This window comes from Rhodococcus sp. BP-261, from assembly GCF_019835205.1.
Lineage (GTDB): Bacteria > Actinomycetota > Actinomycetes > Mycobacteriales > Mycobacteriaceae > Rhodococcoides > Rhodococcoides kyotonensis_B.
Genome location: NZ_JABUCO010000002.1, coordinates 345,343 through 403,013 on the forward strand (window position 1 = coordinate 345,343; position 57,671 = coordinate 403,013).

The 57,671-nt window shown below is 64.3% G+C and carries 51 protein-coding genes, 1 tRNA gene and 1 pseudogene (2 of these 53 only partly in view); 27 read left to right on the plus strand and 26 right to left on the minus strand.

Annotated features, from left to right (window positions below):
• Positions 1–581, plus strand: the 3' portion of a protein-coding gene (locus HQ354_RS03885; RefSeq protein ID WP_114331009.1) for a DedA family protein. 1 nt of this gene lie to the left of the window's left edge; 581 of the gene's 582 nt are visible here — the last part of the coding sequence; only part of the start codon is in view: it crosses the left edge, with 2 bases visible at positions 1–2; the stop codon is at positions 579–581.
• 28 nt (positions 582–609) lie between these two features.
• Here the strand turns inward: HQ354_RS03885 and HQ354_RS03890 are convergent, their stop codons facing one another.
• The 4 genes from HQ354_RS03890 to HQ354_RS03905 all read right to left on the minus strand — a co-directional run bounded on the left by HQ354_RS03890 (position 610) and on the right by HQ354_RS03905 (position 5,314).
• Positions 610–1,791, minus strand: coding sequence for a phytanoyl-CoA dioxygenase family protein (locus tag HQ354_RS03890; RefSeq protein WP_068431503.1), 1,182 nt, complete (start codon positions 1,789–1,791; stop codon positions 610–612).
• 173 nt (positions 1,792–1,964) lie between these two features.
• Positions 1,965–3,431, minus strand: coding sequence for an APC family permease (locus tag HQ354_RS03895; RefSeq protein ID WP_222634191.1), 1,467 nt, complete (start codon positions 3,429–3,431; stop codon positions 1,965–1,967).
• A gap of 124 nt (positions 3,432–3,555) precedes the next feature.
• Positions 3,556–4,011, minus strand: coding sequence for a hypothetical protein (locus HQ354_RS03900; protein WP_157105423.1), 456 nt, complete (start codon positions 4,009–4,011; stop codon positions 3,556–3,558).
• Positions 4,012–4,120: 109 nt separating this feature from the next.
• Positions 4,121–5,314: an acyl-CoA dehydrogenase family protein gene (locus HQ354_RS03905; protein WP_222634192.1), complete on the minus strand. Its 1,194-nt coding sequence runs from the start codon at positions 5,312–5,314 to the stop codon at positions 4,121–4,123.
• A 309-nt stretch (positions 5,315–5,623) separates the two neighbouring features.
• On the opposite strand from HQ354_RS03905, the gene HQ354_RS25460 reads away from it, so the two are divergent.
• The 8 genes and pseudogenes from HQ354_RS25460 to HQ354_RS03940 all read left to right on the plus strand — a co-directional run bounded on the left by HQ354_RS25460 (position 5,624) and on the right by HQ354_RS03940 (position 13,411).
• Positions 5,624–5,902 (plus strand): hypothetical protein, encoded by a 279-nt coding sequence (locus tag HQ354_RS25460; protein WP_261768435.1) that lies wholly within the window; start codon positions 5,624–5,626, stop codon positions 5,900–5,902.
• A gap of 15 nt (positions 5,903–5,917) precedes the next feature.
• Positions 5,918–7,015 (plus strand): annotated as a pseudogene (locus HQ354_RS03910) (NtaA/DmoA family FMN-dependent monooxygenase); the annotation flags it as partial.
• A gap of 28 nt (positions 7,016–7,043) precedes the next feature.
• On the plus strand, positions 7,044–8,255 hold the full coding sequence (locus HQ354_RS03915; protein ID WP_068431506.1) for an acyl-CoA dehydrogenase family protein: 1,212 nt from the start codon (positions 7,044–7,046) through the stop codon (positions 8,253–8,255).
• Positions 8,256–8,257: 2 nt separating this feature from the next.
• Positions 8,258–10,168, plus strand: coding sequence for an ABC transporter permease (locus tag HQ354_RS03920; RefSeq protein ID WP_222634193.1), 1,911 nt, complete (start codon positions 8,258–8,260; stop codon positions 10,166–10,168).
• The gene (locus tag HQ354_RS03925; RefSeq protein WP_222634194.1) at positions 10,146–10,967 is read left to right on the plus strand and encodes an ABC transporter ATP-binding protein; all 822 of its coding nucleotides are present in this window, start codon (positions 10,146–10,148) and stop codon (positions 10,965–10,967) included. Before HQ354_RS03920 ends, HQ354_RS03925 begins: the two co-directional genes overlap by 23 nt.
• Positions 10,964–11,665, plus strand: coding sequence for an ABC transporter ATP-binding protein (locus tag HQ354_RS03930; RefSeq protein ID WP_222634195.1), 702 nt, complete (start codon positions 10,964–10,966; stop codon positions 11,663–11,665). The genes HQ354_RS03925 and HQ354_RS03930 overlap by 4 nt, the downstream gene beginning before the upstream one ends.
• Before the next feature lie 15 nt (positions 11,666–11,680).
• Positions 11,681–12,877: an ABC transporter substrate-binding protein gene (locus HQ354_RS03935; protein WP_222634196.1), complete on the plus strand. Its 1,197-nt coding sequence runs from the start codon at positions 11,681–11,683 to the stop codon at positions 12,875–12,877.
• A 138-nt stretch (positions 12,878–13,015) separates the two neighbouring features.
• Positions 13,016–13,411 (plus strand): OsmC family protein, encoded by a 396-nt coding sequence (locus tag HQ354_RS03940; protein WP_222634197.1) that lies wholly within the window; start codon positions 13,016–13,018, stop codon positions 13,409–13,411.
• Here HQ354_RS03940 and HQ354_RS03945 read toward each other — a convergent pair.
• Positions 13,401–13,889, minus strand: a complete 489-nt coding sequence (locus tag HQ354_RS03945; protein ID WP_222634198.1) for a hypothetical protein — start codon at positions 13,887–13,889, stop codon at positions 13,401–13,403. The genes HQ354_RS03940 and HQ354_RS03945 overlap by 11 nt on opposite strands.
• A gap of 104 nt (positions 13,890–13,993) precedes the next feature.
• Here HQ354_RS03945 and HQ354_RS03950 point away from each other — a divergent pair, with 104 nt between their 5' ends.
• Together HQ354_RS03950 and HQ354_RS03955 are read left to right on the plus strand one after the other, a co-directional pair.
• Positions 13,994–15,238: an APC family permease gene (locus HQ354_RS03950; RefSeq protein ID WP_222634199.1), complete on the plus strand. Its 1,245-nt coding sequence runs from the start codon at positions 13,994–13,996 to the stop codon at positions 15,236–15,238.
• A gap of 534 nt (positions 15,239–15,772) precedes the next feature.
• Positions 15,773–17,122 (plus strand): APC family permease, encoded by a 1,350-nt coding sequence (locus tag HQ354_RS03955; RefSeq protein WP_222634200.1) that lies wholly within the window; start codon positions 15,773–15,775, stop codon positions 17,120–17,122.
• Here HQ354_RS03955 and HQ354_RS03960 read toward each other — a convergent pair.
• From HQ354_RS03960 to HQ354_RS03985, 6 genes are all read right to left on the minus strand, one after another.
• On the minus strand, positions 17,117–17,980 hold the full coding sequence (locus tag HQ354_RS03960; RefSeq protein ID WP_261768431.1) for an MBL fold metallo-hydrolase: 864 nt from the start codon (positions 17,978–17,980) through the stop codon (positions 17,117–17,119). The two genes, HQ354_RS03955 and HQ354_RS03960, sit on opposite strands and share 6 nt — an antisense overlap.
• 97 nt (positions 17,981–18,077) lie before the next feature.
• A complete protein-coding gene (locus HQ354_RS03965) occupies positions 18,078–18,647 on the minus strand; it encodes a hypothetical protein (protein ID WP_222634201.1) in 570 nt (189 codons plus the stop codon).
• 377 nt (positions 18,648–19,024) lie between these two features.
• Positions 19,025–19,915, minus strand: coding sequence for a universal stress protein (locus HQ354_RS03970; protein ID WP_068431374.1), 891 nt, complete (start codon positions 19,913–19,915; stop codon positions 19,025–19,027).
• A 142-nt stretch (positions 19,916–20,057) separates the two neighbouring features.
• On the minus strand, positions 20,058–20,984 hold the full coding sequence (locus HQ354_RS03975; RefSeq protein WP_068431376.1) for an SDR family oxidoreductase: 927 nt from the start codon (positions 20,982–20,984) through the stop codon (positions 20,058–20,060).
• 85 nt (positions 20,985–21,069) lie between these two features.
• Entirely contained in the window at positions 21,070–21,924 is an 855-nt protein-coding gene (locus HQ354_RS03980) for a helix-turn-helix transcriptional regulator (RefSeq protein ID WP_206030666.1), read from the minus strand.
• 75 nt (positions 21,925–21,999) lie between these two features.
• A complete protein-coding gene (locus HQ354_RS03985) occupies positions 22,000–22,581 on the minus strand; it encodes a hypothetical protein (RefSeq protein ID WP_068431380.1) in 582 nt (193 codons plus the stop codon).
• 397 nt (positions 22,582–22,978) lie between these two features.
• Between HQ354_RS03985 and HQ354_RS03990 the strand changes: the two genes are divergently transcribed.
• Positions 22,979–24,667, plus strand: a complete 1,689-nt coding sequence (locus HQ354_RS03990; protein WP_068431510.1) for a SulP family inorganic anion transporter — start codon at positions 22,979–22,981, stop codon at positions 24,665–24,667.
• Here HQ354_RS03990 and HQ354_RS03995 read toward each other — a convergent pair.
• The 3 genes from HQ354_RS03995 to pruA form a co-directional block, all read right to left on the minus strand.
• Entirely contained in the window at positions 24,652–25,977 is a 1,326-nt protein-coding gene (locus tag HQ354_RS03995) for a diacylglycerol kinase family protein (protein ID WP_222634202.1), read from the minus strand. The two genes, HQ354_RS03990 and HQ354_RS03995, sit on opposite strands and share 16 nt — an antisense overlap.
• A 62-nt stretch (positions 25,978–26,039) precedes the next feature.
• Positions 26,040–27,002: a proline dehydrogenase family protein gene (locus HQ354_RS04000; protein ID WP_167679070.1), complete on the minus strand. Its 963-nt coding sequence runs from the start codon at positions 27,000–27,002 to the stop codon at positions 26,040–26,042.
• Positions 27,002–28,645: an L-glutamate gamma-semialdehyde dehydrogenase gene (gene pruA / locus HQ354_RS04005; protein ID WP_167679072.1), complete on the minus strand. Its 1,644-nt coding sequence runs from the start codon at positions 28,643–28,645 to the stop codon at positions 27,002–27,004. The genes HQ354_RS04000 and pruA overlap by 1 nt, the downstream gene beginning before the upstream one ends.
• Before the next feature lie 131 nt (positions 28,646–28,776).
• On the opposite strand from pruA, the gene HQ354_RS04010 reads away from it, so the two are divergent.
• On the plus strand, positions 28,777–30,408 hold the full coding sequence (locus HQ354_RS04010) for a CdaR family transcriptional regulator (protein WP_222634203.1): 1,632 nt from the start codon (positions 28,777–28,779) through the stop codon (positions 30,406–30,408).
• Between the two features lie 31 nt (positions 30,409–30,439).
• Here HQ354_RS04010 and HQ354_RS04015 read toward each other — a convergent pair whose 3' ends face one another.
• On the minus strand, positions 30,440–31,657 hold the full coding sequence (locus HQ354_RS04015; RefSeq protein ID WP_261768426.1) for an MFS transporter: 1,218 nt from the start codon (positions 31,655–31,657) through the stop codon (positions 30,440–30,442).
• A 239-nt stretch (positions 31,658–31,896) separates the two neighbouring features.
• Between HQ354_RS04015 and HQ354_RS04020 the strand changes: the two genes are divergently transcribed.
• The 5 genes from HQ354_RS04020 to HQ354_RS04040 all read left to right on the plus strand — a co-directional run bounded on the left by HQ354_RS04020 (position 31,897) and on the right by HQ354_RS04040 (position 36,743).
• The gene (locus HQ354_RS04020; protein WP_222634205.1) at positions 31,897–32,943 is read left to right on the plus strand and encodes an ABC transporter substrate-binding protein; all 1,047 of its coding nucleotides are present in this window, start codon (positions 31,897–31,899) and stop codon (positions 32,941–32,943) included.
• 83 nt (positions 32,944–33,026) lie between these two features.
• Positions 33,027–33,992 (plus strand): iron ABC transporter permease, encoded by a 966-nt coding sequence (locus tag HQ354_RS04025; protein ID WP_222634241.1) that lies wholly within the window; start codon positions 33,027–33,029, stop codon positions 33,990–33,992.
• Positions 33,989–34,747 (plus strand): ABC transporter ATP-binding protein, encoded by a 759-nt coding sequence (locus tag HQ354_RS04030; RefSeq protein ID WP_222634206.1) that lies wholly within the window; start codon positions 33,989–33,991, stop codon positions 34,745–34,747. Before HQ354_RS04025 ends, HQ354_RS04030 begins: the two co-directional genes overlap by 4 nt.
• A gap of 39 nt (positions 34,748–34,786) precedes the next feature.
• Positions 34,787–36,109, plus strand: a complete 1,323-nt coding sequence (locus HQ354_RS04035; protein WP_222634207.1) for a competence/damage-inducible protein A — start codon at positions 34,787–34,789, stop codon at positions 36,107–36,109.
• A gap of 40 nt (positions 36,110–36,149) precedes the next feature.
• Positions 36,150–36,743: a GNAT family N-acetyltransferase gene (locus HQ354_RS04040; protein WP_114330884.1), complete on the plus strand. Its 594-nt coding sequence runs from the start codon at positions 36,150–36,152 to the stop codon at positions 36,741–36,743.
• A 27-nt stretch (positions 36,744–36,770) separates the two neighbouring features.
• Here HQ354_RS04040 and HQ354_RS04045 read toward each other — a convergent pair whose 3' ends face one another.
• The 3 genes from HQ354_RS04045 to HQ354_RS04055 are packed head-to-tail and all read right to left on the minus strand — an operon-like array spanning position 36,771 to position 40,184.
• The gene (locus tag HQ354_RS04045) at positions 36,771–37,766 is read right to left on the minus strand and encodes an LLM class flavin-dependent oxidoreductase (RefSeq protein WP_222634208.1); all 996 of its coding nucleotides are present in this window, start codon (positions 37,764–37,766) and stop codon (positions 36,771–36,773) included.
• Between the two features lie 44 nt (positions 37,767–37,810).
• A complete protein-coding gene (locus HQ354_RS04050; RefSeq protein ID WP_167679080.1) occupies positions 37,811–39,343 on the minus strand; it encodes a long-chain fatty acid--CoA ligase in 1,533 nt (510 codons plus the stop codon).
• A 37-nt stretch (positions 39,344–39,380) separates the two neighbouring features.
• Positions 39,381–40,184, minus strand: a complete 804-nt coding sequence (locus tag HQ354_RS04055) for an SDR family NAD(P)-dependent oxidoreductase (RefSeq protein WP_068431400.1) — start codon at positions 40,182–40,184, stop codon at positions 39,381–39,383.
• 191 nt (positions 40,185–40,375) lie between these two features.
• On the opposite strand from HQ354_RS04055, the gene HQ354_RS04060 reads away from it, so the two are divergent.
• From HQ354_RS04060 to HQ354_RS04080, 5 genes are all read left to right on the plus strand, one after another.
• A complete protein-coding gene (locus HQ354_RS04060) occupies positions 40,376–40,996 on the plus strand; it encodes a TetR/AcrR family transcriptional regulator (protein WP_167679082.1) in 621 nt (206 codons plus the stop codon).
• Positions 40,997–41,101: 105 nt separating this feature from the next.
• Positions 41,102–41,386 carry a DUF1490 family protein gene (locus tag HQ354_RS04065; RefSeq protein WP_068431406.1) on the plus strand — a complete coding sequence of 95 codons (285 nt, stop codon included), beginning with the start codon at positions 41,102–41,104 and terminating at the stop codon, positions 41,384–41,386.
• Between the two features lie 43 nt (positions 41,387–41,429).
• Positions 41,430–43,571, plus strand: coding sequence for a cation-translocating P-type ATPase (locus HQ354_RS04070; RefSeq protein ID WP_222634209.1), 2,142 nt, complete (start codon positions 41,430–41,432; stop codon positions 43,569–43,571).
• Positions 43,572–43,658: 87 nt separating this feature from the next.
• A complete protein-coding gene (locus HQ354_RS04075) occupies positions 43,659–46,046 on the plus strand; it encodes a molybdopterin oxidoreductase family protein (protein WP_167679084.1) in 2,388 nt (795 codons plus the stop codon).
• Positions 46,043–46,522: a hypothetical protein gene (locus HQ354_RS04080; protein ID WP_167679086.1), complete on the plus strand. Its 480-nt coding sequence runs from the start codon at positions 46,043–46,045 to the stop codon at positions 46,520–46,522. Before HQ354_RS04075 ends, HQ354_RS04080 begins: the two co-directional genes overlap by 4 nt.
• Positions 46,523–46,587: 65 nt before the next feature.
• Here HQ354_RS04080 and HQ354_RS04085 read toward each other — a convergent pair whose 3' ends face one another.
• A complete protein-coding gene (locus HQ354_RS04085; RefSeq protein WP_167679092.1) occupies positions 46,588–47,400 on the minus strand; it encodes a chromosome condensation regulator in 813 nt (270 codons plus the stop codon).
• Positions 47,401–47,719: 319 nt separating this feature from the next.
• Between HQ354_RS04085 and HQ354_RS04090 the strand changes: the two genes are divergently transcribed.
• The 4 genes from HQ354_RS04090 (at position 47,720) to HQ354_RS04105 (ending at position 51,909) form a co-directional block, all read left to right on the plus strand.
• The gene (locus tag HQ354_RS04090; protein ID WP_222634210.1) at positions 47,720–48,214 is read left to right on the plus strand and encodes a CsbD family protein; all 495 of its coding nucleotides are present in this window, start codon (positions 47,720–47,722) and stop codon (positions 48,212–48,214) included.
• Entirely contained in the window at positions 48,214–49,173 is a 960-nt protein-coding gene (locus tag HQ354_RS04095) for a YihY/virulence factor BrkB family protein (protein WP_167679090.1), read from the plus strand. Before HQ354_RS04090 ends, HQ354_RS04095 begins: the two co-directional genes overlap by 1 nt.
• A 209-nt stretch (positions 49,174–49,382) precedes the next feature.
• Positions 49,383–50,351, plus strand: a complete 969-nt coding sequence (locus HQ354_RS04100) for an LLM class flavin-dependent oxidoreductase (RefSeq protein ID WP_206031329.1) — start codon at positions 49,383–49,385, stop codon at positions 50,349–50,351.
• A gap of 631 nt (positions 50,352–50,982) precedes the next feature.
• Complete coding sequence (locus HQ354_RS04105; protein WP_167679149.1) at positions 50,983–51,909, plus strand: DUF1942 domain-containing protein; 927 nt, start codon at positions 50,983–50,985, stop codon at positions 51,907–51,909.
• Positions 51,910–52,256: 347 nt separating this feature from the next.
• On the opposite strand, the gene HQ354_RS04110 is transcribed toward HQ354_RS04105, so the two are convergent.
• The 7 genes from HQ354_RS04110 to HQ354_RS04140 all read right to left on the minus strand — a co-directional run.
• Positions 52,257–52,330: transfer RNA gene (locus HQ354_RS04110), tRNA-Pro, on the minus strand.
• A gap of 86 nt (positions 52,331–52,416) precedes the next feature.
• The gene (der, locus tag HQ354_RS04115; protein ID WP_167679151.1) at positions 52,417–53,853 is read right to left on the minus strand and encodes a ribosome biogenesis GTPase Der; all 1,437 of its coding nucleotides are present in this window, start codon (positions 53,851–53,853) and stop codon (positions 52,417–52,419) included.
• On the minus strand, positions 53,850–54,533 hold the full coding sequence (gene cmk, locus HQ354_RS04120) for a (d)CMP kinase (RefSeq protein WP_068431440.1): 684 nt from the start codon (positions 54,531–54,533) through the stop codon (positions 53,850–53,852). The genes der and cmk overlap by 4 nt, the downstream gene beginning before the upstream one ends.
• Positions 54,533–55,603 carry a pseudouridine synthase gene (locus HQ354_RS04125; RefSeq protein ID WP_084424030.1) on the minus strand — a complete coding sequence of 357 codons (1,071 nt, stop codon included), beginning with the start codon at positions 55,601–55,603 and terminating at the stop codon, positions 54,533–54,535. Before HQ354_RS04125 ends, cmk begins: the two co-directional genes overlap by 1 nt.
• Before the next feature lie 14 nt (positions 55,604–55,617).
• Positions 55,618–56,301 (minus strand): SMC-Scp complex subunit ScpB, encoded by a 684-nt coding sequence (gene scpB / locus HQ354_RS04130; protein ID WP_068431442.1) that lies wholly within the window; start codon positions 56,299–56,301, stop codon positions 55,618–55,620.
• Positions 56,294–57,139, minus strand: a complete 846-nt coding sequence (locus tag HQ354_RS04135) for a ScpA family protein (protein ID WP_374107291.1) — start codon at positions 57,137–57,139, stop codon at positions 56,294–56,296. The genes scpB and HQ354_RS04135 overlap by 8 nt, the downstream gene beginning before the upstream one ends.
• A protein-coding gene (locus HQ354_RS04140) for a ParA family protein (protein ID WP_068431516.1) crosses the window boundary here: on the minus strand, positions 57,136–57,671 show its 3' portion. It continues 364 nt past the right edge of the window; the window shows 536 of its 900 coding nt (coding positions 365–900); its start codon lies beyond the right edge, outside the window; the stop codon is at positions 57,136–57,138. Before HQ354_RS04140 ends, HQ354_RS04135 begins: the two co-directional genes overlap by 4 nt.

Consider the following 57,671-nt stretch of genomic DNA (forward strand, 5'->3'; position numbering starts at 1 on the left):
TGGAGGCGATCGGCGGCCCAGGAGCGGGCATCGCGGTCGCGGCGGAGAACTTCTTCCCTCCCCTGCCGAGTGAGATCATCCTGCCGTTGGCGGGGTTCACCGCGTCGCAAGGCGGGATGACGCTGTTCAGCGCGTTGTTCTGGACCACAGCAGGCTCGGTGATCGGCGCGCTCGTTCTGTACTGGCTGGGCGTGAAGCTCGGGCGTGACCGGATGTACGCGATCGTCGACCGCATGCCGTTCGTCGACACGAATGATCTCGCGAAGGCAGAGGATTGGTTCGCCCGCCACGGTCGATCGGCGGTGTTCTTCGGTCGCATGATTCCGATGGTGAGATCGGGCATCTCCGTACCTGCAGGCGTCTCTCGCATGCCCGTCCTGCAGTTCACCCTCTACACCACGCTCGGCAGCCTGATCTGGAACTCGATCTTCGTCCTCGCCGGCTACTTCCTCGGCGAGAACTGGCACTACGTCGAGAATTACGCCTCGGTTTTCCAGTACGTCGTCATCGGGGTCGTCGTCGCTCTGGTCGTGTTCTTCGTCGTGAAGAAGAGGAAGAAGCGCCGCCAGCCGGCCTCCTGACGAAGACCGGCCGACGGCGTCGAACCGTCTAGGCCTGGTGACGAGCGAACAGCGCTCGTGCCGCCACGTCGAATTCCTCGAGGCTCATGCGGCTGTCCACGGCGCGCTTCACCAGTTCCGCATGGGTCTCCCCTGCCAATCCGGTGATCGGCTGGTCGAGATCCAGGTTCGACGGAAATGCGTAGCCCTCGGCGGATGCAGCGATCACGTTGTCGACCTCGCGGTCCCGACCCTGCTCGGTCCAGTCGAGCAAGATCGGGTACAGCGCGGAACCGATGACCTCACGGTCGACGCTGTCGAGCGCCCGTCCGAACGGGGACGAGACCTGCAGCAGGTTCGCCATGCGATAGATGTCGCTCGACGTGTTGTGACCGGCGGCATGGAACAGGGCGGGATTGAAGAACACCGCGTCGCCCTCCTCGAGGGGCAGCTGAATGTAGTTGTCCGCGAAGTACTCTCTGAACTCCGGAAGGTTGAACGCGATGTAGCCCGCTTCGAACTTCTGCGAGTACGGAAGGTACATCGTCGGGCCGCTCTCGATCGGCATGTCGCAGTGCGCCACTGCTCCCTGCAGCGTCAGGGCCGGTGACAGTCGATGGATGTGTGCCCGGAACTTCGCCGCGGTGTCCGTCGACATGAAGCCTAGGTGGTAGTCGCGATGCGGATTCTGTGCGGCCCCACCGGGGTTGACGACGTTGATCGCCGACGTGACTTGGTACATCGGACCTAGCCACGCCTCGGACACCAGCGCGAGAAGGTCGTTGGAGTAGTAACGGGCGAACTGTTCGGGCTCGGCGATCGCGAGCTTCTGCAATGCGGACCAGATGCGGTCGTTCGCACCCGGCTTCGCGAAATGATCTCCGCCCACCACACCGCTCTCGTGCTGCCGACGAATGATGTCGCGGAATGTCGAGGTGGTTTCCTCGATCGCGTGTTCCGACGTGAAAGCCTTCTTGAACACCACAATTCCGGGCCCGTTCAGCAAAGCGTCCGCGAGCTCGTCCTGAATCTCGGCACGAACAGCCGCATCCGAGGCCTTGTCGGTCAGCGCAGCTGCGTCGTAGATCAACACGTTCTTCAGTACGTCGAACGCGTGCGGGTAGTCGGCCAACGCCGTTTCCTGCGACACCAGAGCTCGGAATTCGTCGATGTCGCAATCGGACTCGCGAAGTCGGCCGGTGCGTGGGGTCTGCTGGATGTTGCTGGTCATGACACCGTCCTCGGCTGTGGAAAGGGTGGAACCGCGCATCACGGTTCCGGTGAAGTGGTTCAAAGCTTGCCGAACGCGGCAGCACGCGCACAACCCGCAAACCCATCAACTTTCCCTCGAGGATATCGAACGGCGATCGTGTCGGCGCGCGCGGCCGTGGAACGCGACCGACGCTAGCTCTTGTCGGTCGCCATCGTGGCTGCAAGCCGTGCATGTCGACGTCCGTACGCGAAGTAGATGACCAGCCCGAGCGCGAGCCACACCAAGAACCGAATCCACGTCTCGACCACCAGGTTCAGCATCAGATAGACACAGGCAAGACCGGACAGGATCGGCACGAGCGGAGAGAACGGAACACGGAAGGGCCGCTTCAGATCCGGCTTGGTCCGCCGAAGAATCGGCACCGCGAGGGAGACGAGGAGAAACGCGAACAACGCTCCGATGCTGACCATTTCGGCGAGTTCCTTCAGCGGCACCAGCGCGGCGAGCAACGCGACGGCTACCACGACGCCTGCGGTCAGTCGGGTGGGTGTGCCGAATCGGGGTGAGACCTTGGCGACCGATTTCGGCAGCAAGCCGTCCCGTCCCATGGCGAACCCGATGCGGCTGATCGTCACCAGTTCGACGAGGATCACCGACGTCAGTCCTGCGACCGCTGCGATCGACACGAGGGAGCCGGCCCAGCTCGCACCGACCGCGTCGAAAGCTTTGGCAATCGGAGCACTGTCGTCGAGATCGGTGTACTGGACCATTCCCGTCACGACGAACGCGACGAGCATGTAGAGAACTGTGCAGGCCACCAGCGTGCCGATCAACGCCCGAGGCAGATCGCGTGACGGATGCTTGGATTCCTCACTGAGATTGGCGACGGCTTCGAAACCGGTGTAGGCGAAGAACACCACTGCTGCGGCAGTGACGACGCCCGCGACGCCGAATGCTGCAGGCGCGATACCCGCCACTGCCTGCATGAGCGGTTGGTCGAGGGTCGAGCCGCCTGCCTCCGCCGGGGCCGACTTCGGAACGAAGGGCACGAGGTTGGATTTGCTGATGAAGAAGAAGCCGGCGACGACGATGAACACCGAGATCGCCACCTTGATTACGACGAGCGTGTTCGTCACGCGCGCAGACTCTTTGACACCGACCGCCGCGACCACTCCGAGCGCGACGACGATCAGCACAGCGCCCACGTTGACGGGCGCCTCCTCGGTGAACAGACTTGGTGGAAGTCCGAACAGGTCCGCAAGGTACCCCGACCAGCTGCGGGCGACGACTGCGGCGCCGAGAGCGAACTCCAACACGAGATCCCAGCCGATGATCCATGCGAACAGTTCGCCCAAGGTGGCGTAGGCGTAGGTGTAGGCGCTCCCGGCCGTCGGAACCGCGGACGCCAGTTCGGCATAACACAGGGCGGCGAGCAAACTGACGACACCAGCGATCGCGAACGACAGCACGACGGCGGGGCCGGCATTCTCCTTCGCTTGAACTCCGGTCAGCGTGAAGATGCCCGTCCCGATGACGATTCCGACGCCGAAGCCGACGAGATCACGAAGACGCAGTTGCTTGCGCAGACTTCCCGGGCCACTGTCGTCATCCACATCGTTCTTGATCTCGTCGACCGTCTTGGTGCGGAATATGTCCATTCATGTGACGCTAGAACACGAATTATCATGTTGGCCAACCGAACTCGATGTTTATTTTGCGACTTTTCGGGATTACGGACATATCGGGAAATACGCCCGTACCTGTGCGCTCGTACGGTACCGGTCAGGACCCGTCGCCGAGGTAGGCATCCAGTACTGCACGATTCAGCTCAGCCGCGGCGACGACGATGGCGGCCGCCTGAGCGGGGTCACACGTGCCATCGGTCGTCACCGCCACCGCTTCGCGTAGTCGCGCGCACATCTCGGTCACCTCGGGGTCGGAGGACTCGTCCACGTCGGCCGGTTCCGATTCGTCGACGAGCGAGAGCCGCGGCAACGAAACATCGTCGACGGTCGGAGTGCTCTCACCCTCGCGGTCGGCGGTCTCGTCCGCGGTCTCGGGACGGTAGTTTCTGGCATTGCCGTTCAGTACCGTCCGCTCCCCTTTCGACAGTGCGACGAAGGTCGCTCGTCCCGCGTCCGGATCGCCGCTCACCCGGAACACCGATGACGGCGCTGCCACCTTGCGCACCACCATCCCGTCTTCGACGCCGTTGGGGTTGCGGCGTGTCCACGCCATATCGGTCACCTCCGGGTGCGCTCGACGGGATTCGGCTCCCGTTTCAGACTTGCACACGACCGATTCGGCGTCGACTTTCGCTAAGACGGACCCTGCACCGCCACCGACCTCAGACGGACCCGTCGAGGAGCCACCGACCGGCCCGGTGATACTTCCATCGAGCCGGGTCGTGGGTGCTGTGCGTGCGCACGTCACGCCAGTAGCGGTGGAAGTTCAGCGAGTCCGACGTCGACCGGGCGCCGATGAATTCGAACAGCTCACTCGCCGCTCGCTCCGCACTCTCGCTCGCGAAGGCACTGGCTTCGGCCACCGTGACGGCTGCCCGTTCGTAATCGTGCTCGGTGCGCACGACGTCGGCATGGTCGAGTCGTCGAGCGGCTTCGTAGAGCAGCTGCTCCGCGGCGTGTACGTGCGTCCCGAGCTTGCCCACTCGGTACGCGGTCAGCGGGTCGTCGACCGCGCGGTCGACGTGCGCTGTACGCCACGGTCGAGCGACGTCGCGCAGCAGTTCGGCACCCCGGTCGAGGACGCCGAGCCCTATTCCGACGTCGACGGCGGCATGGATGACGGTTGCGTACGGCGGGAACGTGTTCTTTCGATGATGCCCGTCGAAAGGCCTCAGCGAGAACAGTTCCGGCACTTCCACCCCGCTCAACCGGACCGTTCCGCTGTGAGTACTACGCTGCCCCATGGCGTCCCAGTCGTCGACCACGGTCAGTCCCGCTGCGTCGCGCGGCACGTACGTCAACGAGAATTCGCCGGATTCGGTGGCGGCCTGCACCGGTATCCACTGCGCGGTCAAGGCCCCGGTCGAGTAGTGCTTGACGCCGTCGAGCACGACCGTTCCGCGACCGGTCTCGGTCAGCGTCGTCGTCGGCAACGACAGCACGGGCCGAGACCCACGTTCGGCTTGCGCGTTTCCGAACCGGTGTCCTGCAAGGATTTCCGCCGCGAAGTGACGCTTCTGTTCGAGTGTTCCGTCGGAAAACAACGGTTCGATCAGGTGGAAGTGGTTCTGCGGTACCTGACCGAGCGATCCACTGGCGCGGGACAGAACGACGAACACCCGGACGACGGTTTCGTAGGAGACGCCGGCGCCACCGAACTCGCGAGGCACGCGGATTCCCAGAAGACCACTCTCGGCAAGGGAGGTCAGTTCCTCGACCGGAATCTCCCGAGAGCGGTCCAATCGATCCGCCGCCGCACGAAAGACGTCGGCCAATTCATGGGCTGCCGCGAGAGCCTCGTCGGCGTCGCGTAGAACGGCGACCTTCCCGATCGGCAAAGCGGTGTCCGCGGTCATCGATTCTCCTACCATTCTCGGGGAATTACCCGCCGCTGCAGCATTGCGAGGGGCCCGGGCAGACTCAATCACCGGACCGAGAAAGCTGTCAACCTGCGATAACGTCCATCTGTGATGTACGTCACCACTTTCCCGGCATGCGGTCGACAGGAATGCCCTGTGGTCTGGCGAACTTTAAAACCAGCGTGAATTTAATTGAGGAATTTCACTCCGATGAAGAAATGCGCAGGCACGAAAAGTTTGACTTCAATTCGCGCCGGTGTAACTGTTCTGCCCGGAACTGCACAGTCCGAAAAGAAAGTTCTGTCGATGCCAAGACCGCTCGTCTACAACGCTTTCCTGCACTTGACACCCAATCACCACAGCCACGGCTACTGGCGGACCCCCGAGGGCCGCGTCCAATACGGATACAAGGATTTGCAGCCGTACATCGACGTGGTGAAGACGCTCGAGCGGGGCCGAATCGACGCGCTCTTCATCGCTGATGTCGTCGGGGTGTACGACCTCGACTTCGGAGACGGCACGACGACCATACGCGCAGGCTCGCAGTTCCCGGAGAACGATCCGATCACTATCGTCTCGGCATAGGGGCACGCTACCGAGCATCTCGGTATCGCAGTGACCAGCAACATCATTCAGGACCATCCGTTCTCCTTCGCCCGACGCCTCTCCTCGCTCGACCACTTCACGAACGGTCGCGTCGCGTGGAACATCGTGACGTCGTATCTGAGCAACGGATTCCGCAACTACGGGTACGACGAGATAGTCGGCCACGACGACCGATACGAGTGGGCACAGGAATATGTCGACGTCACCTACAAGCTCTGGGAACACTCGTGGGAGGACGACGCGGTTCTCCACAACCACGAGACCGGTGAATTCTTCGACCCCGCCAAGATCCACACCATCGATCACGTCGGCAAGCGCTACAAGGTGCAGGGTCCGCACATCGTCGAGCCGTCACCGCAGCGCACACCCGTTCTCTTTCAGGCCGGGAATTCCCCTGCCGGACGTAATTTCGCGGTCACCAATGCCGAGGTGACGTTCCTCCCCTCGTACAGTCCCGCCTCAGCGGTGCGTGACGTCGCGATCCTCGACGAGCAGGCGCGCGCGATCGGTCGCGAGCCGTCGTCTCTCAAGAAAATCGTGATGCTGTCCACCATCATTGGTTCGACGGAAGAGGAAGCGAAACGAAAGCGCGAGTACTTCCGAGAAAACGTCGACTTCGAAGCACTGCAAGCATTCTGGAGCGGAGGATCCGGCATCGACCTGTCTTCCGTCGATCCGGATACGCCGTTGTCCGAACTTGCCGGCCGGGCCCAACTCGGCAACCACGTGCAGTCCAACTTCCGCGCCGCGGCAGATTCTCTGGAGGACCCGTCGACGGTGAGTTGGCGCGAGTACCTCGTCGAGAAGTCTCTTCTGCCGGGCAGATTCGCCGGCACGCCGGAGCAGATCGCCGATCACGTGCAGGATTGGGCCGACTCCGGGATCGACGGTTTCAACGTCGTACCCATCACCACGCTCGGTTGGTGGGACGAGTGGGTCGACCACGTCGTGCCTGTACTGCAGGACCGCGGCCTAGCTCAGCGCGAATATGCGCCGGGCACGCTGCGTGAAAAGCTGTTCGGCCGTGGCGACCGCCTCGGTGACGACCACCGTGCCCGCTCTGTCCGCATCGGCAGCCACCAACCCGCATGATTCATATCCACTTCTCCGGAGCCACTTCATGACTGCCACGCTCGACCCCATCACGGTGCGAGAACGATTCGCCGATGTCCTGGCCGACATCGCAGCCACCGCCGTCGCGCGCGACCGCGATCGCACACTCCCCCACGACCTGGTACGACGGCTCGCCGAACGCGGTTTCGGCGCCCTGCGCGTACCGACGGAATTCGGCGGGTCGGGTATCGCGGTTCCCGAACTCGCCGAGCTGGTACTCGATCTCGGCGCCGCCGACTCCAATGTCGTGCAACTGCTTCGCACGCACTTCATCTTCACCGAGGCGATCATCCACTCGCCTGAATCCGACGAACGTTCGGAGTGGTTGCGCCGCATCGGACGTGGCGACCTGTTCGGCGGCGCCTACACGGAACAGAATGCGCAGAACCAAACCCACTTCTCGACGCGCATCGAGTCGAGAACCGGTCGACGCCTGGTCACCGGACGCAAGTTCTACAGCACCGGGTCCCTCTACGCGGACTGGATTCTCACCACTGGAGAGGGAGACGACGACACTGTCGAGCAGGCCGTCGTGCCCGCGAAGGCCGACGGCGTCACACTCGTCGACGACTGGCACGGATTCGGTCAGAAGCTGACCGCAAGTGGCACGACGGTGTTCGACGCGGTCGACGTGACCGACGCTCCCCAGTTGCCCGCCGACCTGGAGCTGGGAAGCTACGGTACGTCCGTCGCGCAGTTCTGGCACCTGCTCGCCCTCGCGGGAATCGCCCGCGCGGCGCACGTCGACGTCGTCGAGTACGTCCGCGGTCGGGCCCGCTTCTTCAGCCAGGGTGCCCGGCAGTTGCCCCGTGAGGACGCGCTGGTGCAGCAGGTCGTCGGTGAGGTCAGCGCGGCACGCCATGTCGCCGAGACGCTGGTACGTCATTCGGCTCGCACGCTCGGCGACCACGGCACCGCCTTGCTGGGAGGCAACAACTCGCAGGAGCTGGAGGACGCGACCGAGATCGAGATCTACCGTGCTCAGGTGTCGGTCATCGATACCGTGTTGAAGGCCGTCACCCGGTTGTTCGACGTCGGCGGCGCATCGGCGCTCAGCGTGGAGAAGGGCTGGGATCGACACTGGCGCAACGCACGAACACTGGCGAACCACAATCCGACGCCGTACCGTCTGGCGAGTATCGGCGACTTCGACCTGAACGGCGCGTCCCCGTTCCGGCAGTGGCTCAGCGGCATCGACCTGCGCAACAGGGAGAGCTAGCCGTGGACTTTCTCACCTACGCCTCGCTCGGATTGTCGACGGGTGGCGCCTACGCACTGGTCGCGCTCGGGCTGATCGCCGCCTACCGCGGCACCGGCGTCATCAATTTCGCGCAGGGCGCGCTGGGAACTTTCGGTGCTTACTCCTTCTGGAAGCTGCACGAAGCCGGCTTGCCGCTCCCCATCGCCATCGCAGCAGGCGTCGTGGTCAGCGGTCTGATCGGCGTCGCCTTCTTCGCGATCGTCGGCAAACGCCTGGCGCATGCACCCGTTGTCACCAAGATCCTGATCACGCTCGGTCTACTACTGGTTCTGGAAGCCGTCATCCGACTCGTCTGGACCAATCACCAGATCACCATCGATCCGTTCCTGGTCAGCGGCGGGTTCGAGGTCGGCGGGGTACGCGTGCAGAACATTTCCGTCCTTCTCGGAGTCACCGCCCTCGTCGCCACCACAGCGTTGCATGCGCTGTTCACCCGAACGCGGTTCGGCTTGATCACCATGGCCATCCAGGACACCGACCTCGGTGCTCAGTCCATCGGAATCGATCCACGTAAGTGGGGATCGGCCGCATGGGGTCTCGCAGGTGTGCTGTCCGCTGCAGGCAGCGTCCTCGTTCTCCCGATAACGCAGTTGTCGCCGACGTCGGCTGCGCCGATTCTGGTCCCTGCGCTGGGGGCCGCGCTCGCGGCGAAGTTTCGCAGATTCTGGGTGGCGTTCGGCGTAGCGATCGGAGCCGGTGTGCTCGAGGGCCTCGTCACCGGACTGTACGACGCGCAACTTGCGCGTGCCGTTCCGCACATCATCGCGCTCGCAGTTCTCATCGTGTTCGCACGCACCGACATGAGCCGAGGAACCCGCGAAGTCAAGGCGGTCTTCCACGTCGGATCGGGACGAATCCGCCCGCTGCATGTCGTGATCGGTACCGCTGTCGTCGTCACGCTCGTCACCTTCGGAAACGGTTCGACAGTCGACGCATTGAGCCTCACTGCGATTTTCGGCCTCGTCGCTCTCGGCATCGTCGTGTCGACGGGTTACACGGGCCAGGTCAATGCACTGCCGCTCACGTTCGCCGGCATCTCGATGCTCGTGTTCGGTGCAGTGAGCCACCACGACGCCTCGCTCCTCACCGCCGCGGCGGCAGCGGTGGTCGTCTCACTCGTCGTGGCAGGCCTCTCGTCGATCGTGTTCGTACGTGCCCGCATCTACGAAGTGACCATCGGGTCCCTGGCAATCGCGTCGATCGTGCAAGTCCTTGTGTTCTCGGTGGACAAGTTCTTCAACGGCACGACGGGATGGGCCATCGGTGACACCGAGCTGTTCGGGATTTCGTTCAGCAACATCGTCGAACCTCAGAACTTCGCACTGCTGGCGTGGACCGTGCTGATCGTGGGGCTGATCGTCGTCGCGAACATTCGACGCTCTGCTGTCGGGCGCTATCTGCTGTCGGTGCGACAGGACGAGCGCCTGCCCGCCGCTCTCGGAATCAACGCTGTGCGAGCGAAATTCACGTCGATTCTCCTGTCGGGCACGTTGTGGGGGCTCGCGGGAATTCTGCTCGCGATTCAGCGTGGGTTCATCTCCAAGGGTCAGATCACGTTGGAGGGCTTCACCTACAGCGATTCGTTGGCACTGATCGCGTTCACGATTCTCGCCGGTACAGGACATCTCGCCGGCGCGGTCCTGGCAGGGTTGTTCGCCCCAGGTGGACTCCTCGCGAGCATCCTGTCCTTCACACCCGACATCAACGACTGGTTGTCGTTGTTCTTCGCCGCGAACATGATCCTCGTTCTGACCACCGAACCCGACGGGGTCGTCGGCCAGTTCCTTCGGCTCCGCGGCGCGGCGTTTCGCACGTTCCGATCGGCTCCCGTACAGAAGGAGAAGGTGCATGCCACGCTTGAACGTCAGTGACCTGTCCGTCGACATCGGAGACCACAGGATTCTGAACGACGTGTCCTTGTCGGTGCCCGAGGGCCGAATCGTCGGACTACTCGGAGCCAACGGCGCAGGCAAGAGCACCGCGATCGACGCCATCACCGGGTATCAGCGCGTCACGTCGGGCACCGTCGAGGTCGACGGCAAGGACGTGACAAGGACGACCGCACCCGCTCGGGCCCGTCACGGCCTCAGCCGCACGTTCCAGGACTACCTGCTGTTCGAGGACCTCACCGTGGAGGAGAATCTCCTCTCCGCTACGGAAGTCAGGAGCCGAAAGTCGGTCGCTGCCAGCATTGTTCGGTTCGGTCGGCCCGGCGCCCAGGAATTCGCGCGGGTCGACGAGGTTCTCGTGGCCCACGGTCTCGACGACATCCGCCACAAGCGCGTCGAGGAGCTGTCTCTCGGTTGGCACGCACGAGTGAATCTGGCGCGCGCCGTCGTGCAGGATCCGTCCGTGCTGTTGCTCGACGAGCCGGCCGCCGCGCTCAGCCTCGATGCACGACGACGCGTCGTCGACACCGTCAAGAACATTCGTGACACCTCGGACATCGCAATACTGTTGGTGGAGCACAACTTGGACGTCGTCACCGAAGTCTGCGACGACATCTACGTTCTCGAAGCGGGGTCCGTCATCGCGCACGGCCCCACTTCCGAGATCCTCGATCATCCGATGGTTCGGTCCATCTATCTCGGCGAGGAAGAACCCGGAGCTCTACCGGCCGGGAGCGGAGCCGGCGGAGTGACCCAGAAACGCACCGAGGTGACCGCATGACGATGGCAATCGACACCGCTGGCCTGCACGTGAAGGGCCTGACCGTCGACTACGGCAACGGCGCGGGGCTGTGGGACTTCGATCTCGACGTCGCACCCGGCGAAGTGGTCTGTGTCATCGGCAAGAACGGCGCGGGCAAATCCAGTGCATTGCTGGGCATTTCGGGTTTCGTGAAGCCACAGTCCGGATCGGTCGTGGTCGACGGGCATTCGCTCACGGGTACTCCGTACCGACGGTGCAAAGACCACATCGGTCTCGTCGTCAAGGGACGTTCGCTGTTCGGAAGCTTGACCCTGGCCGAGAACCTCGCGCTCGCGCACATCGACGATCGCGACTTCTTCGACCTCTTCCCACAGCTCGCCGATCGTCGCGACGTACCCGCCGGAAGCCTCAGCGGAGGTCAACAGCAGCTGGCCGCCGTCGGCCGAGCGCTTCTGCGTGACGTGCGTGTCGTGTTGCTCGACGAATTGACGTTCGGACTCAGCCCGGCCGTCCGAACCCTGATCGCGCGTGTCGTCGGCGAGCAGGCCCGAGACCGAGGCATCAGCGTGGTCGTAGTCGAGCAGCACGTGGAGACTGCGGTTGCCATCGCCGATCGCACCCTCGTACTCGCCGACGGCCGAACCGCACTCGAGCTCTCACGCGACGAATTGGTCGACGCCACCGAGCACGTCGAACACACCTATCTACACCCCTGATCACGAAGGAAAACCATGTCTACACGTAAGTTCCGTGCGGGTCTGATCGGCTTGTCCGCACTGTCGCTCCTGGCCGCCGGATGCTCCGGGGGTGGCGACAGCGACTCCGACACGATCAACGTCGGCTTCATCGCGCCGCTGTCGTCGTCGCCGTCCGCGTTCCAGGATCCAGCATTGGTTGCCGAGATCGCCGAGAAGGCCGTCAACGACCAGGGCGGCATCAACGGCAAGAAGCTGAACGTCATCGTCTACGACACGAAAGGTCAGCCGGCCAACGTCATCGCGGGCGCACGCAAGCTCGTGAACGGGGACGACGTCGTCGCGTTCATCGGCGGCAACAGCGGCGACGGTCTCGCCGAGATCGGCAAACAGGCAGGCGTCGTCAACTGGTTCCCGATGGGCTGCGCCGCTGCCGACGTCTCGAACGAGCTGTCGATGATCGCTGCACTCAACTGCGCCGGCGCGGCTCAGGGAACGTACCTGGGCGGCGCCAGGTTCAAGCCGAAGAAGGCCGTCTACGTCGCGTACGCAGGCAATACTCCGTACATCGAGAATGCGAAGCTCGGGTACCGAAATGCCGGCGTCGACGATGTCGAGATCATCGAGATCGCGCCCGACACGACCGATTACGCGCCCGTCATCGCCAAGATCAAGGCGGCGAACCCGGACGTGTGGGGCGGCATGATCTACACGCCGGAAAAGCTGACCGCACTGGTCCAAGCTGCCGTCGACCAGAACCTGCGAATTCCGTTGGTGCTCAGCAACAACGTCATGGAAGACGCAACCATCAAGGTCGTCTCCGACTCCGGAATCCCGAACTCCGTCGCGCTCGAAAAGGGTGAGGATGCGGCGCAGTTCGCCACGTGGAAGGAGTACGAGGACCAGCTCGCGAAGTACGACCCGGAAGGCAAGGTCAAGACTCCGCACGACGGCAGCGTCAGCACCGACTGGCTGGCCGTCTGGACGTTCGCACAGGAAGCACGCAAACTCGACACCGTCGACCGCGATACCTTCCGCGAGCACACCCAGAATCTGACGGACTTCCAGACCGACGTACTGCACGACATCGATTTCACGATCCAGGACGGTCCGGTCCTCACTGCGCCGCGTCAAGCCAACTTATGGGCCTTTGCCGGTCACATCGCCGACGGCAAGCTGCACGTCGACGACCCGACTCCGTTCAGCGCGTTCGAGAAGACGCCAGTGCAGTAGCACCGCCACTTCGTCCGACGAGATCGAAGTTGTGTAACCGATCAGAAGAATGCCGGTGCACAACTTCGGCTTGGTCGTCGTGTCGACAGGCCGTGACCCCCACGTTTCGCGACGGTCCGGCTCGGGCATGCGGACGCCATGCCCTCAATCCTCTACACCGCACAGGTGACCGCGACACCCGGATCCGTCGAAGCAAGCGACGGCGCTCTGACGTTGGACGTGCACGAACCCTCGGAACTCGGTGGAACCGGTGGATCCACCAACCCCGAACAACTGATGGCCGCAGCTTTGGCGTCGTGTCTGCTCGAGTCCGTCCGCATCGCTGCAGGCACGGCCGGCGAAACCATCGACGACGTGTCCGTCGAAGGTTCGGTCAGCCTGTCCGACACGGACGGCGTCGGCTACGACGCCACATACTCTCTCGCTGTGTCGCTGCCGAACTTCGCGAACCCCGACAACGTTCTGGCTCAAGCGAAATCGATCTGCCCGTTCCTGAAGAAACTCGACGACGTCGACGTGACCCTCACCGACTGAAGTCTCTTTTCGCGCCGCTGCGAGTCAGCACGAGACCTGTACCGACGACGCCGATCAGACTGATCGCCAAGGCAATCGAGGACCACCCCTCGGTGTGCCAGTACACGTCCTCCAGAGTGATCAACAGCGCTGCTTCGTCCACGATCAGACCGAGACCGATTCCCAGTGCCGCTCCCATCCAGGACCGACTTCTGGGTGAGCGGTCGACGAGCCCGAACACGGCCACTCCCACCAGAATCAGTATCCCCCACAGGTAATGGTGAAGGTGTACGCCGCCGGCGGACACGTCACCGACGTTGCTGGTGTCGATTTGGATCAGCCACGTCACCAACCTCGCGCCGCCGAACGTCACGGTGAATGCCAACCACGCCAACACGATTCCTCGGCGCGCGGGATCCACTTGTCGGAGCCGACGTGGAAACCGGAACCGAGCGGGAGTGGCTATCTCGTGGGACTTAGCGGCGGCATCGTCGGACATACTTACTGTCTACTCCAGTATGCCGGGGCGCCATCCCTCACCCTCGCCGAGCGGTGATGTGACGGCAGAGGAAGATGACGACGCGTACACAGTCTGGAGGACACGTGACATCTGGTGGGGCGCTCGCGCGGCGATTGGGGCTGTCCGACGCGATCGTGATCGGCGTCGGATCGATGATGGGCGCGGGTGTGTTCGCGGCGTTCGCCCCGGCGTCGGCAGCCGCGGGCGTCGGTCTGCTCGTCGGTCTTGCTGTCGCCGCGATCGTCGCCGTGTGCAACGCCCTGTCGTCGGCGCAGTTGGCTGCCCAGTATCCGACGTCGGGTGGCACGTATGTGTACGGGCGAGAACGGCTCGGGCACTGGCCGGGGTTCCTCGCCGGGTGGAGTTTCGTGATCGGCAAGACTGCGAGTTGCGCAGCGATGGCGTTGACGTTCGCCCACTACGCAGTACCCGACGAGTACACGAAACTCGCTGCCGTGGCGGCGGTGGTGGTGCTCGCCTCCGTCAACTACGTCGGCGTGACGAGAACCGCGGCGCTGACCAAGGTGCTCGTGACACTCGTCCTGATCGTTCTGGTGGGAACCACGCTCGTCGGGCTGTCGGCACCGACGCGTCTGCCCGACGCCTCGGCGAGTATCGACCACGGCTGGTACGGAATCCTTCAATCGGCGGGACTGCTGTTCTTCGCATTCGCCGGCTACGCGCGCATCGCCACGATGGGCGAAGAAGTCGCGGACCCACGCCGAACCATCCCTCGCGCCATCATCACGGCTCTGGCGATCGCTCTGTGCATCTACGCCGTCGTCGCGGTAACGGTCCTCGCGGTGCTGGGACCCGACCAGCTCGCTGCGTCTACCGCACCGCTCGTCGATGTCGTGACCACGGCGGGCCAGGCGTGGGCAGCCCCGATCGTGCGCGTCGGCGCCTCGCTGGCAGCGCTGGGTGCCCTGCTGGCGCTCATCGCGGGAATCGGGCGCACATCGCTGGCAATGGCTCGCAACCGCGACCTACCGCGCTGTCTGTCAGCGGTGCATCCGCGCTTCGCGGTACCCCACCGCGCCGAGATCACCCTCGCCGTGGTGGTCGCAGTTCTGGTTCTCACCGTCGACCTTCGCGGCGCGATCGGGTTCTCGTCGTTCGGGGTTCTGCTGTACTACCTGATCGCCAACGTCAGCGCATGGACGCAGGCGCCGGACGATCGTCGGTATCCCCGACCTGTTCAAGCAGTGGGGGCCGTGGGATGCGTCGCGCTCATGGCGACCTTGCCCGCGCCGGCGATCGGCGTCGGCGTCGCGGTTCTCGCCGTCGGGGTCGTGTATCGCTGCGTTCGACTCCGACGGGCCCGCTGACGTCTCCGCCCGTCCGACATGTTCTGCGACGGCACAGGGTCGACGACCCGCCCTGTCTCCAGGCCGCCCGACATCGTCGACAACATGTCCACGGCCCCGACGAGGGCCAGCAGACAGAACAACGCAACGAACCACACCGAGAATCCCATCACGACAGACGCAATCCCCGCCCCGGCCAGCCCCACGACAACGAGGGCACCCCATCTTTCGTACACGCGAGAACTCCACTCGTTGCGGTTCCACTGTTTCGTCAATGAACATTCGCAGCGCGCGCAGCGGGGGCACAGAGTCCAAAGTCACCGACGGACGGCACAAGACCTCGTGTGCGGTGTCGCGAATTCAGTTCTCTCTCCGGACTTTTCGGCGACTGGACCTGCGGTCGTCACGAAAACGAGGGGCGGCGACGCGTAGCACGCGATCCGCCGGAGGAGTAGTCGGTTTACAGCGTCGCCCCCGACCACCGTGCTGGGATACCACTCGCCTCCCCCCACCCGGTTTCCGTTTCGTGCGTGCACGGAACGGGCACACACGCGCATGGTCACGAACGAGCCTGGAACAACCTCACCTCCGAACACCTCGACACCGTTGAAGCGTGCGATCACCGGGAAGATGCTGTTCGTGTTCATTCTCGGCGACGTCCTGGGCGCCGGAATCTACGCGCTGGTGGGCGAAATCGCGGGTGAGGTCGGCGGGGCCATCTGGCTGCCCCTCTTGGTCGCACTACTGATGGCGATGCTGACGGCGGCGTCCTACGCGGAGTTGGTCACCAAGTACCCCCGAGCCGGTGGAGCAGCCGTGTTCGCAAAGAGGGCTTACCGACGGCCGTTCGTGTCGTTCATGGTGGGATTCTCGATGCTTGCTGCGGGTGTGACCAGCGCTGCCGGTCTTGCGCTCGCCTTCGCGGGCGACTACCTACAGGTTTTTGTCGAGATACCAAGTGTGGCAGCTGCTTTGATCTTCCTGGCGGCGGTCGCGATGTTGAACGCGCGCGGTATCACCGAGTCCATGCGAGCCAATCTGGTGATGACGGTCGTCGAGGTGTCCGGGCTCGTGACGATCATCGCGCTTGCCTGGCTCGTCCTCGGGCGCGGCGAAGGTTCACCGTCACGCGTTCTCGAGTTCGCCGACGGAGCCACCCCCGCATTCGCTGTCCTGGGAGCCGCACTTCTCGCCTTCTACTCCTTCGTCGGTTTCGAAACCTCGGCGAACGTGGCAGAAGAAGTGACGGATGTTCGCCGCGTGTATCCGCGCGCGTTGTTGGGCGCGCTCGTAGCGGCCGGAGCGGTCTACATCCTGGTCGGTCTGGCGGTGTCGACCGTCATCGATGCAGACACCCTTGCCGGGTCGAGCGGGCCCCTGCTCGAGGTCGTGAACAAGGCAGACGCGGGATTCCCGCCGTGGCTGTTCAGCCTGGTCGCGCTGATCGCGGTCGCGAACGGCGCCCTGCTGACCATGATCATGGCGTCACGATTGACGTTCGGCATGGCACGCGACGGACTTCTTCCGTCGGCGTTGAGCAAAGTACTGCCGGGTCGGCGCACTCCGTGGGCGGCCATCGTCGCGACCACTGCCGTCGCCATGATCCTGTGTGCGACGGGATCGGTCGCGGCTCTCGCCGAGACTGTCGTCCTGCTTCTGCTGGTCGTGTTCGTGAGCACGAACGTGGCCGTGCTCGTTCTTCGCCGCGACGATGCGGACGGGGACCATTTCCGAGTTCCGACGGTGTTCCCCGTTCTGGCTGTCGTGACGTGCATCGTCCTGGCCACGCAGCAGTCGGCGGAGACCTGGCTGCGTGCGTTGGTGCTGCTTGCGATCGGAGCTGTTCTGTACGGCGTGCGGCGTCTCGCGACGGCTCGGTCGGGCGGTAAGTCCGCGACGTCATGACCGATCCTTACCGATGGCGACGGTCCGCCCCCTCTCCACGTACAGAACCTTGTCCCCGATTCCGTCGGCGTCGGCCTCACGAAGAAAGTCATCGAGCGGCGATGAGAACACCCCGTAGTCGTCGAAGTGAATGGGAATCGCGCGATCCGGATCGATCATCCGGATCGCGCGAACTCCCTGCTGCGCATCCATCGTGACCATCAAGCCGCGTCGAGGCGACTGCCCGAACGGTAGCGTCGTGCCGCCGAGGTGAAACACGCCGGTATCGATCGACGGATACCGTCGGGGAATCTCCAAGAGGTCGTCGACCACGAGCGTGTCGCCCGAAATGTAGATTCGCAACTCGACATTCTGCGATTCGAGTCCCGGATCGATGCGCGAGAACTCGATCATGCTTCCCATGACGGGCGGCACGAGGTGGCCGGCGACTGCCCAGCGCGGGCCGTGACGACCCGGCATCGACGTCACGGTTGCGCGGGTGCCGCGTCGTTCGATGGTCTCGGACTCCCATGTCTTCACCGGGCGTGCGTCGACGAATCCGCGACGGCCCAGTTTCGACGCCGCGTGCCCCGTGGTGATGATGGGGGTCTCGCGATCCAGCTGTTTCTGGGCGCGTCGATCCCAGTGGTCTCCGTGCAGGTGCGACAGAACGACGGCGTCGATGGGAGGCAGTTGGTCGATCGACAACGCCGGTTCTCGCAGACGTTTGGACACCAATCCGTGGCCCAGGTACGCGTACTCCCCCGCATGGAGAAAGTTCGGGTCGGTCAGCAACGTGATGTCGCCGACCGAGATCAAGCACGTTGCATTGCCGATGAAGGTGAACGTTCCGTGCATGGTCTTCTCCCACGACGACATCGAATGGACTGTCGTTCGGCTTCCACGGAGTCACTTCTCGCAAACCCGCTCCGAGCTCGCGCACTAGTTTCGTCGCGGCTCGGAACCCGATCCCGATTCACGCGGCCGAACGTCGCTGAAGAAGGGACAGTCGGACGCCCGACACCACGAAGAACACCCCTCCCAGCACCGCGTACCCTGCGACTCCCCCAACCTCGGCGGCACCCCGCACGCCCTGTGCCAGAAAGCCGCCCCCGGCCAGTATAGAAATGCCGCCGCTGAGCATCTGAGGCACCTGACCCCCGCGATGCCGGTTTCGCACCGCAGTGATGAGTTGCGGAAGGCCTGATCCGACAGCCCAAATTCCCCATACGACCAGGACCGTTGCGATGGATACGGTCGACGCCCACCCGAGCGCGACCGCGACGACAACGCTCACCAAGACATTGATCCACTGCGCGATACGCGCCCCCTGTCCGTTGTGGCGGTTCCTCACCTGCCACAGAACCGCGGCCGCGTCGACCAGCGGGTAGACGACGAGCAGAAGCGTCAGCGCCGGCCCCGACGAGCCCCCGGCCGGTATCAGCGACGCCGCCCACAGCATCGCGAAAGCGAAACGCGCGAGATAGAGCCGACGCAATCCCACGTCGTGGGTCGATCTGGACGTCGCTTCTGTCGTGATCGTCATGGTTCTTCTCTTTTCTGCACCCGAAAAGGTGGTTGTAGGGTTACTAGTTCGTCTACACGGAGAGTAGACTGGCCGACACTCGGACGCAACAGCACAGAGTGTCGAATGCAGTGCACATCCGCAGGACCTCCGACTCTCGCGTGCACTCCGCCGATCCTCGATCGTCGAATGTGCGAGAACGCGAACACACGCCACTCGATGGACGTCTTCGCCAGAAGGAACCGATGAACACCCTTGTGGTCTACGAATCCATGTACGGCAGTACCCGTCTCGTTGCCCAGACCATCGCCCGGGGAATGCGCGTGACCGACGACGTTCACGGGTCGAGTCGGCTCAGGACGCGGGATGCCGGCATCGGAGCGGCGTGGGCGTCGCAATCAGTGCACGACCAGAACGGGACACTGGGCGTAATGAATCATGTTCTGGCTCACCGAACCGAGTAACGCTCCTGCCATCTTCCCCCGGCCCCGGCTCCCGACGACGACGAGCTGAGCAGAGGCGGACAGTGTTCGAAGGTGATGTGCGGCTTGCCCTTCGACACTGGCGCACGTGACCGCGACATCCGCGAACGAATCGGCGATGGGGTTGACCGTGTCGCGCAGCCATTGCCGCTGATCGCTGCGCAACCGGTCCCAGTCGATGAGACCCGCCGTGTATCCCACTCCGACGGACTCTGCGATCTGCCACGCATGTGTCGCGATGACCGGGGCCTTCACGGTGTCGGCGAACTCGAACGCGGCAAGCAACGCGTGATTCGACGACTCCGTACCGTCGACTCCGACGACGACCGGCATGTCAGCATCGGCGTCGTCAGCCGAGTGTGCGCGCCACACCAGCACGGGGCACTCGACCGAGTTGCACACGCGAATCACCTCGCCCCCGAGGACGAGATCGGTCAGCGCAGACGACCGACGGGAGCCGACCACGATGACGTGCGCATCGTCCGATACCGATTCGAAGTAGTCGGTGACGGATTTGCGCGTCTGCACCGCCCTCAGGTCGATGCTCGGGTTTACCTCCCGTACGGCGCGTTCTGCAGCGTCGAGCGCCTGCCGTCCCACCTCGCGCAGCTCGCCGAGAATCTCCTGCTCACCCGCAAGGACCCCCGTCCCCAGGTACCAGGTCACATCGGGAAGCGAATGCACCAAGACCACCGAGCGTCGAATCCGAGCGGCGTACTCCCCCGCCCACCGTGCGGCTTCCAGAGCCGGAACGGACCCGTCGATGCCGACGTAGATCGGCATCGCATCGTTCGTCGATTCATCCATCCGAGTCACCCTCCCGGTCGAAGCGAATGATGGCCCTTAAGATTTCCTCGACGCGGGCGACGCCGTCAGTGCCGAAAGTCCTCGCCGACGGCTCTATCGGTGCCTCGGGACGACGCAGGCTGCGCCCGGCCGGCACCGCGACCTATCGCGGTGACACCCGTCCGTCGAGAAGCCGTTCGGACAGGTCCCACAACTGCCTGGCGTGCTCCATGTTCTGCATCGGCTTCCACAGCGTTCGGAGTGCGGGCGGCCCACCGATCACGCGAGTCGGACCGAAGAACTGGTCTCCTTCCGACGTAGTGCCCACTGCCGCCACGACAGCTGGACGGGCAGCACTCTCGACGGTGCCGGTAACACCCACGCGGGTGAGTGCACTGATGACGCGTCTGCCGACCACGTTCTTGTCTCTGCCCATACCTGGTTGCGCGGCAAGCAGATTCGTGGGAGACACACCGGGATGGGCGATGTTGCTGGAGATTCCCCACCCAGCGGCCTTGCTTCGTGAGTCGAGTTCTCTCGCGAACAGCGCGACCGCAAGCTTGGACTGAGCGTACGCTTTCGAGACGTCGTAATGCTTCTCCCAGTTCGGATCGTCCCAGTTGATCGAGCCCGATCGCGCCGCGATGCTCGTCTGATGCGTCACTCGTGCACCACCCTCGCGCAACAAGTCCAGCAGGCCGAGCGTCAGCGCGAAGTGGCCCAGATGATTCGTCCCGAACTGCAACTCGAACCCGTCCTCGGTGACTTGCCGGTTCGGCGGCTGCATGACACCTGCGTTGTTGACGAGGATGTCGATCGCACGCCCGTCGGCTCGGATGCTGTCCACCAGTGCCGCAACAGAATTCAACGACGCGAGGTCGAGAGGCCGCGTCGACACCTTCGCCCCCGGCACGGCGGCACGGATTTGTTCGATCGTGGCCGCGCCCTTCGCGGAATTGCGAACCGGCATCAGCACTTCGGCGCCTGCGGCGGCGAGTTGCGTTGCGACAACTCGCCCGATCCCGTCGCTCGCGCCGGTCACGATCGCCAGTTTGCCGGTCGAATCTCGAATATCGATGTGGTGTGCCATGAGTCGCTCCCGCTCGTTCGGTTTCCGTTACACCTTCGATGTTCGCGGTCCGTCCCGTCGATAACCAGTGACTGTCGATCCACCGTTAAGGAATTGTCTGCGTGCCGACGACAGCCAGCAGCTGTAGTTTCTCGTAGCTCTCGCTACCGGGTACCGCGGTGTACACGAGAAGTCGGTGGAACTGGTCGGGATCGAGCAGGGTCTGACACTGCAACTCGAGTTCACCCACGATCGGATGGACGAACCGTTTGACGTGCCTCGGACGCAATCCCACCTCGTGCGCTGCCCACAACACTCGAAATTCCTCGCTTCGATCGTGCAGGAGGTCGACGTATTGCGCAGCGCGAGACCCCGGGCCGCGAAGGGTGACGATTTCACGCAAACCGGAGACGTACAGGCGCGACAGGAAGTCCCGCTCGTCCGGGTGATACATCTCCCGCGTGCTGGGATCGGCGAACCATCGATAGCCGAGACTGCGCGCGGGTCCGACGCGTAACGACGCATCACCGGTCAACGCCGCACTGAGCGGCGTCTGTCGAAGCGTCTCCCCCAGTTCGGACACCACCTCCGCCGGGGTGTCCTGCAGGCGATCCAGAATCCGCAGCACACCAGGACCGACATGATCGCTCTCGGTTCCCCGTACAGGTGGGTTGTGGCCGGCGAGCCGAAACACGTGGTCACGTTCCGCCACCGACAGGTGCAGTCCTTGACAGATCGACGCGATCATCTCGACCGAAGGATGCGGACCCGTTCCACGCTCCAACCTCGCGTAGTAGTCGGTCGACATGTGGCAGAGCTCTGCCACCTCTTCACGCCTCAGACCGACTGCACGTCGTCGTCTGCCGCGCGACATGCCGACGTCCTCGGGTTGTAGCGACTCTCGTCGACGACGAAGAAATGCCGCCAACTCGACGCGGTCGATCACAGCGCGCTCTCGCATGTCACGTTCGGGATCTTCATGTCACGTTCATACCGTGAGACAGGAGCCGCCGACCAGGGACCAGCAATCCACCCTTCACCCAGTCAAGCGTTCGAGGCGCCGCAATTCGCGAGTCCACCTCTTCGAATTGGCGCTCGCGGCAGTCACTCGCACCACCCCTACGCCGCACGCCGCGACAACGCTCCCCGCTGCCCAGATTCCCAGTGCAGCACATACTCCCAACGCTGCATTCTCGATGCCCTTCCTGGGAGGCCGAGTCCAGCTACCCTCGTCGTCGACCCAGATCGGAATCGTCTGTCCCTGTACAGCATCGATCGGTACTTGCACGCGTCCCGAATGTTCGACGTCGGCGACCCTCCATCTCGCCTCAGCGTAGCTCTGCATGACGACCGCGAATTCCGTAGGCGCAGTCACCGGTGCAGGAACGTCCACGACCGTTGCCTGGGCCGGGTGTACATGCGCGCTGTCCAGCGAAGATTCCGCGCCCAGCCTCGAATAGGTCGACGATCCGAACACGGCGGCGACAGGTACCAGCAACAACACGAAACCTACTGCGATCACCGTTGCGAGAGAGGTCATTCGATCCCCACGTCGCATCAACGAATTGCTGCTCCACGGCGCCAGTCGCCACCACCGCACCATGCGATCCAGGTTCATGATTCGGCTGCCACCTGCCCCTCGTACCGCCCCACGATCGAGTCTTATCGACTCGACACGACCGGGTCAGGGACAAAAGTCACGTAGGTTGCCGCGTTGGTCCACCGGAATGCGCCGTAGCTTCCGAGCTCATGGGCGGCGGTAAATAGCACTCGACTGTCTTCGCTCGACGACGGTGCAAAACTCGCCGTTGTACGACGAAACCTGCTCGATCGGCGGACAATGACACCACCGGGACGGGGGTCGGCGGGGCCGCGTTCAGCTCGACGGCAGGCTTCGGCCCACAGCCGGAAGTGGGGGTGTGGGCAGTGGATGAAGTCGACGAACTCGGGCCGGACGGTGCCGCACCCATCACTGCGGCCGTCGATCCGCGGCGCGTTCGAAAGTCGTGACCGTCGTGCCCGGACAACCGATCCTCAGCCGGCTACCCGGTATCGCGACCGCGCGCGACTATCGTCGGGAGTGGCTGCGCCCTGACATCACCGCCGGGCTCGTCCTCACCGCCCTGCTCATTCCGGCGGGGATGGGGTACGCGGAGGCGGCCGGTTTGCCGGCGTACGCCGGCCTCTACGCGACCATCGTTCCGCTCCTCGCCTACGCGCTGGTCGGACCGTCGAAAATACTTGTCCTGGGCCCGGATTCGTCACTGGCACCGTTGATCGCCGCCGCGGTCGCGCCGTTGGCCGTCGCGGACGACCCGGAAAGCGCACTCGCCCTCGCGGGCATCCTCGGCGTCCTCGTCGGACTGGTGTTGCTCATCGGAGGTTTTCTCCGGCTCGGGTTCGTGACCCAGCTCCTGTCCAAACCCATCCGACTCGGCTACCTGAACGCAATCGCGCTCATCGTCGTGGTCGGCCAGCTCCCCAAGCTGTTGGGATTTTCGGTGGACGCAACAGGCCTCGTCGGCGAAATCGGAGGGATAGCGACGTCGGTCGCACGGGGCGAGATCGATCCGATTGCCGCCGCAGTAGGCGTGGCATCGCTGGTTGTCATCATCGGACTGCGGCTCGGGGCACCCCGGGTGCCGGGTGTGCTCGTCGCAGTCGTCGGCGCTGTCGTCGCGTCCGCTGCGTTGGGACTCACCGACGAAATCGGAATGGTCGGTGCATTGCCGGCAGGACTACCGCTGCCGTCGTTCGGCGGAGTCGACTGGGGCGATGTGGGGCGACTCGTCGGACCCGCAGCCGGTATCGCCCTGATTGCGTTCGCCGACACAGGCGTTCTCTCCCGCACCTTCGCTGCTCGGCGTGGCGACGATGTCGACGGCAGCACCGAGATGAAGGCCGTCGGAGTCGCGAACGTCGCCGGCGGACTGTTCGGCGGATTCCCCATCTCGGCGAGTGGATCTCGAACACCGGTTGCCGAACAGAGCGGCGCCCGGACGCAACTTGCGTGCGTCGTCGGCGCCGTCGCGGTCCTGGTGTTCGTACTCGTGGCTCCCGGGGTGACGAGTTATCTCCCCGACGCAGCTCTCGCGGCCGTCGTGATCGTGGCGGCGACCGCGCTCGTCGACGTGAAGGGGTTGGTTCGACTGTGGCGCATGAGCACGGTCGAATTCGGTCTCGCGATCGCAGCATTCCTCGGGGTGGCCCTCGTCGGCGTACTGCAGGGAATTCTCGTTGCCATCGGCCTGTCGTTCGTCGCGGTCGTCGCTCGGGCGTGGCAGCCGTATCGCACCGAATTGATCAGCCTGCCCGATCGCGCGGGGTTCCACGACGTCGAGCGCCATCCGGCAGGGCATCGCATTCCAGGGCTGGTGCTGGTGCGGTTCGATGCACCGTTGTTCTTCGCCAACGGCGAGATTTTCGACGAATACGTACGGTCCGTCGTCGCCGACGCACCCACTCCGGTCGAATGGGTCGTCGTCGCTGCCGAACCGATCACCGGACTCGATACGACCGCAGTCGACGAGCTGGTCGACCTGGACACCTACTTGGAGGGGAACGGGATTCGTCTGGCGTTCGCCGAGATGAAGGGTCCGATCAAGGATCGTCTGATCCGATTCGGTGTCGGCGACAGATTCGACGCAACGCACTTCTTCCCCACCGTCGAGTCGGCGGTGGCCGCCTTTCAGGATCGCGCCTGATCGGACAAGGCATTCGGACGAAACGCCAAGCGCCACAATCCAACCCAATCGAATAGCGGAGTTGCGGGTCGTACGCCTGGTCTCGACCTGGGGACCCGCACGCGAAGCACGCCCGGTTCGACGATGCACCGCACGGGTGTCGCCAGCTCGAGAGATTCACCGTCGACTCCTACCGGGATCCGAGTGGCGTCGGCGGCGACGGTGACCTCGACGGCAGTGTTCTGCGTGAGCCCGTGAATGTTGGTGCGACGCAACAAGCCGACGGCTTGTCTCGTGTTGGCCACGGACACGGTGACCGCGCCGAGGACGCCCCGGTCGAGACGGTCTCGGCGACTCAGGCCCGCCAAATCGGTACTGCCGTACGGATTGTTGCTCACCAGAACTGCCTGCGGGCCCTCGACCGTCGTGTCACCGATTCGCGCGACCAACCGGTGCCCCTCGTTTCCGGTCAGCAGATCCGGAAGCATCTTCAACACCGTGGCAGTCTTGTCGTCGCGATAGGCAGGACTGCGGACTATCTCGGCGTACACGCCGAACGACGCATTGTTCACGAACGGCCGACCGTTGATGAACCCGAGGTCGACGTGCAGTTCGACCCCGTCGCGCAGAGCATCCAGTGATCGTGACGGATCCGCACGGTCGAGTCCGAGGTCCATGGCGAAGTGGTTGCGAGTTCCTGCACTGATGACCAGGAACGGCACGTGATGTTCGGCCGCGACGGCGGCAACGAGCGCCTGCGTCCCATCGCCACCTGCAACCCCGAGCAGGTCTGCCCCCTGCTCGACCGCTCGTTCGGACAACGCGGTGACGTCGACAGTGCCCGGCCCCTCCAACAGGACGACGTCCGCGCCCAGCTCTTCGGCTTTGCGTTTCAGATCGAACTTCTCGACCTTTCCGCCACCCGAATACGGATTCATGACGACGAACGGCCGTTGTGGCGGGGGCACGTCGTGCTCGGCCATGCTCGCCTCGGCACGTCGTTGCCGCAGAGCGCGGCGGGCACACGCGACGGCCAGCGCCGCGAGCGCATAGGACAGCAACACGACCCAGAACAGACGGGATCGTACGAACAACGCGAGCATGACGATCGGCGCACCGATCGCGATTCCGAGCCCCAGCCAGCGGAACAACCCGCGCCGAGTGAGAAACCAGTACAAAGCGGCGACCGTGACGACGACTCCACCTACACCCACGAGTACGAGCGCAACGGTCCCGAGCACGCCGGCGAACACCACCGGAACGACGGACGCCGCGACAGCGAACAGTATCGCCGCACGCGCCGACCACCGTCGACTTCCGTTCCCCCTCATCGCCCCTCCCCCGACTACGACGCCACCCCCGGTCCATCTTCCGCCATCGACGGCGGTCGTTGTCACCTGTTCGAGATCAAAGACCGCGAAAAGAAGGCAAGATTGGCCGGCCGCTCGGCAAGTCGACGCATGAAGTACCCGTACCACTCGGTCCCGTACGGCACATAGACCCGAACTCGATGCCCCTCCTCGGCGAGCCGGGTCTGTTCGGCGTCGCGGATTCCGTAGAGCATCTGGAACTCGAAGTCGTTCGACGAGCGATTCTCGCCGACGGCGAGTCGCTGGGCAGCGGAGATCATCACGGGATCGTGTGTAGCCACCATCGGGTAACCCCTGCCCGACATCAGGATTCGCAAGCACACGAGGTAGTTCTCGTCCACCGACTGCGCTCCCCGATAGGCCACCGACGCCGGTTCGTCGTACGCCCCCTTGCACAGGCGAATTCGTGATCCCGGTCCGGCCAGATCGCGGCAATCCTGTTCGGTTCGCTTCAGGTACGCCTGCAGCACCGTTCCGACCGTCGGGAAGTTCTCGCGCAATGCGCGCACGATGTCGAGCCTCGAATCGGCTGTGCTGTGATCCTCGGCGTCGATGGTGACCCGCGCGCCCACTTCTGTTGCTGCCGAACAAATTTTTCGAGCATTCTCGAGCGCGATCCGAGGGCCGTCCTCGGGCAGACACAGCCCGAGCGCCGTCAGCTTCACCGACACTTCCACCGAACGAGTCGAGACGCCGGTCCTCGGTAGCGGTAGCTGCGCCAGAGCGGACAGCAAGGTCAGATAGTGCTCGACGGTCGCCGTCGCTTGCGCGGGTTCTCCGGTGTCCTCGCCGAGGAAATCGACGGTGATGTCACGCCCCGACGACAGAATTGCGGCCGCCGCTCGCACTGCATCGTTCTCGTTGTCGCCTGCGACGAATCTGTCGACGACCTTCTTGGTCACCGGTACTCGCGTGACGGTGCGTTCGATGCGTGAAGACCGAGCCGCCGCCAGCAGCACCGGCCGGACGAGAGTGGAGAACGGCATCACAGCTCCTCTCGCTGATGCGGATACGAGTGGTCGGTCGGGGGAACGAACGTTTCCTTGATCGTCCGCGCGGACGCCCACCGCAACAGGTTCAGCGGAGACCCTGCCTTGTCGTTGGTTCCCGACGCCCTCGCGCCTCCGAACGGCTGTTGGCCGACGACTGCTCCCGTCGGCTTGTCGTTGACGTAGAAGTTGCCCGCCGCGAACCGAAGTCCCTCGGCAGCTTTCGCCACTGCAGCCCGGTCGTCGGCGATGACGGAACCGGTGAGTGCGTACGCCGAGCCCGTGTCCACGACGTCGATGATGTCGTCGAACGCGCGTGGCCTGGAGTCGTCGTAGACGTGGATGGACAGGATCGGCCCGAAGTACTCGGTACGGAACGCGTCGTCGGTGGGGTCGTCTCCGAGCAGAACCGTCGGCTCGACGAAATAGCCGACACGGTCGTCGGCGCCACCACCCGCTGCAATCGTCAGACTGGGGGTCGCCTTGGCGCGCTGCAAGGCGGCCGCGTTGCGATCGAATGCGCGTTTGTCGATGACGGCGCCACCGAAATTGCGGAAGTCCGTGACGTCGCCGTAGGACAGCGACTGCACCTTGTCGATCAGGTCGGTGCCCATCACCGACCAGACCGACGCCGGAACGAACGCACGCGATGCTGCCGAACACTTCTGGCCCTGGTAGTCGAACGCGCCGCGGATCAATGCGGTGGTGAGCACGTCGGGGTCGGCACTGCTGTGCGCGAGCACGAAATCTTTTCCACCTGTTTCACCGACCAACCGAGGGTAGGAGTCGTAGCTGCCGATGTTGTGTCCGACCTGCTGCCACAGTGACTTGAAAGTCGCTGTCGATCCCGTGAAGTGGATCCCGGCGAGACGGGGATCGGACAACGCGACGTTCGAGACCTCGGGTCCGTGCCCGTTGACCAGATTGATGACACCAGGCGGCAGACCCGCCGCTTCGAGCAGCCTCATCGTCCAGTAGGCGGCGAGAGACTGGGTTCCCGACGGCTTCCACAGGACGGTGTTTCCCATGAGCGCCGGCGCGGTCGGGAGGTTCCCTGCGATGGCGGTGAAGTTGAACGGCGTGATCGCGTACACGAATCCTTCGAGAGGGCGGTACTCGACCTTGTTCCATACACCCGGAGACGAGACCGGTTGATCCTCGAGGATCTGCCGGGCGAAATGCACGTTGAAACGCCAGAAATCCACGAGTTCGCACGGCGCATCGATCTCCGCCTGATACGCAGTCTTGGATTGTCCCAACATCGTTGCCGCAGCGATCTTTTCACGCCACGGTCCGGCCAGTAGGTCCGCTGCACGCAGAAAGACGGCCGCGCGATCGTCGAACGACAGGGCACGCCATGTGGGTGCGGCATCGCACGCCGCAGTGATTGCGTCGGAAACGTCGGTGTCCGTCGGCAGCGTGAAGGTGCCGAGAACACTGGCGTGCCGATGCGGTTGCACCACGTCGATCGTCGGGCCCGGACTGCGCCGGTGCTCCCCTCCGATGACGTGGCTGATCTCGGTACGCGCACTCGACAGTTCGGCGAGCGCGTCCTGCAGTCGCGTGCGTTCCGGGCTCCCTGGTTCGAAGGACCCGACGGGCTCGTTGGTCGGCCGCGGAGTGTTCGTGATCGCGTCCATGATGCGTCCTCCTCGAAACAGGGCGGCATCTCGCCGCGGTGGTCGTCCTCATAGCAGTCAACATCGATTCGCGACGGCGAAATTCAGCCGATCGGCCGAAGTTTCCGGGCTGAATTCGTACAGTCGAACACATGGACGTCGTGACATTGGGTGCACTTCTCGACGCACTGGACTCGGCCGTCGTCGGTCTGTTGGAAGCGCCGACCGGCGATGACGTCGTCGTCACCACGGCCGAACTGGTGGACGGCGACGAGCTCGTCGCAGGCCGGAACGCCCGCACGCCGTTGTCGGACGTCTATCTCCTGGTCGGCGTCCACGAGGACGACGCCGTCACGTGGCTGCACTCGCTCGGCTCGACGGCACCCGAGGCCCGGCCGAAAGTCGTGATGACGAAACACGCTGCACGTCGGTCGTCGATGGCCGCTGCAGCCCGTCGAGCCGGCGTGGCCCTGGTGGCCGTTCACCCTGACGCGCGATGGAATCAACTGTTTCCGTTGATACAGCGGGTTCTTCGGCGCACCCGCGTCGGCGACCCCGATTTGCTCGCCGCGGAGACAGACCTGTTCGACCTGGCGCGCATCACCGCCGACAACGCGGCGGGAATGGTGTCGATCGAGGACGTGCACTCGCATGTCCTGGCCTATTCCGCGTCCGACGAGACCGCGGACGAGCTTCGTACACTGTCGATTCTGGGACGCGAGGGGCCGCAGGACTATCTGCGCGCGCTGCGGGACTGGGGAGTTTTCGATCGCCTTCGCGACAGCGACGACGTCGTCGACATCCCTCCGCACGACGAACTCGGTACCGAACACCGTCTGGCGGTGAGCATTCGACAGCCGTCGCTGGACGGAACCCTCCCGCCACGTAACCTCGGGACGATCTGGCTGCAGCAGGGCAACACTGCGTTTGCCGACGATGCAGCCGATGTGCTGCGGGGAGCGTCGGCGATCGCGGCGACACTCATCTCGAGAACACTCGACGCGTCGACCACCCACGGCCTCCTGATTCAGCGGTTGTTCGGTGCCCGAGGCACCGGCGTCGACGTGCCGTCGATCGCGAGCGCTCTCGGTCTACCGGTCGACGGCCCTGGCGCGGTGGTCGGATTCGCCCTCGTCCCGGGCTCCTCGGCGCCCGTCGCGGATCTTGCGACGATGGGAAGCGCTCTGCGACTACATGCGAGCGCGTTTCGACGAGACTCGATAGCGACCATCGTCGACGAGCGCGCTTACGTTCTACTCCCCCGATATTCGTCGCCCACCGCCGTGACGGCGTGGACTCGTCAGCTCGTCGCGCACTTCGAGACCAGATACCGCGCGGTCCTCCATGCGGCAATTGCGCTCGACATCGAGCACCTCGGCGGGGTCGCGGCAGCTCGGTCCGAAGTGGACCGGGTACTGAACGGCACCGCGACATCGACGACGAGCACACGCGTCACGACATTGGCAGAATCGATGACCGCGGTACTGCTCGGCGAGTCCCTCACGGTGCTCCACAGCCATCCCGAATTGCACGACCCGCGCGTGCAGGCGTTGTTCGAGTACGACGAGAACAAGGGCTCGTCGTTACGACAGAGCGTGGAGGCGTTTCTGTACGAGCACGGTGACGTGCGCGCGGCTGCTCGGCGAGTGCAGGTGCACCCCAACACACTTCGCTATCGACTGCGTCGTGTGGAGCAGATCGTGGGGATCGACCTGTCCGACCGAGCGGACCGGCTGCTGCTCGAACTGCAGCTCGCGCTGCCGCGTGACTCACGCGGGCAATGAACACACAGCCACCCCGTCGGGGATAAATGCCTTACTTCGGGGCCGGAACCTTCTTCAGTAGGGCCCGCATGCCCAGCGCGCTCACGACGGGGAACGCGGCGGCCACGAGCCACGGTGACCCCGACGCCCACCCGGTGGCCGGAACCGCATCGACGACGGCACCGACGACAACCGACCCGACGAGCACGCCGATGCCACCCAGCGACGCCATGAATCCGTAGTACGAGCCCAAACGCCTCTCGGAAGCGAGGCGGGGAACGAGATCGCGCGCCTGCGGCAGCGTGACCATCTGTCCGAGCGCGAGCACGAGGACGAACACGGCCGCCGGGAGCAGACCCACCAGACCGTCGAGCTGCAGCGGCGTCGCGAGCGCGACGACCACGAACGACAGTGCCATCACGACGAATCCGATCGGCAGAACCACGCGCGGCGACCTGCGGCTTACCGTCCGGGTGACGAACATCTGCGACGACACCACGAACACTGCGGACAGGGCGAAGAACCACCCCAGCACCGACTGCGAACCCCACGCACGTTCGACTTCGAGAGGGAGCAACAGGTACAGCTGGTTGTAGGCGATCAACTGGGCGCTCATCGCGAGCGCGAACAGCACGAACACCCTGTTGTGCACCACTTCGTTCCACCCCGCGAGCCAGGAGTCCCCCCGATGCTCGCCCGGCTCTCGGGGCAGCCACTTCAGGTGGGCCACAAGCACTCCGACGAAAATCAACGCCGCCACCACGCACGCGAGCCTGAAATCGACGAGCAACAAGAGCGATCCCACCAAGGGACCGGTGAACGATCCGATCTGATTGCACACCGACAGCAACGCGAATGTCTGCACTCGGCTGGGTCCGCCGTCGCGATCACTCTTGCCCGCCTCGGTCGCTATCGCGGATTCGACCGCGGGCGAGAACAGAGCCGCCGCGAATCCGACGGCAACCGTCGAGGCGAGCACGCCGGCCAGAGAGTCCGACACGGACAAGCCGAGAAACCCCGCCACACGCACGACACAGCCGACGAGGACGACGGGCTTGACGCCCCATCGATCGGACAGAGTTCCCCCGACGAAGAAGAGCCCCTGCTGCGAGAACGTCCGCACTCCGAGCACGACGCCGACCACGGCTGCGCCGAGACCGAGATCGCCGGTCAAGTGCACCGAGAGGTACGGCAGCACCATGAAGAACCCGACGTTGAACGTCAACTGGGTCAGGACGAGCAAACGAATCGCAGGGCTGGCCCGCCTCATCTCGACAATGAACGACCAGCCCCATTTTCGTGCTCGAGTGTCAGGGCCCGCGGCCACGCACATCTCCCTCGTCGACCGATGTTGCCGACAGGGACGTTACCGGTGCGGATCGATGTGACTTCACCGCGCGGGATAGGTTAGCCTATCCGCGTTCGTCGCCACGTACGTTCTGCGCGAGTGAATGGCGCAGCAACGCCGCGTCCACTCACGCATCGGTCTCGTCGAAAGAGTTTCCTACAGTGAGTGCACTCTCCAGACGCGTCGGCGTCCTGTCGACCGTCGCCCTGCTCGCCGGCCTGCTCACCGCATGTGGCGAATCCGAGGCCGTTTCTCGGACCGACGCCGTGGCCGGAAACGGCGACACCTCGTATCCGCTCGTCATCGACAACTGCGGGCAGTCGGTCACGGTGGACGCGCCTCCGCAACGGGTGGTTTCCCTCGATCAGAACTCCACCGAGATTCTGCTCTCGCTCGGATTGCAGGACCGCATGGTCGGCACCGCGTCGTGGACCGATCCCGTACGGGAGAACCTCGCGGCCGCGAACGCCAAGGTCCCGAGACTGGCAGACAACGCCCCCACCTACGAAGTGGTGCTCGACGCCGAACCCGACTTCGTCACTGCGTCGTTCGGACGCCACTTCAAGGAAGGTGGCGTCGCCGAACGCAGTCGCTTCGCAGAGACCGGGGCGCAGACCTACCTGTCGCCGACGGACTGTGACAACGGAGTGAGCATCAACGGCGGCAACAAGAGAACCACCCCGCTGACGATCGACTCTCTCTACCAGGAGATCTCCGAACTCGCCGAGATCTTCGACGTTCAGGACCGCGGCACCGCACTCGTGACCGAACTGCAGAATCGCATGGATTCGGCGACGCAGGACATCACCGATTCGGGCGAAACCATGGCGTTCTGGTTCGCCGACACGAAGAGCCCCTACATCGCCGGCGGCCGCGGCTCGGCGAACCTCATCGCCACCACCGTCGGCGCCACCAACGTCTTTTCCGACATCGAAGACGACTGGCCCGCGGTCGGCTGGGAAACCGTGGTGGACCGCGACCCATCCGTGCTCGTCCTCGGTGACCTGCTGCGTGCGCGATTCCCCGGCGATGTACTTGCAGACAAGATCGCGTTTCTCGAATCCGATCCGGTGACCAGAACGATGCGTGCGGTCCAGGACAAGCGCTACATCTCGTTGCACGGCGCCGAGATGAACCCGTCGATCAGAATGGTCGACGGTGTGGAGAAGGTCGTTGCGGGCCTTCGCGAGATCGGTTCGCCGTCCTGAGCACGCAGACCACGGTCGACGCGCGTGGTGCGCGCCGACAGGTCGGTCTCCCCGTCGTCATCGGAAGCGGGCTGGCGCTACTGCTGCTGTCCGTTGCCGTGGCGATGACACTCGGGCCGGCGAACGTGTCGTTGGTCAACGTCCGCGACATCGTGACCAATCATCTCGGACTGACCGACATTCCGGTCAAGGTGTCCAAGAACGCCATCGTCTGGGAAGAACGTCTGCCTCGAAGCCTGGTTGCTGCGGCATGCGGCAGCGGTCTCGGCATCTGCGGCGTCATCATGCAGTCCCTCTTGCGCAATCCGTTGGCCGATCCGTTCGTGCTCGGCATCAGTTCCGGCGCGTCCACCGGAGCGGTGATCGTCGGAGTTCTCGGAGTCGGCGGGGCAGCACTGGGGTTGTCCGGCGGTGCGTTCATCGGCGCCCTGGTGGCGTTCGGTCTCGTTCTCTTGCTGGCGAACCTGTCCGGAGGAAACCACGACCGCGTCATTCTCGCGGGTGTGGCCAGCACGCAACTGTTCTCGGCCCTGACATCGTTGGTCATCTTCGCCTTCGCCGACTCCGACGAGACTCGGGGCGTCATGTTCTGGTTGCTCGGATCGCTCGAGGGCGTCCGGTGGAACGACGTCGTCCTGTGCGCGGCAGTCGTCGCGGTTGGCGTCGGCATCTGTTTCTACTACGCGTTCGTGCTCGACGCGTTCAGCTTCGGCAACGAGGTCGCGTCGTCGCTCGGAATCGACGTTCGCACAGCACGAACGGCGCTCCTCGTCGTCACGGCACTGATCACCGCGACGCTTGTCAGCGTTGCAGGCGCCATCGGGTTCGTCGGCCTCGTATTGCCGCATGCTGCACGGGTTCTCGTCGGACCCCGTCACCAGCGACTGATTCCGGTGACCGCGGTCATGGGTGCCGTGTTCATGGTGTGGGTCGACGCCGTCTCACGCGTCGCGTTCGCCCCGACGCCTCTGCCTGTGGGAGTCGGCACCGCACTCGTGGGTGTTCCCGCGTTCATCGCCATCCTCGCCCGACGGAAAAGGTCGACGTGACACTCGCAGCTACCGACGTACGCTGGCAGCGCGGCGCAGCACTCGTCGTCGACGGCGTCTCCCTCACGCCCGAGCCCGGCGATACCGTCGGCCTGCTCGGCCCGAACGGATCCGGCAAGTCATCGCTTCTGCAGCTGATGAACGGTGCGGTGAAACCGACCTCGGGTGTGGTCACGCTCGACGGCGCGGACATGAACGCGGTGCGTCGTCGCGACATCGCGAAAGTGGTTGCGGTCGTGAGTCAACACGCCGACACCGACTTCGATCTCACCGTCGCCGACGTCGTCCGACTCGGCCGAATCCCCCACCGCGGCGCATTCGGCGGAAACGCCACGGCAGACCAGCGTGCCGTCGACGCCGCTCTGGCGCACACCGGCCTCACCGACAAAGCACACCGGCTGTGGCATCAACTGTCCGGTGGTGAACGGCAACGTGCACAGATCGCCCGAGCACTCGCGCAGGAACCGCGGGAATTGTTGCTCGACGAGCCGACCAATCACCTCGACATCCAACACCAACTCGAATTGCTGTCACTGGTGTCCCGGTTGCCCATCACGAGCGTCGTCGCGCTGCACGACCTCAACCTGGCGGCGATGTTCTGTACCAAGGTCATCGTTCTGTCACAAGGCCGGGTCGTCGCAACCGGAATTCCGTCCGAGGTGCTGACCGAAGAACTGATCGAAGAGGTCTACAACGTGCGCGCCCGGGTTCAGGTCGACGACGACCGACGGGTTTTCATCCGGTTCGGAATCTGAGATGCGCGACCGACCGACGGTCGGACGTAAAGTCGAACGATGACTGTGCGAGCGGGTGTCGTTGTCACGGGAACGGAAGTTCTCTCCGGACGGGTCACCGACAGAAACGGCCCGTGGGTGGCCACGCAGCTACTGGAGATGGGCGTCGACGTCGCGCACATCACCATCTGCGGGGATCGGCCCGGTGACCTGACCGCCCAGCTCCGATTTCTCGCCGATCAGCAGGTCGACCTGATCGTCACCACCGGGGGCCTCGGTCCGACCGCCGACGATCTGACCGTGGCGACGGTTGCCGCCCTGTACGGCCGGGAACTGCACGTCGACGTCGAACTCGAGGAACGCATCCACGCAATCGTGCAGCGATGGCGAAGCCGACTGAGCTCGTCGACCGACTCCGAACCGCTACGGGCGGGGATCCGCAAGCAGGCTCTGGTTCCACACGGTGCCGAGTCCATCTCGCCGACGGGAACGGCACCCGGCGTAGCGATGCCCGCCGACGAATCTCGTTCACTACCTGCCGTTCTCGTATTGCCGGGCCCGCCTCGCGAACTGCAGGCGATGTGGCCGGATGCCGTCGAGAGCACACCGGTCGCCGAGGTACTGGCACGCCGAGCGCGGATCCGGCAAGACACCATCCGCGCCTATGGGCTGTCGGAGGCCGACCTTGCCGCGACGCTGCGGACGGCAGAGAGCCGGATGACGGGATTCGACGATCTGGAGATCACCACCTGCCTACGGCTCGGGGAGCTCGAAATCGTCACCCGATACGAGGAGTCCGCGGCGGACACGTATTCGACTCTGGCAGGCCTCATCGACGACGCCCATGGCGCACAGATCTTTTCGACCGACGGGTCCACCATCGACGACATAGTCGCGCGTCACCTGGCTGGGCGCCGGATCGCCACGGCAGAATCGTGCACGGGCGGGATGATCGCCGCCCGGCTCACCGATCGCGCAGGCTCGTCGGCGTACGTCGCAGGCGGCGTGGTGTCCTACGCCAACGAGGTCAAGACGAGCCTCCTCGACGTCCCCGCCGGCATTCTCGACGAGCACGGTGCCGTGAGCGAGCAGGTGGCGGCAATGATGGCGGAAGGCGCGCTGAAGACGATGGACGTCGACGTCGCAATCTCCACGAGCGGGATCGCAGGGCCAGGGGGCGGCACCGAGGCCAAACCCGTCGGCACCGTGTGCATCGCACTCGCGTTCGCCGACCGGCCCACCATCGCCCGGACGCTGCGTCTCCCCGGCGACCGAGCCAGTGTGCGTTCGCTTTCCAACACCGCGGCGATGCACATGCTTGCCGACGCGTTGTCACCTGATCATCGAGTGGAGGCCGGTCTCCGGTCGTCGGAGCACACCTGATCGACCACGTCACCGTTGCGTTCACGCTACGCTGTGGCGCGTGAGTTTCTCGGTCCGGCCGGCAACGTCGTTCACCGACCTGAGTACCGTACTCGGGCCCAAGAACCCGTCGTCTTCGGTGTGCTGGTGCCTCAGTCACCGACTCGACGCCAAGACGAACAAGGCACTCGTCGGTGTGCAGCGCGGCGCCTACGTCGAGACGTTGACTCACCGAGACGTTGCACCGGGAGTGCTCGCCTATGCCGGTGACGAGGTCGTCGGCTGGGCTGCGGTGGCGCCGCGGTCCGAACTGCCGTTCGCTCGGTCACGGAAGATACCGCACGTCGACGCGTCGGCGGTCTGGACGGTGTGGTGTATCCGGGTCCGCCCGGGATACCGCAAACGGGGCGTTTCGCACGTCCTTCTCGACGGCGCCGTCGAATTCGCTGCACACCACGGTGCGCCGGCGCTGGAGGGATATCCGGTCGACAACAGGGGTGAGAAGGTCGATCCGACGATGGCCTACGTCGGAACCCGCAGCTTGTTCGAAGCATCGGGCTTCGTGTTCGCGGCCGAGACGTCCGCGGTCTCCGGTGGATTCACCCGGGTGGTCATGCGCAGACAACTGCACGGGCAGCCCGCGTCGCGACGGTAGATGATGCGACGCGGGCTACGCCGTGAGCTACACCGCCTCGATCTTCGGCAGGATGTCGTTCTTCAGGCGCTTCATGTCGTCCATCGTCTTCGGCGTGGGGACATCGGCGAAGGGCGGCCACACGAGAAGCTTCGTCAGGCCCGCTTCGCGGTACTGTTTGAGCTTGTCGGTCACCTGACGTTCGGATCCGACGAGCAGGTTGGTCGCCTTACCAGCCGGGGTGTCGTCCATGTCGACGTCGGTGATCACGGTCCAGATCATGGTCGCGATGTCGAGGTCGTCGACCGTTCGTGCCGTGTCGAGTTTGTCGAGTTCCGTTGCGATTCCGGCGCGCCAGGTTGCGATCTCTTCGGGAGAGTCCTGAATGCCGATCCAGCCGTCGAGACCGTACCTGGCGACTCGCTTGGCTGCGCGTTCGGCGTCCTTGAGACCGCTGAAATACATTGGCGGACGCGGAGTCTGCAGCGGCTTCGCTCCGAATCCGCTGGGGCCGAAATCTGCGAACTCGCCGTGGTACTCGAACACATCGTTGGCCCAGATGCCCTGCAGGATCTCGATCGTCTCTCGCAGGTGTTGATGGCGACGCGGGAAAATATGACTCGCGCTGGCGGCTGCGAATTCCTCTGGCATCCAACCGGATCCGACTGCGACGTTGAGTCGACCGTTGCTCAGGTGATCGATCGTCGCCAGTTCGGCGGCCAAGACGCCCGGTGCGCGGTACGGGGTGTCGATGATACTCATCCCGATTCGAATGGTGCTGGTCTTGGCCGCCAGCCACGGCAGCAACGGGAAGCCCTGTAGGAATTCACCCCGCGAGGACACGGGCAGTTGCTTGGGCAGCTCGTGCATCATCCCGAAGGCGTATTCCATCTCGGCGCGGTCGGAGGCCTCCGGGACGATGATTCGGTCCAGGGTCCAGACCGACTCGTACTCGAGTTCCTCCGCCAGGCTGGTGAGGTCCTCGAGTTCGGCGACGGTGATCTTCTCGCGGAAGTTGGGCAAGTACAAAGCAAGCTCGAACATGTGTGTTCCTCCTCGTGAGGTCTGTATGGATCGATGGGTGCGGCTCAGTCGGCGACCAGGGTCGACCTGATTTCGGTCTTGAGAATTTTCCCGACGGTCGAGCGCGGGAGGTCAGGCCACACCTCGATCTGCTTGGGCGCCTTGACCGATCCGACCCGATCCTTGACGAAGGCGATGAGTTCACTCGGCGCCGGGGACGCACCCTCGTGGAGCAGGACCACAGCAGTGACGCGCTCGCCCCACTTGTCGTCGGGCAAACCGATCACTGCGCAGTCACGGACGGCATCGTGGGCCATGAGCGCCTGCTCCACCTCGGCGGAATATACGTTGAAGCCGCCGGTGATGATCATGTCCTTGGCGCGGTCGACGATGAAGAGCAGACCGTCGTCGTCGAGGTAGCCGATGTCGCCGGTGTGGTGCCATCCGTGCGCCGACGCAGCGGCGGTCGCTTCGGGATTGCGGAAGTATCCGGCCATCACCAGCGGTCCGCGGACGCAGACTTCGCCCCTGGCCCCCGTCGGGACCGGGTTTCCGGCTTCGTCCAGAATCGCCACCATCACCAACGGCGACGGGTAGCCGGCGCTCGTCAGGCGTGCGTCGTCGATGCTCCCGTCGGGGCGACGGTGTTGAGCGGGCGACAGCGTCGAAATCATCATCGGCGCCTCGGACTGGCCGAACAGCTGTGCCATCGGGCCGATCCGTTCGAGCGCTTCGGCGAGGCGTGCGCTCGAAATGGGCGCCGCCCCGTACCAGAAGCATTGCAACGACGACAGATCCGTCGCGTCGAGCCTCTCGTGTGCCAGTGTCATGTAGATCAACGTGGGCGGCAGAAAGGTGTGTGTGATCCGGTGACGCGCGACCAGCGCAAGGAACTCGCCTACGTCGGGATGGTCCATCACGACTATCTCCCCACCCAGCGCCATGATGGGGAAGCACAACACCCCGGCCGCATGAGTGAGCGGTGCCAGCGCGAGGTACCGGGGACGGCCGACGAACGGATACTGCATCAGCACGATCGATGTCATCGTCTGCAGATTGCCGTCGGTGAGCATGACGCCCTTGGGCTTGCCGGTAGTACCGCCGGTGCCCACGAGTGCGACGACATCGTCGGCAGATGTCGCGTCCGGCGCATCGTCATCGGCTGCCGCGGCGAGCCAGTCGTCGAAACCCTCAGCGACACTGTCGGACTCGCCGAACCGCACCAAGGTGGTGAGCCTGGACAGCCGGGGCGCGATCTCGGCAACCAGTTCGTCGAACGCCGGCTGGAACAGTAGCGTCGTGCAGTCGAACAAGTCGAGCAAGTCGGCGTTTTCCTGTGCAGCGTTCCGCGGGTTGATGGGGCACCAGACCGCCCCCGACCGGGCGATGCCGAACACACACGCGAACGACGTCGGGTGGTTGGCCGAAAGAATCCCCACTTTGTCCCCGGGCATCACGCCGGCCCGTCTCAACGACCGGGCCACCGATTGCGACAGAGCGACGACGTCTCCGTACGACAAGGACTCGCCGTTCAGCGTGAGACACGGCGCGTCCGGGCCGAGGGACGCACCCTTGTCGAGGTAGAAAGCAAGCGTCACAAGGGAACTCCCGCCGTCGAACTGGCGGACACGCGGTTCACATCCCCATCCCGCCGTCGACGGGAAGTCCGGCACCGGTGATGAACTTGGCGGCGTCGGAAGACAGGAACACCACGGCGTCGGCCATGTCGTCGATCTGGCCGAGACGCCCCAGCGGAGTGAGCTCCGCGACCGCGCCTGCGGCGGCCTCCGGCGACTCGAACAGTCCCAACGCTGCCGTCTCGACAGCAAGCTTGTTGCCCATGGCCGTCGGCGTGAGTCCCGGATAGATCGAGTTGACGCGCACGCCGTATCCGAGCTTGCCGGATTCAGCCGCGGCCACCCTGGTCAGACGATCGATACCCGCCTTGGACGCCGAGTAGATCGCGATACCGGGGAACGCGATCGTCGCCGCGACCGAGGCGATGTTGACCACCGAACCACCGGCGCCGGCTGCCCCACCCGGGCGCATGGCCCGGAAGGCGTGCTTGATGCCGAGCGCCGTCCCCAGGATGTTCACGGTCAGCAGCGCCGACGCTGCTTCGGCGTCCAAGTCGACGAGGAGGTCGGTCACCTCGACACCGGCGTTGTTGACGACGATGTCGAGTCCGCCGAGCGCGGCCACGGCCGCCGACGTCGCTGTCTCCCACCCCGCGTCGTCACGGACGTCGAGGTGGAAGTACTCGGCTTTGGCGCCCGTGGATCGAAGGTTGTCCACCGTCTCTCGGCCCAGGTCGTCGTTGATGTCCGCGACGGCGACCGCCGCTCCCGCTTGCGCCAACGCTGAAGCCATACCGGCGCCCAGCCCTTGTGCGGCCCCGGTGACGAGGGCCGTTCGGCCGGAAAGGTCGTAACTGGTCATGAATGTGCCTCTTTCTCGACAGACCGCAACGCGACGGTGCAACACCCGGCATCGTTCTGGATAAATGAGATCGTCGTCACATTACGAGTCTTATTTGACAACTGTCAAGGATTTTGGACAGGTGTCCAAATCGGCCTCCACGACGTACCTGAGATGCACACCAGCCCTGACTAGCGCCGTACACTCGGTCGATGACCAATGCCACGCAACTGGACGCGCGGACGGGCGCACGCGGCCCGGAGAAGTTCGCGGCACGGCGCGTCGAGCTTGCTACAGCCACCCTCATCACACTCGCCGAGCTGGGGTACGCACGCACCAGCCTGCGCGAGATTGCACAGAACTCGTCGTTCTCCCATGGAGTGCTGCACTACTACTTTCGAGACAAACTCGACCTCATCGCCGAGGCTGTGCGGATCTACGAGGGTGTGTGCGTCACGCGATACGACGAGGCAGTCGCCTCTGCGACTACGGCCGAGGAACTTCGGCAGATGTTCTCGACGATGTTCGTCACGACGCTGCAGTCCGATTCCTCGTTACACCGGCTCTGGTACGACTTGCGTAACCAGACCCGCTACGAAGCATCGCTGCGCGCAGAGGTGAGCGAGATCGAAGCCAGGCGAACCGACATGGTGTGGAACGTCGTGAGCCGCTACTGCGAATTGCGTGGTGAACCAGCTCGGCTGCCCCAGCAGCTGATCTACCTGACATTCGACGGGATCGCCCAACAAGGCCTGGACAACCTGCTCGACGGCACCGACCCAGACATGACGCGTTCGCAGACCCTTCTCGAACAAGCCTTCGACGCAATCTGACCGAATCATCCGGTGTCGGTAGGCGCCATGCCCGAGCCACCGCTACGCTGAGCTATCGACAACGATTGTCAGCAAGCGGCAATCTCGACCGAGGGAGTACGAACCATGGCGTTTCCGATCATCGTCGCGAAAGCAGTATCGACGGTCGTGACCGGTGCGGTCGGCGTCGCCGCGTACAACGGTGCGAAGAAGTTGTACGAGAAGGCGCCTGTTCGTAAGGTCGCGGTGTCGGTCACCGAGGTCGGACTCCGCGCAGCACGAAAAGCCGAGGTACAGGCGGAGTCCGCGCGTCTCGCGGTGTCCGACGTCGTCGCCGAAGCTCGGGATCGCCTCGGTGAGGACGTGCCTCCTCCCGTGGTATCCGAGACCGGACACGGACATTCGCACTGACACCGGGCATACCGTGTCGACTTCGGTTGTATCGCAACACGATGTGCTCCCGACAGGGTTCGAGATTCTGTCCGACGCGGCCGGCCGGATACGGCTACGCGTCGACTGGTTGAAGTCGAGCCCTGGACGCGCGGTGGCCATCGAGGATCACGTCGACAAAGTCCACGGCGTCCGCGCGGTGCACGTGTATCCGCGCACTGCGTCTGTCGTCGTGTGGTACTCGCGCGCTCGCCTCGACCGCGCGGAGTTGTTCTCGGCTGTCGCCTCCGGCCGTGACACGGCTTGGGCACTGGTGCCTGCGCGCAGTCCTCGTTCTGCCGACGTCACCAACGGCGACGTCCTTCGCATGACCATCGGCGGCGCTGCGCTGGTCCTGTTGGGACTGCGGCGGTACGCATTTCGACGCCCGCCGATTCTGGGCCCGACCAGTCGAGTCGTTGCGACGGGCGCCACGATCTTCACCGGCTATCCGTTCCTGAAAGGCGCGCTGCGATCTCTGGCAGGCAATCGGGCAGCAGGTACCGACGCACTGGTCAGCGCGGCAACCGTTGCCAGCCTCGTGTTGCGGGAGAACGTCGTCGCTCTGACCGTTCTGTGGCTGCTCAACATCGGCGAATACCTGCAGGAGTTGACGCTCAAGCGAACCCGGCGGGCCATCTCCGATCTGCTCAGCGGCACCCAGGACACCGCGTGGATCCGGCTCGCCGACGGCTCCGAGATCTCGGTCGACGTCGACCGTCTCGAAGTCGGTGACGACGTCGTCGTCCACGATCATGTCGGCGTTCCTGTCGACGGGATGGTGGTCGACGGCGACGCGGTGATCGACCAGTCGGCGATCACGGGTGAAACGCTGCCCGTGTCGATCACCGCCGGCGACCGCATCCACGCCGGTTCTGTCGTGATTCGTGGCCGTATCGTCGTCAGGGCGTCGGCCGTGGGGCGTGACACCACGATCGGCCGCATCATCGCGCGGGTCGAGGAGGCACAGGAGGACCGTGCGCCGATCCAGACCGTCGGCGAGAACTTCTCGAGGCGTTTCGTTCCTGCGTCGTTCATCCTGTCGGCGCTGACGCTTCTGGTGACCCGTGATGTGCGCCGTGCGATGACGATGCTGCTCGTCGCATGCCCCTGCGCGGTGGGCTTGTCGACGCCCACGGCGATCAGCGCGGCGATCGGAAACGGTGCTCGGCGAGGCATTCTCATCAAGGGCGGCTCGCATCTCGAGTTGGCGGGCCGCGTCGATGCCGTGGTGTTCGACAAGACGGGGACGTTGACCGTCGGCCGCCCGGTCGTCACGAACGTCGTGTCCTTTCACGACGCCTGGGAACCGGAGCAAGTTCTCGCATACGCCGCGAGTTCGGAGATCCATTCGCGTCATCCGTTGGCGGAGGCCGTCATTCGCTCGACGGAGGAACGCCATATCGCAATTCCTCCGCACGAGGAATGCGAGGTCCTCGTCGGCTTGGGAATGCGCACGGTCGCCGATGGGCGGACACTGCTTCTCGGCAGCCCGTCGCTCCTGCGCAGCGACAACGTCGACGTATCGGAGAAGGCAGCCGATTGGGTGTCACGGTTGCAGCGCGAGGCCGAGACTCCCCTGCTCCTCGCGGTCGACGGGACGCTGGTCGGTCTGATCAGTCTGCGAGATGAGGTGCGCGCCAACGCATTGCGCGTCCTGAACGAGCTACGCGCCGACGGGGTGGAACGCATCGTCATGCTCACCGGTGATCACCCGGAAACGGCGGCTGCAGTGGCTGCCGAACTCGGCATCGACGAGTGGCGGGCCGAGGTCATGCCGGACGGGAAATTGGAAGCCGTACGCGAGCTGCAGGAAGCGGGCTATGTCGTCGCCATGGTGGGTGATGGCACGAACGACGCGCCCGCGCTGGCCGTCGCCGACATCGGTATCGCAATGGGATTGGCGGGGACCGATGTCGCCGTCGAGACCGCGGACGTCGCACTCGCCAGCGACGACCTGGACCGACTACTCGACGTCCGCGACCTCGGCAGGCATTCGGTGTCGGTCATCCGACAGAACTACGGAATGTCCATCGCCGTGAACGCCGTCGGCTTGATCGTCAGCGCCGGAGGCGCCCTCTCCCCCGTGCTGGCGGCAATTCTGCACAACGCTTCCTCGGTTGCGGTGGTGGGCAACAGTTCCCGGCTCATTCGTTACCGACTGTGAGCGTTACTCGACCATCGGTTCGTTCACCCGTGAGGACCACGTGTCGGAGCGGTGTTTGCAGGCAGGTACCGCGGGTACGCGCACGTCGTGACTACTGTGAACCGGATCACCGAGCCGTGGGGTGAGCGCACCCCCTTCTCCCGCGGCGAGCGGTGGCCGGTACGCGTGGACACTCATCTTGCCGACGGAGTGTCCGACGCGGACGTCGACGCCTGGGTTCAATCGGCGTCGCTTCTGCACAGCAACGGCGATGCCATGGACATCGCGGTCAAGGACGGCTCCATCGTGGGGGTTCGTGGTCGGGCCGACGACCGGGTCAACCACGGCCGTCTCGGACCCAAAGACCTCTACGGGTGGCAGGCCAATGCGTCACGCGATCGTCTCACGACACCGCTGATTCGCGTCGACGGTGAACTGGTGGAAACCGACTGGGACACCGCGATGAACCGAATCGTCGACCGCAGTCGCGCCCTGTTGGACGAGCAAGGGCCCAGTGCGCTCGGCTTCTACACGAGCGGGCAACTGTTCCTCGAGGAGTACTACACCCTGGGAGTGATCGCACACGGGGCGATCGGCACGAACCACGTCGACGGCAACACCCGCCTGTGCACGGCCACCGCGGCGGAGGCCCTGAAGGAATCGTTCGGCTGCGACGGGCAACCCGGAAGCTACACCGACGTCGATCACGCCGACGTCATCGCGCTGTTCGGTCACAATGTCGCCGAAACCCAGACGGTGTTGTGGTCACGCATCCTCGACCGACTCGCGGGAGAGGATCCACCTCGCATTCTGTGTGTCGATCCTCGTCCCACCCCCGTCGCCCGGGCAGCGACCATCCATCTCGCGCCGTTGCCCGGCACGAACGTGGCGTTGATGAACGGGCTCTTGCATCACGTGATCGCCTCCGGGTGGATCGACAAGGACTACATCGACGCGCACACGGTCGGCTTCGACGAACTGTCTTCGCGCCTCGCCGATTACACCCCCGAACGGGTCGCCGATATCTGCGGCGTGTCCGCGGACGACATTCGCAGTGCTGCCGAACTGGTCGGTACCGCGGACCGTCTGCTTTCGACGGTTCTGCAGGGTTTCTACCAATCGCATCAGGCCACCGCCGCCGCGGTACAAGTGAACAACCTGCACCTGCTGCGCGGCATGCTCGGCAAACCCGGGTGCGGGCTATTGCAGATGAACGGGCAACCCACCGCCGAGAACACTCGCGAATGCGGTGCCGACGGAGACCTCGCGGGCTTTCGAAACTGGTCCAACAACACGCACGTGCAACAGTTGTCGCAGTTGTGGAACCTCGAGATGCACAGCATCCCGCACTACTCCCCTCCCACCCACGCCATGCAGATCTTCCGCTACGTCGAACAAGGTTCGATCCGCATGCTGTGGGTCAGTGCCACCAACCCGGCGGTCTCGCTACCGGAGCTGTCCCGGATCCGATCCATTCTGTCTCAGCAGCGCCTGTTCCTGGTGGTTCAGGACATATTCCTCACCGAGACAGCCGAACTCGCCGATGTGGTTCTCCCGGCCGCGACCTGGGGCGAGAAGCTCGGTACTTTCACCAATGCCGACCGAACCGTCCACCTGTCCGACAAAGCCGTCGAACCGCCCGGACACGCGCGCGCCGATCTGGACATCTTTCTGGACTACGCACGTCGAATGGACTTCCGAGACAAGGACGACAATCCGTTGCCTCATTGGCAGGACCCGGAATCCGCATTCGAAGCGTGGAAGAAAGCCAGTGCGGGACGCCCGTGCGACTACACCGGGCTCACATACGCACAGTTGCGCGGCGGCAGCGGAATTCAGTGGCCCTGCACTGCGGATCGGCCGAACGGCACCGAGAGGCTGTACGAGAACGGTCAGTTCTTCGCCTCCCCTGACTACTGCGAGAGCTACGGCAAGGACCTCGTCACCGGCACCCCCGTCGAACCGACCGAGTATCGCGCGATGAACCCGGACGGAAAAGCGATCTTCAAAGCCGCCGAGTATCTTCCGCCGCATGAACGGCCGAGTGTCGAGTATCCGTTCGCGTTGATCACCGGACGCACCCTGTACCACTTCCACACTCGAACCAAAACGGCGCGCGCTCCGCAGCTGCAGGCCGCCGCGCCACAGGTATGGGTGGAAATGTCCGCGGGGGACGCGCGCGAGCATCAGATCTCCGAGGGCGATCTGGCGAGGGTGCGCTCCCCTCGTGGGCACATCGACGCTCGTGTCCGAATCACCGATATTCGGCCCGGAGTTCTGTTCGTGCCGTTCCACTACGGCTACTGGGACTCGCACGACGGCGGAAGACACGAGAGAGCCGCGAACGAAATGACCATCACCGACTGGGATCCTGCGTCGAAACAACCGATCTTCAAGACCTCCGCTGCGGACATCGACCGCGTGGCGGGGTCCTCCAACGACACGACGGCGACTCGGCCGCCGTTCGAGAAGTCGAGAAACGAGGCCAGGTCATGAAGATTGCGTTGGCGCTGCGAGAACTCCATCGCTCCGAGGCCAAACTGACACGGATCCTGTCGACCATCGCCGCCCGCCACCGCGTCGAACCGGAAGTCCATCACGTCGCCCTCGACATCCGCGGGTGGTCGATCGACCATCTCGCAGCCCTGGCCGAACATGGGCGGCACTACGAACTCGACCTCGACGCTGAACCTCGCACTGCGGCACTCGGTACCGCTGTGCAAGAACAGATCAGCACCCTGCTCGGCCGACGACCCGAACCGGCCCTGGTGCTGCTGATGGATCTCAGGCATCTGCACCGTGCCGCCGCCGGGGTGTCCCTCGATTGGGAGCTGCTCGCGCAGGGAGCGCAAGCGGTCGGCGATACCGACCTGATCGACCTGTGCCAGCGCTGCCACCCCGACACTCTGCGGCAGATGCGATGGGCGAACGGGATGCTGAAGACACTTTCACCACAGGTGCTCGCAAGCTGAAGCAACTGAAGTCGTTGCGAGACGGATCATTTCGATATCGTGCTCAGCTGTGTGTCGAACAACTGTCACAACTCGCACTGATGATCGTCGTTGTTGCCGGTCGCAAGGACCGAGCCGTCGGCGCGCAACCCGAGGGTGTGTTCGGCGCCGGCAGCGATGGCTACGACGTCGCGCCATGTGCCGACGTCGCACTGCCCCCGAGTGTTGACACCCGCCGCACGAACTCGGCCGCCCGACACGATACCGACCGTGTGATGACTACCTGCGGCGACAGCGGTGATGTTCTCCCACGTGCGGCAGTGGTCAGAGCCAGCATTCCGATTGCCGCAGTACAGGACTCGGCCGTCACCGGTGGTTGCAACCGTGTGCAGATATCCTGCCGACGCGGTGTTCACGTCTCGCCAGTTCTCGACGGCGCATTGCCCTCGGTGGTTGTTACCTGCGGCTGAAACGGTGCCGTCGGCGTGAACGCCGACGGTGTGCCAATCCCCGGCGGTGACGTCGACTATTTCCCGCCAATCCTCGACGTCGCACGCTCCCTCTGCTCGCCTTCCGACCGCACGAACGGTCCCGTCGGCGAAGAGGGCGACCGTCCGTCGCCACCCAGCGGCAATCTCGACCACGTTCGTCCAGTCGCTCACGTCGCACTGACCGTCGCCGTTCCAGCCGACCGCGACGACGGTGCCCTCTGCGCGCAGTCCGACCGTGTGTGATCGACCGGTGTTGGGGGCTGCATGAACGTTTCCGGCTGCAACCATCGTCAGTTCGGACCAGGCGGCAACCTGGGTCTCGGGCCAGTCTGGGTTTCCCGCGGCCACAGCTGAACCGTTGGCCAACACTCCGACGGAATGCCGCCGCCCAGCAGCAATGCTCTGCATCGCGGTCACCGTTTCGGTCGTCCTCGTTTTCTGTCCCAGGGTGCGAGCGTAATTATCGAACGGGGAGAACGCGTACTTGTTGCGTCATGCGGACTCGAGCGTTCGGACAGATATCGCTCTCTGATGGACAACTCATTCCGGCACGGCTCGTCGCGTCTCCGTTGGCGTGTCGTGCGTCACAAGTTGGAGCCTGGACGCGCGCTTTACGTGTGTGTCTACGACCAACTCCCTACGAACGGCTGCCGGTAACTCGGCGCCGACCCGTTCGCGGTGTCGAACCTCGATTCCGCGGGACCGCGATCACGAGTGGAGGAAAAGGATGTCCGACTTCATCGACAAGGCGCAGCACAAGGCCGAGGAGATCGCCGGTGAGGCGAAAGAGCACATCGGTTCAGCAACGGGTGACGACGAGATGCGCGGACGCGGGGCTGCAGAGAAGGCGAAAGCCAACGCTCATCAAGCAGCCGATACCGTGTCCGATGTTGCCTCCGGCGTAGCTGACTCGGCGACCAAGGCGGCATCGTCGATCGCAGACAGCGCAGCGGCCACCGCTTCCGACGCGGCCGACACCGCTGCGGATCTGGTGGACCGGGCATCCGCGAAGGCTCGCGAAGTCGACGTCGATGCCGTCGTCGACACGGCCACCTCGCCCCGGACACTGGCTGTCGTCGCAGCGGTTGTCGGCGCCGTGCTTGCAGCGGTTCTGATCAGCCGTAACCGTCGTCGATGCTCACCGCACTTGGTGCGCGAATCCAAGCGCGCTGCCCGGGCAATCGCGCGGAGCACGGGCTCGAAGCCGATTTTCGGCCGCTGATGGTCTCACGCATCGATGCATTCCAACGGAGGCATCCCGCGGCAGGATTTCCGCTCGCGGTCGTCTACAAGTTTCTCGACGACCGCGGCGGTTATCTGTCTGCGCTGATCGCTTACTACGCGTTCCTGTCGCTGTTTCCTCTTCTGCTGCTGTTCACGACGTTGCTGGGCATCGTATTGTCGGGCAACCCCGAACTGCAGGAGCGCATTCTCGATTCGGCGATGAGTCAGATCCCGGTGATCGGCGATCAGTTGGGTCAGCCGGATCGGCTCAGCGGAGGTGTCACCGCGATCGTCATCGGCGTGGTCGGTTCCCTGTACGGCGGACTCGGGGTCTCCCTGGCAGCGCAACACGCACTCAATACGGCGTGGTCCGTCCCACGGAACATTCAGCCGGATCCGCTACGAGCGCGGCTCAGGGGCTTGTTGCTGCTGACCACGGTCGGCTCCGCGATCGTCGGACTGACGGTCCTCAACGCGGTGGCGTCGTCGGGCATGTTCGGTGTCGCCGGCGGTACGCTCGCCCTCGTTGGAGCAATTGTGCTGAACAGCGCAGTGTTCGCCGCGGCCTTTCGTATCGGCACTGCCCGAGCACTCTCGGTGCGAGACGTTCTTCCAGGAGCGATCGCGGCAGCGGTCATCTGGCAGGCACTCCAGTCCTTCGGCGGAATCTACATCCGCTACGTAGTCGGGAATGTCAGCACCAGTAACGGTGTCTTCGCAATCGTCCTGGGTCTGTTGGGTTTTCTGTACGTCGCGTCGGTACTCATCGTCGTGTGCATCGAGATCAACGCGGTGCGGGTGGACAACCTGCACCCCCGGGCTCTGCTGACGCCCTTCACGGACAACGTCGACCTCACCGAGGGAGACAAGAACTCCTACACCGGACAGGCAGAAGCCCAGCGCAACAAGGGATTTCAAGAAATCACCGTCACGTACGACGACAGCGATGCCCGGTGACGTCGTAGAAGAAGGCCGATCGCTCGGCGGGACGACCTCGTATCAGCGTGGTCTGCCCTGAGCGCTGGGCCCGCGAAAGTCGCTTCCGAGTGATGTTCGGACGCCGATATCACGAACGAAATCGTCGTTCCACGGGCATACTGACGCCACCGCCCTCGAAATGCTCGGCACGATCGGGGTCGGTCCGAGTGCCGCGACGGGAGTGACCTGTGCACAACGCGAACAAGCTGGGCGTGCTGCTACCCAGAGACATTGCGATCGAGGACTTTCTGACATTCGCGCACACGTCGGAACGTCTGGGTTTCGACGAGCTGTGGCTCGCCGAGGATTGCTTCTTTCGCGGCGGAATCGCCCAGGCGACAGCCGTACTGGCCTCGACCAGTCGGATCACTGTCGGCATCGGCATCCTTCCTGCCGCTTTGCGGAACCCGGTCGCAACGTCGCTCGAAGTGTCCTTCCTGACGGAGTTGTACGGCGACAGACTGATCCTGGGCATCGGCCACGGAATGCCTACCTGGATGCAGCAAGCAGGAGTGTGGCCCGAAAGCCCCCTTACATTGCTGTCCGAGAACATCACCGCAGTTCGACAACTGCTTACAGGCAAGACCATCGAATCAGCCGGCCGTTACGTACACCTCGATGACATCGCGCTCGAGTTTCCTCCTCGCTCGGTGCCGCCGATCATGGCAGGCGTTCGCGGACCGAAGTCTCTCAGGGAATCGGGCCGAGTAGCAGACGGCACAATCCTTGCCGAGCCATCGACACCTGAGTACGTCGTCGCCGCTCGGCAATCCATACGCGGCGGCGCCGAGCACCGAATAGTCGCTTACAACGTGGCAGCAGTGAACGAGTCTGCCGACTCGGCACGTCAGGTGGTGCGGCCAGCGTTACGCGTAGTGGCCGAGCCCGAATGGCGTGCCCACATCCAACCCCTGGACTTCTCGGAAAAGCTCTACGACTTGCGGTCTCGTTGCGAGACAGCCGACGAATTCGCAGAGCGCATGCCCGCGGAATGGGTCGACCGTCTTGCATTGGCGGGAACGCCCGAAACCGTGGCGCAGCGCATTCGTCAGTTGCATGAAGCAGGAGTCGACACCGCGGTGCTGGTGCCCCCGTCGGGACACGACTATCTCGACAGTTTGCGCAACTTCGAAACAATGCTGACGCTGTTCGGGTAAAGGTCGGAGTGACCGTGATCGATACCGCGACCAGTGCCGTCGAGACCACCGAGCCAGTGAGAGCCAACCCAGACCTGACCACCGACTCGAGCGGAACCGCCTACATCACCAACGGCGAAGGCAGCTCTGTGAGTGTGTTGACCACAGCTACCGACCGGTGCACCGGTATTGCCTGCATCCCACTGGATCCTTCGGCGGTTGGCAGATCCAGCAGCGCGCCCTCGGGCAGCCGGGGCCGCACGTACTGCGTTATTCGATTGCGCCACAACTCAATCAGGGCGGAACCCGGTTCCCTGGGAGATCAAACTATCGGGTAGGTTTTGTGCATGACTCCGACGTGGAAACAGATCGAGAGCAACGCCGGACTTGGGCTCGGATCCCACGCAAGCGACGGAGTTTTCGTCCGCGCCAACTAAGATCCTCTAGCGCAGACAATTCACCGCTCCACCTGTGGGACACGCCAGTGGATGGATCGCATTTGTGAGCTCGGTGCAGCTCCTATCGTCCTCGGTGCGGCGTGTCAGGAATTCGATGGACCGCTCCGGCACGCTCTAAAGTGCTCAGATGTAACGCCTGGCAGCACACAAAGATACTTGATCGGCATACACCGACACAGAAACGGGACGCATCAATGACGCCCAAGTACATCGCAGCATCGTGGCTCCTTGTCCCTGCCATCACCGCGCTCGTTCTGACAGGCTGCGGCAGCACCAGCGGCGTCCCGACAGCAGAACGAAGCGGCACGAGCACCGATGCGACTACTGCGCGACCGACCGATGCGACGGTTCCGATCGGAGCCGCACAGGATGTCACCGACGACGACGTGACGACTCGGATTACCGTCCAAACCCTCGCCCCTGCACAAGGGTCGAAGTACGGCCTCCCCGCCGCCGGTGAACTGCACCAGATCACAGTCACAGTGGAAGGGGTTCGAGGGACCACAAACGTCAATCCGCTCTACTTCACCGCCAGGGCGGCCGACGGCACCTCCTACGACGCAGCACTCGGGACAGTCGACGGGCAACTTCCGACAGGAACCGTCACATCGGGAGACATCCTCAAAGGAGTTGTCGCCTTCGATGTCACCGGACCGCCGATCGCATCCATTCGCTACAACGGCGCCCTCGGAGACGAACTGGCCAAGTGGGTTGGACAATCAGCAGCATCCGCGCCATTTACATCTCCCTCGCCAGCCATCGCACCTACGCCCTCGACCGGATCGGCACGAGGCGACCTCGCCCTGGCCTCCACCATGTCAGTCCCGTCGTGCAACGGCACAGGCATCGTCGTGCTGTATTCGGCAACCAACCCGAACACCTACGCGCAGGAGGTCGCAGCGGAACTACTCGCCAACCCAGGTGCGCAGTATCTGCGCACCGACAACGCGTGTCCGTCGCTTCGACAAGCCACCACCGACGGAAACGCTATCTACGCGGTCTACCGCATCGCGGGCACGACCGCGGCCGAGGTATGCGCCGCCGTCGCGGCATCCGGCGGCGACTCGTACGGCAAATGGCTCGACACCACCACAGACCCGAGCTACATCATCCCGTGTTAAACGCGAACGACAGCGGCTAGCACACGCCGCATCGACAGTGCGCTGCCAGCGGATCTAGACGACAAGTAAACGGAGCCATCGATCTAGTCCCAAGAGGCAACTCGACACGGACCTCTCTGGACTCCATAGCTACTTGACAGCAATCCTGCCGAATCAAGTGGCTTCGTCCGCCCGGGTCCATTCGCTCAACCAACGCAGATTTCCGGACATCCGTGGATCCACCTGGACACCGCCTCAGCGCCGAATTCGACCCTGAAAGGAACGAGTGGTGACACTCTCGCGGCACGCAGACGAAGAAGGCGGCTTCGGATTTCTCCGAAACCGCCTCTGAACTGCGCTTCTAAATGTCGGGCTGACAGGATTTGAACCTGCGACCACTTGACCCCCAGTCAAGTGCGCTACCAAGCTGCGCCACAGCCCGCCGCACCCCTCTCGGGGTGCTCGACGAGACTACCCCAGCCCCGCCCCTGAGAGGAAATCGCCTGCTCAGGGGCTGGGCGGGTCAGCTCATCGACGCTTGCCGGGCCTCTCGCGCTTCTCGCGGATGCGCACATTGACGCGAACAGGGCTGCCGTCGAACCCGAACTCTTCACGTAGGCGCCGCTCGATGAACCGGCGGTAGCCGGCCTCGAGGAAGCCCGTCGTGAAGAGCACGAACGTCGGGGGCCGCGTCGTCGCCTGCGTCGCGAACATGATTCGCGGCAGACGACCACCACGCATCGGCGGCGGCGTCGCGGCGACGACCTCCTTGAGCCAACTGTTCAGGCGCCCGGTCGGGATTCGCTTGTCCCAGGACTCCAACGCCGTCTCCAGCGCCGGCACGAGCTTCTGAACTGCCCTACCGGTGTGCGCCGAGATGTTGACGCGCTGCGCCCACGGCACACGAACCAGATCGCGGTCGATTTCCTTCTCGAGCTGCAGGCGACGATCCTCGTCCACGAGGTCCCACTTGTTGAACGCGAGCACGAGCGCGCGACCGGCATCGGCCACCATGCTCAGCACCCGTAGGTCCTGCTCGGAAATCACCTGTGACGCATCGATCAACAGAATCGCGACCTCGGCGGCCTCGATCGCCGACTTCGTCCGCAGCGACGCGTAGAACTCCGCACCGCTCGCGTGCGAGACTTTCTTGCGCAGACCAGCAGTATCGACGAAACGCCAAGTCTTGCCGCCCAATTCGACGAGCGAGTCGACGGGGTCGACCGTCGTACCGGCAACATCGTGCACCACCGACCGCTCGTCCCCCGACAGCTTGTTGATCAGCGACGACTTGCCGACATTCGGCTTGCCCACCAACGCAACTCGGCGCGGACCTCCACCGGGAATTCCTTCACGCGGTGTTTCCGGTAGCGCTTCGAGCACGAGGTCGAGCAAGTCACCCGTTCCGCGGCCGTGCGTCGCCGAAACCGATTGCGGCTCACCGAGACCCAGCGACCACAGCGACGCGACCTCGGATTCGGTCCGTGCGTCGTCGACCTTGTTGGCCACCAGGATCACGGGAGTCTTCGATCGCCGCAACGTACGTGCGACGGCCTCGTCCGTGGTGGTCGCCCCGACACGGGCGTCGACGACGAGCAGAATCGCGTCGGCAGTACGCATCGCCAATTCTGCTTGGCGCGCAACGGATTGCTGCAGGCCCTTCGCATCGGGCTCCCAACCGCCTGTGTCCTGCACCAGGAATCGACGTCCGGCCCAGTTCGCCTCGTACGAGACACGGTCACGGGTCACGCCGGGGATATCCTCGACCACTGCTTCACGACGGCCGATGATGCGGTTGACGAGAGTCGACTTGCCCACGTTGGGACGTCCGACCACCGCGAGCGTCGGAACAGCTACGTCCGCGCCCTCCTCGTCACCGTCGACGAAGTCGGCGAGGTCCCACTCCCCCTCGTCGCTCCAGGTGCCGTCGCCGGCCGTTTCTGCCGCGTAGAAATCGTCGGTCACTGCACAACTCCAGTTCTGTCGCTTACGACCTGCAACAACGCGGCGATGACGCCGTCCATGCCCAGGTCGCTGGTGTCGACGATCACCGAATCCTCCGCAGGCCGCAGCGGCGACACCGCGCGGGTGGAGTCCGCGTGATCGCGGCGTTGGACGTCGGCGAGGACGGCTTCGTAGTCGTCGCCTCGTCCCTGAGAAATGTTCTGCTTGTTGCGTCGATCCGCACGCGCCTCGGGTGACGCCGTCAGGAAGACCTTGACGTCGGCATCCTGCAGGACGACGGTGCCGATGTCGCGCCCTTCCACGACGATCCGCGGGAACGACGCAGCGATGTCACGCTGCATCTGCACCAGAAGCTCGCGCACACGCGGTACGGCGGACACCGCCGAAACCGCCTTGGTGACGGCGTCGCCACGAATCTCGGCGGACACGTCCTCGCCGCCCATCGTGACGGCTTCGGCGGTCGGGTCCGTGCCGATGTCCAGTGGCAGTGTCGCGACGACCTCCGCAACCTTGTCCGGGTCGGTCGGATCGATGCCCGCGCGGAGCACCCACACCGTCGCGACGCGGTACATCGCGCCCGTGTCGAGGTATCGGGCGTCGAGCGCGGTGGCGAGCTTGCGCGACACCGTCGACTTCCCGGTTCCCGACGGACCATCCATGGCGACGACGAGACCCGCCATCAGAGGCCGACCGATTCGTACAGCTTGCCGACCTCACCGCGTCCGAGGACACGCAGCGTGCCGGGACGCTGGTCGCCCAGCGCGATGTTGCCGACGTCGGTGCGCACGAGGCGGCCGACGGGGAACCCGACGTGATCGAACAGGCGTCGAACGATGTGCTTGCGACCCTCGTGCAGCGTGATGCGCACGAGAGACAAACCGTTCGAGATGTCGAGAAGGGCGAAGCCGTCGACCTTGACCGGACCGTCGTCGAGGACGACGCCGTCGCGCAGCTTCTTGCCCAGGTCACGCGGAATCGCGCCGAACAGCGTCGCCAGGTAGGTCTTCGAGACCTCGTACGACGGGTGCATCAACCGATGGGCCAGGTCACCGTCGTTCGTGAACAGCAGCAGGCCTTCGGTGTCGGCGTCGAGACGGCCGACGTGGAACAGGCGCTGACCGGCCTGGACACGCTCGGACACGATGTCGCCGACGCAGGGACGTCCCAGGTCGTCGGACATCGTGCATTGCCAGCCACGCGGCTTGTTCATCGCGAGGTGGACGAGCTCTTCCTTGACGACGACGCGTGTGCCGTCGACACGCACGACCGCCACGTTCGGATCGATGCGGATGCCCTGCTCGGTGACGATCCGACCGTCGACCTCGACGCGTCCGTCGGCGATGAGTTCCTCGGCGGCACGCCGCGATGCGACGCCTGCCTGCGCGAGAACCTTCTGTAGGCGAACGCCCTCACCGCGGGGCACGTGACGACGCTTGCTGTCCGCGTCGGCGTACTGGTGCTTCGCCGGCTTGGCGTTGCTGATGGTGGTCGTGGGGACCTGCTTCTTCTGCGGCTTCGGAGGTTTGGGCCGAGAAGGCTTCTTGCGGGGCACCGCGTCGTTGCTGCGGTCGTTGATGCCGCTGTGTCCCGACGAATCGGCGGCTTTGCGCGGTGCGGCCTTGCGGGGGGCGCTTCCGCGCGCGGTTCCGCTGCGCGGATCCTCCGACCTGCCACCTGCGGTCGGCTTCCTGCGCGGAGCCTGTTGTCTGTTCCTGTCCGGTGTGCCATCACGGCGAGCGGGCTTGTTCACTTTTGTGTACCTATTCAGTCGTCCGAGTCGAGCTCGGCTACCGGATCGGGTTTCGATCCGCGGTTCTTGGTGGAGCGGGTGACTCTCGGGTCCGTGTCCATGCTGTCACTGATCTCGTCGATCAGGTCGACACCCGGCAACAACGGTGCCAGCGGCGGCAGGTCCGTCAGCGATGCCAGGCCGAGTCGTTCGAGGAACAACTCGGTGGTGGAGTACGTCGTCGCGTTCGATTCCGAATCCACTCCGGCCTCCGAAATCAGTCCGCGAGCGAGCAATGTGCGCATCACCCCGTCCACGTTGACGCCGCGCACAGCACTGACCCGCGCGCGAGTCAACGGTTGACGATATGCGATAACGGCCAGAGTCTCCAATGCCGCACGTGTGAGCTTCGACCGAGCACCGTCGAGAAGGAGCCGCTCGACATACGGCGCGTACGCCGTGCGGGTGTAGAAACGCCATCCGTCGGCCGCGTAGCGAAGGTCGATTCCGCTGCCGCGTTCGGTGAACCCGGCAGACATTCGCGCGAGCGTCGACTTCACGCGCGCGACGTCGCTACCCACCGCCGACGCCAGTTGCTCGTTCGATGCGGGCGAGTCGACGACGAGCAGTACCGCCTCCAACGCAGCTTCCAAGGTCGCGTCGTCGAGTTCCGAGTCGTCCTCGGCCTGCTCGTCCAGCTGTGTCACGTCCTCATCCATAATCCACCGCCGCGACGAGTACGTCGTCGGACTTCGCCTTGCCCGTCCAGCTCACCAGCAATTCTCCCAGCGGCTCGGGTTGTTCGAACGCGAGTACCTGCTCGCGGAACAGCTCGAGCAACGCAAGAAACCGCGCAACGATTTCGACGGTGTGCTCGCACCCTTCGGTGAGGTCGCCGAACGGCGTCCAGGCACCCTCGCCGTTGCTCCTGAGCTTGTCCATGATCCACTCCGCCTGCTCGGGCACCGACACCGAATGCTGGTGAATGTGATCGAGGCCGACCTTCGGCACCGGCTTCGGCCGAAACGCAGCGGCAGCGATGTCGGCGAACCGCGCAGGATCGACACCCAGCAGCACCTCGGGGATCAGGTCCGTGAAGCGATCCTCGACCGACACCGACCGCGGATACCGGCGCAGCGCAGCAGCCTCCAGTTCACCGAACAGCTGCGCGACCTGCTTGTAGGCCCGGTACTGCAGCAACCTGGCGAACAGTAGATCTCGTACTTCCAGCAGCGCGAGATCCTCGGCGTCCTCGACATCTCCCGACGGCAGCAGCCGGGCTGCCTTCAAGTCGAGCAACGTGGCGGCGACGACGAGAAATTCCGTCGTCTGATCGAGGCCGACCTCGTCGCCGAGGCTCTTGGTGAACGAGATGAAATCGTCGGTGACGGTGTGCAGCGCGACTTCGGTGACGTCGAGCCGATGCTGGCTGATCAACGTCAGCAACAGGTCGAACGGTCCCTCGAAGTTGAGCAGCCGGACCCGGAACCGCGACGGATCTTCGTTCTCCGGAACCTCGATCTGCGTGTCACTCGACGTGGATACCGTCGCTGTCACGGGCCGGACCGGTAGATGACCTCTCGGGCCAACGACTTGTAGGCCAGTGCACCCGAGGACTTCGGCGCCCACGTCGTGATCGGCTCACCCGCGACGGATGTCTCCGGGAACCGCACGGTACGCGTGATGACGGTGTCGTAGACGACGTCGCCGAACACCTCGACGACGCGCGTCATGACCTCACGTGAGTGCAGCGTGCGGGCGTCGAACATCGTCACGACGATGCCTGCGAGCTCGAGCTTGGGATTTAGCCGGTCACGAACCTTCTCGACGGTGTCGTTGAGCAGCGCCAGACCGCGGAGGCTGAAGTACTCGCACTCCATCGGGATGATGACCTCGTCGGCGCACGTCAGTGCGTTGACCGTCAACAATCCGAGGGACGGCTGGCAATCGATCAGCACGTAGTCGTACCGGTCGAGCACGGGATGCAGGACGCGGCCCAGCGTCTGCTCGCGGCCGACCTCGGTGACCAGCTGAATTTCGGCGGCAGACAGATCGATGTTGCTCGGCAGCAGGTCGAGATTCTCGACGC

Coding starts and splice junctions, on each gene's coding strand:
- HQ354_RS04015 (WP_261768426.1), bottom strand. CDS start 31,657: ATGAGGCGGGCCAGCCCTGCGATTCGTTTGCTCGTCCTGACCCAGTTG.
- HQ354_RS04105 (WP_167679149.1), top strand. CDS start 50,983: ATGACGCCCAAGTACATCGCAGCATCGTGGCTCCTTGTCCCTGCCATC.
- HQ354_RS03925 (WP_222634194.1), top strand. CDS start 10,146: ATGCCACGCTTGAACGTCAGTGACCTGTCCGTCGACATCGGAGACCAC.
- pruA (WP_167679072.1), bottom strand. CDS start 28,645: ATGGACGCGATCACGAACACTCCGCGGCCGACCAACGAGCCCGTCGGG.
- HQ354_RS03985 (WP_068431380.1), bottom strand. CDS start 22,581: ATGAACCTGGATCGCATGGTGCGGTGGTGGCGACTGGCGCCGTGGAGC.
- HQ354_RS04060 (WP_167679082.1), top strand. CDS start 40,376: ATGACCAATGCCACGCAACTGGACGCGCGGACGGGCGCACGCGGCCCG.
- HQ354_RS03895 (WP_222634191.1), bottom strand. CDS start 3,431: ATGGACATATTCCGCACCAAGACGGTCGACGAGATCAAGAACGATGTG.
- HQ354_RS03955 (WP_222634200.1), top strand. CDS start 15,773: ATGGTCACGAACGAGCCTGGAACAACCTCACCTCCGAACACCTCGACA.
- HQ354_RS04085 (WP_167679092.1), bottom strand. CDS start 47,400: ATGCAGAGCATTGCTGCTGGGCGGCGGCATTCCGTCGGAGTGTTGGCC.
- HQ354_RS03905 (WP_222634192.1), bottom strand. CDS start 5,314: ATGACCGCGGACACCGCTTTGCCGATCGGGAAGGTCGCCGTTCTACGC.
- HQ354_RS04055 (WP_068431400.1), bottom strand. CDS start 40,184: ATGACCAGTTACGACCTTTCCGGCCGAACGGCCCTCGTCACCGGGGCC.
- HQ354_RS03960 (WP_261768431.1), bottom strand. CDS start 17,980: ATGTCGTCGTGGGAGAAGACCATGCACGGAACGTTCACCTTCATCGGC.
- HQ354_RS03965 (WP_222634201.1), bottom strand. CDS start 18,647: ATGACGATCACGACAGAAGCGACGTCCAGATCGACCCACGACGTGGGA.
- HQ354_RS03970 (WP_068431374.1), bottom strand. CDS start 19,915: ATGGATGAATCGACGAACGATGCGATGCCGATCTACGTCGGCATCGAC.
- HQ354_RS03940 (WP_222634197.1), top strand. CDS start 13,016: ATGCCCTCAATCCTCTACACCGCACAGGTGACCGCGACACCCGGATCC.
- HQ354_RS04095 (WP_167679090.1), top strand. CDS start 48,214: ATGGTCTCACGCATCGATGCATTCCAACGGAGGCATCCCGCGGCAGGA.
- cmk (WP_068431440.1), bottom strand. CDS start 54,533: ATGGCGGGTCTCGTCGTCGCCATGGATGGTCCGTCGGGAACCGGGAAG.
- HQ354_RS04010 (WP_222634203.1), top strand. CDS start 28,777: ATGGACGTCGTGACATTGGGTGCACTTCTCGACGCACTGGACTCGGCC.
- HQ354_RS25460 (WP_261768435.1), top strand. CDS start 5,624: ATGCCAAGACCGCTCGTCTACAACGCTTTCCTGCACTTGACACCCAAT.
- HQ354_RS03995 (WP_222634202.1), bottom strand. CDS start 25,977: ATGAGGGGGAACGGAAGTCGACGGTGGTCGGCGCGTGCGGCGATACTG.
- HQ354_RS04000 (WP_167679070.1), bottom strand. CDS start 27,002: ATGCCGTTCTCCACTCTCGTCCGGCCGGTGCTGCTGGCGGCGGCTCGG.
- HQ354_RS03900 (WP_157105423.1), bottom strand. CDS start 4,011: ATGGCGTGGACACGCCGCAACCCCAACGGCGTCGAAGACGGGATGGTG.
- HQ354_RS03935 (WP_222634196.1), top strand. CDS start 11,681: ATGTCTACACGTAAGTTCCGTGCGGGTCTGATCGGCTTGTCCGCACTG.
- HQ354_RS03915 (WP_068431506.1), top strand. CDS start 7,044: ATGACTGCCACGCTCGACCCCATCACGGTGCGAGAACGATTCGCCGAT.
- HQ354_RS03930 (WP_222634195.1), top strand. CDS start 10,964: ATGACGATGGCAATCGACACCGCTGGCCTGCACGTGAAGGGCCTGACC.
- HQ354_RS04035 (WP_222634207.1), top strand. CDS start 34,787: ATGACTGTGCGAGCGGGTGTCGTTGTCACGGGAACGGAAGTTCTCTCC.
- HQ354_RS04090 (WP_222634210.1), top strand. CDS start 47,720: ATGTCCGACTTCATCGACAAGGCGCAGCACAAGGCCGAGGAGATCGCC.
- HQ354_RS03975 (WP_068431376.1), bottom strand. CDS start 20,984: ATGGCACACCACATCGATATTCGAGATTCGACCGGCAAACTGGCGATC.
- scpB (WP_068431442.1), bottom strand. CDS start 56,301: ATGGATGAGGACGTGACACAGCTGGACGAGCAGGCCGAGGACGACTCG.
- HQ354_RS03980 (WP_206030666.1), bottom strand. CDS start 21,924: ATGCGAGAGCGCGCTGTGATCGACCGCGTCGAGTTGGCGGCATTTCTT.
- HQ354_RS04080 (WP_167679086.1), top strand. CDS start 46,043: ATGAAGATTGCGTTGGCGCTGCGAGAACTCCATCGCTCCGAGGCCAAA.
- HQ354_RS04045 (WP_222634208.1), bottom strand. CDS start 37,766: ATGTTCGAGCTTGCTTTGTACTTGCCCAACTTCCGCGAGAAGATCACC.
- HQ354_RS03945 (WP_222634198.1), bottom strand. CDS start 13,889: ATGTCCGACGATGCCGCCGCTAAGTCCCACGAGATAGCCACTCCCGCT.
- HQ354_RS03890 (WP_068431503.1), bottom strand. CDS start 1,791: ATGACCAGCAACATCCAGCAGACCCCACGCACCGGCCGACTTCGCGAG.
- HQ354_RS04065 (WP_068431406.1), top strand. CDS start 41,102: ATGGCGTTTCCGATCATCGTCGCGAAAGCAGTATCGACGGTCGTGACC.